The sequence below is a fragment of the Okeania sp. SIO2C2 genome (assembly GCF_010692625.1).
Taxonomy (GTDB): Bacteria; Cyanobacteriota; Cyanobacteriia; order Cyanobacteriales; family Microcoleaceae; genus Okeania; species Okeania hirsuta.
In genome coordinates, this window is the sequence record NZ_JAAHGM010000029.1 from 1 (window position 1) to 57671 (window position 57671).

Here is a 57671-nt window from a genome sequence, read left to right on the forward strand (position 1 = left end):
CTGAACTATAGGCTTTTATTAGACCATAATAAGAGCGAAATGATTCAGCTACAGTTCTCAATATTTGTTGTGCTGCTTGAGAATGTAAAACTTTGTAATGATAGTTCTTTTTGTAGACCTTTTCCAAGTCAAACTTGCCGAGAGTTTTGTGAGACTTAAAAAATAATTGCCGACCATAATATATTCCCATGTTAGTGAGCTTGTGAGACTGTTCACACAAGAATGTTAAAATAGCAATTAATTCGGGATTTTTACCTACTAAAACTTGCTGACAAGAGTACATTTGAAATGGTGGTTGGAAAATTTATTGTGAGTAATAATAACACAACACTACTTTAGTTGTCTAGTCTAAACGACTGAAAAAGACTTTTTCAGCAAACCCTACTTAATTAAGGGGAGTCAATCTAATCTCAATTATTTCTCAATCCAGACTCCTGATACTTACTTTCCTTCTTGAAATATGAACAATTCTCCTCGTAGTAAAACTAAAGTACAAATTTTAGTCGTAGAAAATCAAATTTCTTTCACTCGTTACGACCAATTAGTAACAGAAGAACCTTTAGAAATTCGTCTGACTTTTCCGAAACAAACTATAGCAGTTACGATGCGGACTCCAGGAAATGATTTTGATTTAGCAGCAGGATTTCTCTATAGTGAAGGAATTATCAAAAATCGTGAAGATATTGAAAAAATTAGTTATTGTGTAGACCCAGAAATTGATGGGGAACAACTCCAAAATATTGTTAATGTCACTCTTAAGTCTGAATTAAAACCAAACTTAAAAACCTTAGAAAGACATTTTTTTTCCTCTAGTGCTTGTGGAATTTGTGGTAAAGCAAGTATAGAATCTCTGCATATTAAAGGTTTTTCAGCTATTCCTTTAAAATCTGAAGTTCCAGGGGAAGTTATTTATAGTTTGCCTGAGAAATTAAGTAATGCTCAAAGGGTGTTTAAATCTACTGGTGGTTTACACGCTGCTGCTTTATTTGATACTCAAGGAGAATTGTTGAAATTGCGAGAAGATGTGGGTAGACACAATGCTTTAGATAAGTTGATAGGGTCGGAATTTTTAGCAGATATATTACCTTTAAATAATCATATTGTTATGGTGAGTGGGCGGTCGAGTTTTGAGATTATACAAAAATGTATAACTGTAGGTGTGCCGATAGTTTGTGCTGTTTCTGCGCCTAGTAGTTTAGCGGTAGAAATAGCTAGGGAATTTAATATTACTTTAGTCGGATTTTTGCGGGGAAAAAAGTTTAATATTTATTCTGGTGTGGAAAGAATTAAAGTCGGTCAAAAAATGGATTATCCCTAAATTTATCCCCAAGAAGTAACCAGCAATAACTAGGAACTCAGGAGGAAAATATTATGGACGTTCGGGATGAGTTGAGAAATTTTCATCCCTGTATTTTGATTTCTTCTTCAAAACTGAGCTTTTGCCACCTATCCCCTACTAGGAAAAGAAGTAAAAGTAGAATATTTGAACGACGACAGATTATTGTTGAGTTTTAGACAAAATCCATGATCTTGGATTAAATCAAAGATATTAAGGAGTAGTATATGGGTGAAATTATTGAAGTATTTGACGGACAAGAAATTGCTATATCTGATTATGGAATGTGGAATGCAACATCTATAGCAATCCTATTTTATTCGTGTCAAAAATCTTACTGCTTTTTAGGGAACACTTAACTGGGAACAGGGAACAGGGAACAGATAAGAGTTTCAGTTTTTTGATTTACTTTTTGATTTGTCACGACCTATTTAGGATTGCTATATAGCAATGAGCGCTGGTATATTTGCAAATTGCAGGAGGGGCAAAATAGCTAAAAGTCTTATATTATCAGCAATTTATTTCCCCAGATGAGCTGTTGCCTGTTGCCTGTTGCCTACGCACAGCGCTATATGTGTAAAAAGAAAGTTAAGATTTGTTTTTTCTTTGATAGGAAAACACAATTGGCACCCCCTCTACACTAGCTTGTTTTTGACTATAATAAACTCGGTCAATGCGCAAACCTCTTTCGCTTCCTTCCATTGGTTGATAAAGAGCAATCGTACTTCCTTTATTAGAAAGCGCCAACGGATTTAAAGGTTTAATTTGCCTCGCTTCTCCCGGTTTTAGTATCCGTTGCTCTCCTGTCAAAACTGTATCCAACTCAAGAGGAACCCGCTTCATATCTGATAGTGTCCAACCTGTTAAATCAATTTCATCTGGGGACAGATTGATAACGGAAACCCATTCATTTTGACGTTCGTCTCCTTTTGGATTCACCATCGCAGCAGCAATATAAACTGGTAATTCTTCACCGATATCTTGTCGTTTTGTCTCCTGAGAAATCATTTCTTCTGGTTCATCTACAAGGATACGCTCCGGAAAACTATCTATATGTAATTTCTCTTTTGCTCCCTCATTTTCATTAAACAGGAGAGGATTTTTTTCATAGATTTTGTCGTCAAAAAATAATCCTGTTAACTCTTCAATCTCTGATACCGTGACTTGATAGCGTTGAAAGTCAAAAAGCTCTTTTCCTCGTTTATCTCTCAGAGCATCTGCATCTTGCCACATGATAAATGCTCGCACATCTAATTCCTGTGTTTGTCCGTTAATGAAACATACAATTTTGAAAAATCCAGAAGGGACTACCGCAGGTTGACGACCAGAAGGAGTAATTGTTCTACCAAAATCGCCGTAAATGGGACCAGTAAATTCTGTGATTAAACCGTTCTGATCGAGAGTCAAATTCCTGACCCAATCCTCTAAAGCTAGCCATTCATCTTGATTGAAATTCTCATGTTGCAATGCAGCATTGGTAAAGAAAAAAGTTGCATCAGAAGCTCTTCTTGCCTCCTGTTTGGAATTACCCCAAGCAGCGCTCGCTCTTCTCGCTAAATGTCCTCTATCCCAATAGTTGTTAGCATAATAATCGTTGTCTAATTGATACTCAAAACCTACACGAGTATCAATATCCCATCCACGCTTCCGTTGCACTTTTTTGAGCAGATTTTGGTCAATATTGAGAGCTGTTACGAGTGGCGAACGTCGCACGCGATTCATAATGATAGTAAAGTTAATATAATCTACATATATATCGTCTCGCAGCTCTGGTTTTCTCAAAACGTTACCAACTAGATTTGGGGAAAAACTAGGCATTGGTAACGGAAAGTCTGTACCTAAGAATTCAGGGTTATAACCAACCATTCGTATTACTCCTTTTTTCATTCTATAAATTGATTATATCAAGTTGCGAGGCTAGAGAAGCTTTAAGAAATCAGACATATCTAGATTATGGTTAATCAGGATTACTTGAGTAATTTTTATCGGTCAATTTATCTGTAATAACTAACAAGTCATAAGTAGGGAGTAAGAAAATAAAAGATGATAGGGATAATGAAAAAATGTCACTCTTGTTAATCAAACCCCAATCTAATTTCTCCCTAGACTCCTGTATTTTGACTTCTTGTTCAAAACTGAGTTTTTACCACCTATCCCCAAATAATTTCTTGACCTACAACCTAACATCTAGATTGTGGTTAATCAGAATTACTTGAGGAAATTTCATCGGTCAATTTATTTGTAAGAAGTAGGGAGTAAGAAAATAAAAGATGATAGGGATAATTAAAAATTGCCACTCTTGTTAATCAAACCCCAACCTAATTTCTCCCTAGACTCCTGTATTTTGACTTCTTGTTCAAAACTGAGTTTTTACCACCTATCCCCAAATAATTTCTTGACCTACAACCTCATACCTAAATTCTGGTTAATCAGGATACTTGAGGAAATTTCATCGGTCAATTTATTTGTAAGAAGTAGGAAGTAAGAAAATAAAAGATGATAGGGATAATTAAAAATTGCCACTCTTGTTAATCAAACCCCAACCTAATTTCTCTCCAGACTCCTGTATTTTGACTTCTTGTTCAAAACTGAGTTTTTGCCACCTATCCCCAAATAATTTCTTGACCTACAACCTAACATCTAGATTGTGGTTAATCAGAATTACTTGAGGAAATTTCATCGGTCAATTTATTTGTAAGAAGTAGGGAGTAAGAAAATAAAAAATGATAGAGATATAGAAAAAATGATGGAGATACGGAAAAATTGCGACTCTTCTTAATTAAACCCCAACCTAATTTCTCTCCATAATCCTGTATACTGAATTCTTCTTCAAACCTCCTCGCTCATTCCTATTTCTCCTGTCTCCTACTCCTAACTAAAAGACTTTTTCAGCAAACCCTAATTATTAATTATTAATAATTAATAATTAATTAATTAATCCAATTCTCCTTCTAAAATAGTAGCGATCGCTTGTTTTGAATTATCTTGAAATTCTCGTACATTGACTCGATTTAACAGAAAAATCGATAGTATCATTCCTATTCCTGCCATGAGAAAAACTAAGCCATAAGCAAGCATTGGAATATTAAAGAAAAGTCTACCTAAATCTAAAGTCGCACCACCAATAACTGTAGATAATCCTCTTGCCATTGCTTGAGCTAATCCCCAGGCACCAATAAAAGTTCCTGCTGTTTCTGCTACGGTTAAATCTAACATTAAACTTAGAGAAGCAGTAGTAGTTAAACCAGCAGCTAAACCATATAAAAATAAAGCTCCCTTAAATAAAGAAGGGTTGCCAGTCAACCCCGACATAACTATCAAGATAAAACTAATTGTTGTGGCTACACATCCCACTTTTAGAGAATTTTTCTTACCCAATCTTGGTACTACTAAAAATCCTGTTGTACCTAATCCGATTAAAGTTCCCATACCTGATACAGCATTCAATCTTGTAGTTTCAGAAATTGCCATAGAAAATATCTCTCCACCATAGGGTTCTAAAACCGCATCCTGCATAAATAAACTAATAACTAGTACAAATACAAATGTAAAAAATAAACCTGTTTGACGACTAGCTCTTAGAACTTTTAAAGTTGTTCTTAGAGTAACTTTATCTTCCCGATTAGCAATAGTTGAACGACTGCGATAACGAGAGTGTTTTTGTTCAACTCCCACTGTGGCAATAAAAGCAAAAATTAACACAATTGCCGGCACTTTAATAAACAAACTATTAACAGATGCCTTAACAGTTTCTAATGGTGCCCCCACACCAACTTGTTTAAGTAAAATACTACTGGTAATTGCTCCAATAATAATTCCTACCATCAACATCGACCAAACTATACCGACAACTTTAGAACGATTATCTTCATCAGAAATATCTACTAATAATGCAGCAAAAGGTGTAGAACTTGCACTTAAAGCCAAACCATAAATTATAAACATTAAACCCAACATTCCTATCCAAAAAAATGTGGGATTCGTCCAACCATTCACTTGTAAACTATCACCAACCTGCCACATAACTTGTACAGCAATAAAAGCAGTTAAAGTAAACAAAACTGCCCCTATCCACATATAACCTGTACGGTGTTGACCAAACAAAGGTTTAACATCAGACATTTGACCAAACCAAACTCTTGCTGGTGCCATAAATTGATATAATGACAAAGTAAATGCTACGATTGTGGCAGGAATTGTTAATTCAGTAATCATCACTCGGTTCAAAACTCCAAGTGTTAAAACTGACATTGTTCCTAACCCCATTTGATATAAACCTAATCTAAAAAATAGAAAGTTTTCTTGGATTAATTTGATAAATTTGAGTGGGCTGGAAGAATCTTTTATTGTCATAACTATATTATTATTAAGTATTGAATAAGGAGTAAATTCAGTTATAGCAGGGAACAGGGAACAGGGAACAGTTGCAAAAGCTTTTCTCTGTCTGAGATTCATCATCAATCTATGTCCTAACCAACTCCTTTCTTGCTATAACTGATATAGTAATCCTATTTCAGTTGCGGGTAAAAAAATCTTTGAATTTAGGGAACAGGGAACAGGAAATAGGGGTAAAAGTTTCAGACTTTTTATATATCCTTACATTTTTTACAAATAGACATCTCTAATAATAAAAAATCAAATCAATTATCGTACATAAATTATCAATTATTTCTCCCTACTCCCTACTCCCTCTTTTGGAGGAGATGTCTAATGATTTATGATTGCTATAGCCTCCTTTTTTAGTACCTCCTATCATAGGGAGGCGAGAAGATGCAAAATTTTCTGTTTTATCCTCTTAAAAAGGGAGGTTTGAAACCTGATTTTTTGGGTCAGTTGCCACAAACTAGGTAAGCATTTCCTGCGGAATACTGCGCAAACAGCTATTAGTTGTAACCTCTGAGCAAAAGCAGAGGATTTTAATGGATATAGACTGTTTTAGCCAGCTTTTATAGTAAGTATAAATTCTGACTCAATTAGTAAAGCTTTTATCTAAAACTAAAAGCAATAGCTGATGGCTGATAGCTGATGGCTGAATGCTTACCAAACTAGAAGACAAAATAATTATTCTGGGATTGTTTGCTATGAACTAATTGAAAACTATCAATTTTATAACTTAATGGCTTTTAAACCCTGTTATTCATACATAAGCATTACTGAATTTTATTTTCAATTCTGAAGACTGACAACTGAATTATTTTTTGGTACATTAACATCTATCTAGATTAAAACTTAACTAAAAATTGTTAGTCTGGCTTTGAGCATTATACACTAATTAGGATTTTTTTGAACATGGCAACAACTACTTTAGGTAAAACAGGAATAACTGTTAATCCCATTTGTATTGGCACTTGGGCATGGGGGGATAAATTTTTTTGGAATTATGGCAGTAATTATGGAGCTAATGAAGTAGAAGCTGCTTTTCAAACTTCCTTAGAAGCAGGGATAAATTTCTTTGATACTGCTGAAGTTTATGGCAATGGTTTATCAGAAGAATTGCTGGGAAAATTTATGCAAAAAACTGAACAAACTGTGCAAATTGCGACTAAATATGGTCCTGTTCCTTGGCGTTTTTTTCCAGAGTCTGTTGCTGATGCTGTTACTGCTAGTTTGAAACGATTAATGTTGCCGAAAGTTACTCTTTATCAAGTACATTGGCCCTTTACTTTTTTTATGAGTCAGGAAACTTTATTAAATGCTTTGGCTGATGAAGTAAAACAGGGTAGAGTTGAAGCGGTTGGTGTTAGTAATTATTCGGCGGAAGAGATGCGTCAAGCTCATGCAATTCTGGAAAAACGAGGGGTAATTTTAGCAACTAATCAGGTGAGATATTCTCTGCTTTCTCGACAAATTGAAGCTAAAGGAATTTTGGATACTGCTAAAGAATTAGGGGTGACAATTTTAGCTTATAGTCCTTTGGCTCAAGGTTTATTAACTGGGAAATATACTGTGGAAAAACCGCCGACTGGTGCTCGTCAATTTGACTCTCGTTTTCAAAGAAAGGGTTTGGAAAAAATTACTCCTGTGATGTCTTTGTTAAAACAAATTGGTGAAAAATATGACAAAACTCTGGCTCAGGTTGCCCTGAATTGGTTGGTTTTTCAAGATAGTGTGATTCCTATTGCTGGTTGTAAAAATTCTGAACAAGTTCGACAAAATGTAGGAGCTATTGGTTGGGAGATGAGTCAAGAAGAATTTAATCAGTTAGAAGAAATTACTCGTCCTTGGTTGAAATAATAGGAAAGGGAAGGTTGAAAGCTTGAAATTTTGCTTTTGTCTTTCCTAATAACTACAACGTTGGAGTTAATTTAATTATTTATTAGTTGAGGAGGGATGGCGATAACCTTCCGTTAAGCGTACGCAATCGCTCTTTTTGTCTAAAAGTATCTTTTTTTGTGTTAAATAAAAAGTCATGTCTTGAGGTTAACGACAACCATTATATTTACACTATCACGGTTTTTTCCGAATGCAACCTACCTTACTTTCTCGATTTTTTTGAGCTTCATAAAATGACTAAACTTTCACTTACTACTCTCAGCGATCACCTCCAGTTCAGCGTATGCTATCGCACAATATTTCTCATAGCTGAAGAAATGTTTTTTGGTTGAATAAAAAGTCATGCGTAGGTACGAACAACCCCTAATGTATCTATAGTATCACGATTTTTTTGGGAAGAGAAGGCGATCGCTCTTTTACCTAGGAGTTTTTTTTGAGCTTCACAAAATGACTAAACTTTCACTTACTACTCTCAGCGATCGCTCTTTTTGTCTAAAAGTCTCTTTTTTTTGCGTTGAATAAAAAGTCAGGTGTAGGGTCGAACAAACCCTAGTATATTTATACTTTCACGTTTTTTTTCCCGGATGCAACCTATCTGAACTCTCTTGATTTTTTTTAAGCTCCACAAAATGAAAATTTAGGTGATTTAAAGGTGTGGGATGGAGAGATGGGAAAATGGGGAAATTTTCAGATATATAAATACTCATTGAGAGCTAGGGGTGGGGTTGGTAAATCTAAATAGGTTAATTTCTCACTCACTAACTGAAGAAATCTCATCATATATCCCACATTCGGAACTTCAAGAGCGTATCATTAAAAGTAGTATATGAATCTGTAGCTTGGTAGGTATTTATACTATGCAAATCATCTCAATACTTTTTTCGTTCATCGATCTTCCTAGTAAAAAATTTACGCATAAATACTTGCTCTGATGATGACTCAATCACGGCAACTATAATTTTCTTCTAAAATTCTGTCTCCAGTATAGCTGTCTCCTGACTCCTTCTTCGGTTGCTACATTTTGTGGTGCGGAATGTGGGATATATAGCAATGTGCGCTGGCATATTTACAAATCACAGGAGGTGTCCAATAGCTAAAATCTTATATTATCAGCTTTTTATTTCCCCTTCCGGAGCTGTTGCCTATTGTCTGTTGCCTGCGCACAGCGCTATAGCAAAAAATGAGTTGGTGTTTGACATAGATTGATAATTAATCAAATACAGTCCTATTTTTTTGCCACTTTTCCCGAAAAATAGTGCGCTACCAAGTGTGTCTGCTGCCGACGCGGGGTCGCACCGCTGTTCCCTATTCAACTAATATCAACAAAAAAAATTTGAATAACCGCATAATTTCCTTCCCTTCAAATAGTTAAGTCACTAGAACAAATAAATTAGGAGTAAAGCTAGAAATGACTCAACAATCTTTTGAAAATTTGGTCATAAATAATAGCCTAAAAGCTGGCGGGAATATTGCTAAATTACAGAGATTTCCATAGAACGTCCCTGAAATATGAGCTACGAAATTTGAGATTTTTCCAAAACTGCGTTTTTTGGCATCGAATCACAGAAGTAATTACTAAAGGCACACAAGATAATTTATGTGGCCTAATTTTTGCTTTTTTTATCCTTAAATTTTAGTATTAATATGATAAAAGCACCATTAAAAAGTCAACAGCAACAGGCAATGAATCGAAAACCGGAAGACTTGATTCAGTTATTTAAGGATTTCCTTAGTGATGAATCTGATACTCGTAATAAAGCCAGAAATAAGTTGTCAACATGGCTCTGGCAACATCCGAAAATTGGTCTGGTAGTTAAGAAGAGTTTTTCTCAGACTAATTTTGATGACTCAAATGAGTTTTATGATAATTCTCTACAGGAAACATTCTTAAAGTTTGACAAAATTCTTACAAATTTTTGTAAGAGAAATCAAATTACTCTCGATCAACTAGATAATATTTCTGATGATCAGCTTGGTAATCTCTTCATTTGTTACTTTAATCGTTCTCACTACAATACAGCTTGCAATTTATATCGTCAATGGCAAAGCAAAAGTCAAGTTGATGGGCAGATTATTGTCAGTTTAGACCAACGGAAAAATGATGTTGATGGTCAAGAATATTCAACGGTGGGTGAGAAGATAAAAGACCATAAGAACTTAAACGATTTAGATAATTTTAACCTAGGCGATCTTTCTCAGGAAACTATAGATAAGTTACCTATTTTTGGTGGTTCTATAGATAAGTTACGCAACTGTACTAAAAAAGTTGACTGCTGGGAATTTTTACTGCTGAAATGTCAAGGTTATACAGAGACAGAAATTGCTAATAAAATAGGTGTTAATCAATCTACTGTTAATCGAAATTGGAAGAATAAATGCCTTAAATGTATAGAGCAAATTATTGCAGAAAATAATGCTGAATAAGTGAATCAGCAATCAGGCTTAATATTCCACTCTATAGTTCTATGGAACCTCCCTATCTATACCTTTTTTGAATGAATTATCAATCTATAATTATTAACTTCAACTATGAATAGTCTCACCAAATCCTTGATTTTTAGAATTCCGTTATCTCCAGAAAGTCATGCTATAGCTGAACAATTTGCTCAACAACAAATTTCTCAAAAACGGGCAAAAGAAGTTTATCTAAATACTCTGGCAGTATATATCGGGCGAGATTTTCTCAATGGCTTAGATTTTGACACAAACTTAGAAAATGCTGACTGTTTTAATCCTCTTTGGCGGATAGCTGAGGATGTGGCTGATGTAATTATTCCCGATTTGGGAGTAATAGAATTTCGGCGCGTTTTACCAGGAGAAATAAGTTTTTTAATTCCTGAATTTGTCAGAGAAAATCGACTGGTTTATGTGGCAGTTGGCTTTGATGAATCTTTGGATTTTGGAGATATTTTAGGATTTATTTGTTTGAGCGATTTAACTGAATCTGATGGCTATATTTCTCTGGAAATGTTACAACCTGCTGAAAACTTATTGGATTATTTAATGCAGTTAGAAGCGGGTAGGGATTTTTTGCTTAGTGATGACCCCTTAGCTGTAGAATTTCGTAATGTTGTGGAGGTAGAAACCCAGGAAAAATCTTTGGGTTTGATGGCAGCAGCATTGGAGGCAATTTATCGTCAATCTCCTGATGATGGGGGTAACTGGCGCGGTAAAGGGGGAAAGGTATTGGCGGGTGAGTTGCCCGCAGTCGGTAAAGTTATGGAAGAAAGAATGGCTGTTGCTACCAGAGATAGAGATGAGGTAGGAGAACCTGTGACAGAAATTAAGTCTGTGCCGCGTACTACTCAAAAGTTAGCTAAACAACTTTTGGCTAAACTGAAAGAGATTTGGCAGGTGGAAACAACCTAACCCCCCGAACCCCTTCTCTGCAAGGGAAGGCAAGGGGAATACCTCTATCCCCTCTCCTTGCAGGAGAGGGGTTGGGGTATTGTTCTCTGATATCGGTTACGATATCTGACCAATGTATATAAAATGTTTGTTTCTCTCGATCTGATAGTAAGTGATGTTCTCGACCTGTTTTCCACCCTAGTATTCTATGGGAACGACCCTGAGAAGGAAAGTCGTGAATCTGAATCCAAGGAACGTAGTTTTTTCCTTTTCCTTGAGCGCGACCTTCTTTGAGGAATCGTTCAAATTTAGCTTGTGTCCACTCTCACTTACTTCTACCCATATAATTTGTGTCATAGTGACACTTTTGAGTTATGATAATGATACAACTTTATTGTAAATTATACAACTTTATTATTTCACCACAACACTCCCATACCGCAGATTCGATATTACTCCACTGTCACCGACTTCGCTAAATTTCGCGGCTGATCGACATCCAAACCACGATGAGCAGCAATATGATAAGCTAACAACTGCAAAGGAATAACCGTCAACATTGGAGACAACAACTCATCCACAGCAGGCACTGCCAACACATGATAAAACACATCCGCCTCCGTACTTTCAGGAGTCACCCCAATTAACTGTGCATCCCTCGCTTTAGCCTCCTGAGCATTAGAAAGTACCTTTTCATATACTAAACCAGGCATAGCGATCGCAACTACAGGCACTTTATCATCCAACAAAGCGATCGGACCATGTTTCATTTCACCAGCGGGATATCCTTCAGCGTGAATATAACTAATTTCTTTCAGTTTGAGAGCGCCTTCTAAAGCAATTGGAAAATTAATTCCTCGACCCACAAAGATAAAATCTTGAGTATCATTAAACTGGTGAGCAAAATCTTCTATTTGGCTATCTTGAGCTTCTAATATCTGTTCCATCTGTGCAGGTATCTGTCGCAAACCATTAACAATTCCTGCAATTTCTTCACCAGATAAATATTGTTTTTGCCAGCCTAATTCTAGAGCTAATAAATAAAACGCCATTACCTGTGCCACAAATGTTTTAGTAGCAGCTACACCAATTTCAAGACCTCCCCGAATATCAATAATTTGGTGAACTAAGTTAGCAATAGAACTTTCGCTGCGATTAGTAATTCCTAGCAACCTTGATGAAAATTCGGCTGGTTTATCTAAACGTCGTTGTTGTTCCATTGACAAAGCTGCCAAAGTATCTGCTGTTTCTCCAGATTGAGTAACACCAATTGTTAGAGTATTTTTTTTCAGAGGAGAAGGTGCATAACGAGCTTCAGAAGCATAATTAACTGTAGTTGAAATTCCTGCTAATTGTTCTAATAAATATTTCCCAATTAAACTAGCGTGCCAACTCGTACCACAGGCAAATATTTCAACTTGTTCTAAGTCTTGATATAGAGCAGGGGATAATTCTAAATTAGTCGGAGAAACACGATCGTTATTAATATCCCAATCGCTATTAATATAAGTTTCTAAACAACCCCGGATAACATTTGGTTGCTCGTGAATTTCCTTGAGCATAAAATGTTTAAAAATATTTTTCTCAACTAAAATCGGACTCCAGTTAAGAATACGGGGTATTTTATTCAAGCGCTCGCCTGCAAAATTATAAATTTCTACCCCTAGAGGTGTTAAACGAGCTATTTCACCATTTTCTAAACTGACAACAACTTGAGTATGGGATACAAGAGCAGGAGTATCAGAAGCACAGAAAAATTCTCCTTGTCCTAAACCAATAGATAGAGGTGCTTGCTGTCTAGCAACAATAAGTTCGTTGGGATAGTCTGCACAAACAACAGCGATCGCAAATGCTCCATCCAGTTTATTCACAGTCTGACGTACCGCTTCTAAAAATGCTTCCCTGTTGCTTTCAGTAAAATTAGATAAAAATTCTGCGATCGAGTGGGGGATAACTTCCGTATCAGTATCAGAAATAAATTTATGTCCCCGACCTTCTAATTCTCTGCGTAATTCCCGGTAATTTTCAATAATCCCATTTTGAACTACTGCCACTCGTCCAGTATCGTCAGTATGAGGATGAGCATTATATTCTTCCGGTTTGCCATGAGTTGCCCAACGAGTATGACCAATACCAATATTAGCTGGCATTTCTATTCCGGCCAATTTTTCCCGCAGGTTGTGTAGTTTACCCTTAGACCGAATAGATTTAATTTGCCCCTCCGAAACAGTGGCCAGTCCGGCAGAATCATAACCCCGATATTCTAGTTTTTCTAGTCCTGATAGTAAAATTTCTGTAGCTGACTGCGTACCAATATAACCAACAATTCCACACATTTTATTTTTTATTCTGACTAACTTTGACTATATATAATACTTACTCAAAGTTAGTTATCCCGTAGGAGAGTAAGGTTTTTCTTTGCCATAGCAATTGTAGGTTTTGTTAGGACAATTCTCAAGTTCTCCGATCTGAGTAAAGCTGGGGATTATATGATGTCCGCTCTAATACTTATTATTCTGACTCTTGTAACTCGTAAATCTGACTGCTCCCCTACCTTACTCCTTAATATTACTATATTGAAGTTTTATCTTGACAGAAATACAAAATGGGATATAGTTAACGCAAAAATTCTCTAAATCGAATATTCTAAACGGAGTTAAAAAATAGTCCAACTAACAGTTTTGGATAAGCTCACCCCATTTCTAGAGGATGATTTGGAAGTTCCTGGTCCTCCAGGACCTCCTGCTCCAGTAGAAGGTGAATTAAGAATTCCCGGTCCTCCAGGACCTCCCGCACCAGTAGAAGGTGAATTGAGAATTCCCGGTCCTCCAGGACCTCCTGCTCCAGTAGAAGGTGAATTGAGAATTCCCGGTCCTCCAGGACCTCCTGCTCCAGTAGAAGGTGAATTGAGAATTCCCGGTCCTCCAGGACCTCCTGCTCCAGTAGGAAATTACCAATCTGGTGGCGATCGGTAACATTCATCATTTTCAGTTCTTTATCAAAGTGTTGCTGATTTTAAGGATCAATTTGGTAGCTCTAGTAAATTTAAGCAGGTTGCAAATTATGGAATGATACTGCAAAAAATTGCTTCTGAACTTTTCTCCAATCCAAAATCATCTGTTATTGTGCAACACCAATTTAAGATTTATTAAGGCGACCAAATCATATCTATTCTGGACTCAGGAACAGGAAAAAACTGCCTAGTGACTCCTAAGATATAGTTCCCTAATTCAGCAACGCCGGATTTTTGAACTGAAAACATTACCGAATAATTAAAGTATAAAGCCTCTCCTTTAAAAAGGAAAAAAGCGGTCGTTAGCGTAGCTTCCCGAAGGCTGGGATTGCGTTAGCGGAGCGGCTCTGATAAGAGCAGGTTTCCTCGCCATATCCAATGGACCAAGAGAAGAAAAAACTTTCCTTAAGTGTCAATTCTCTTCTTTTCAAGGAGAAGTAATTATTAATTATTAATTGTTGAAATATCTAAGACGTTATAGTTTTAATTTACTAAGTTTAGAGTGTCTTTGCGTAAAACTTGATTGATTAATTTTACAATAAGTAGAAAGTGGCTAATATCAATATACAAAAGACTCAACCGAATATCAAAAATGACCCCGAATCAACTCCTCAAACAGAAATTTTAGAATCTCACTATTTGCTTAAAAAAAATTTCCTCAGCCATTCAGAAAATCAGCAATTATTTAATTATGCGTTGCAAAAAAAATCAGATTTTTTACCTACTGTAGTATCAAATTATTCAACCACAAATAGGTCAAATATTGATGAAAATCAACATTGTCCTTTAGTATTGCAATTTTTCCCTCAATTCGAGGAATTAATTGTTCAAAAAATTCAAGAAATTTTACCAGATGTATTTGCAAAATTAAATATTTCAGAATTTCCAATTGGTAAATTTGAAAATCGGTTAACTGCTTATAACGATCAGAATTTTTATCGAGTTCATATTGATAATAAACATCCTGGAATTGATACGAGAACAGTCACTTATGTTTACTATTGTTATCAAGAACCTAAAGCATTTACAGGTGGGAACTTAAGAATTTACGATAGTAAAATTCAGGGAAAATATTATTCAAAAGCTGATACATTTAAAACCATAGAACCAGAAAACAATAGTATTGTATTTTTTCTCAGTAGTTATCTACACGAAGTTTTGCCAATAAGTTGTCCGTCTCAAGCTTTTGTAGACAGTCGCTTTACTGTTAATGGTTGGATACATTGTACTAATTAGGGTTTGCTGATGGAAGTCTTTTGTTAGGGGTAGGAGACAGGAGACAGGAAACAGGAGAAATGAGAATGATAGAGGAGATAGTAAGAAGAATCGTCCCTTGATTTTTCTGCCCAACTCTTGAGCAAAATCCTAAATTTTTGAACCATTACCACCTAAAACCTCGCACTTTTTGATACTTAAAAAGGCTAAAACTTTTATATGTAAAGACCTTTATATTTAATCAGCAGAGCAATAATTAGTTATGGATAAAAAGTCATTTCAGTTATCAGTTATAAATTAAAAATTAACAGTATATCCTACTGAAAATAGAAGGGTTGAAATACTGAGTTTTCTTTCTCTTGGTCGATTTGATATGGCGAGGAGACCCGTTCTTACAGACCCGCTCCGAAGTACGCCATCCCACCCTACGGGAAGCTCCGAAGAGAGAACTCCGTTCCGCTGTCGCGAACGACCGCTTTTTATTACCTTTAAAGGAGAGACTTGAAACATAATTTTATACTCAAACTTATGAATGCTTTTCGCTAATACCAATTTTATAAAATATTGCTATAGTCACAACAAAGAGAACAGGGAAAAAAAATAATAACAAAGAGGAAAAAAGGTTGAATTTTGAGAATTTATGGAATTTATAACTGTTCGCTGTTCCCTGCTAAAATAAAATAGGCACAAACTCTCTTGAGTCTAGCAATAAAGAAATATCTTTATTGATTTACTAATTTCACAGGAGGTACAAAATGGCTGACATCAATATACAACAAACTCAACCGAATATCAAAATTAACACCGACCCAACTCCTCAAATAGAAATTTTAGAATCTGATTATTTACTGAGAGAAAATTTCCTCAGCCATTCAGAAAATCAACAATTATTGAATTATGTGTTGCCAAAAGAATCAGATTTTGTCCCGGCAGTAGTATCGAATGAGTCAGCCGCAAATAGGTTTAAAAATCAGGAAAATCGACGTGCTTTAGTATTACAATCTTTTGCTAAATTCGAGGAATTAATTGTTCAAAAAATTCAAGAATTTTTGCCATATGTATTCACAAAATTAAATGTTCCGGAATTTTCAATTAGTAAATTTGAAACTCAGTTAACAGCTCATAACGACCGGAACTTCTATAAAACTCATGTTGATAATCTATATCCTGTTGATACAAGAGTTATTACTTATGTTTACTATTTTTATCAAGAACCCAAAGCATTTACAGGTGGAAATTTAAGAATTTACGACAGTAAAATTCAGGGAAAATATTATTCAAAAGCTGATACATTTAAAACCATAGAACCAAAAAACAATAGTATTGTCTTTTTCTTCAGTAGTTATCTACACGAAGTTTTGCCAGTAAGTTGCCCATCTCAAGCTTTTGCAGACAGTCGCTTTACTATTAATGGTTGGATACATCGCAGTAATTAGGGTTTAGGAGTAGGGGAGCAGGGGAGCAGGGGAGCAGGGGAGTAGGGGAGTGGGGGAGTAGAGAGTAGTTAGGAAAAACGAGGAATTAATTAGAAGATAGTCGGATATATTTGTCCCTTGATTTTTCTGCTATCCCCCCTCCCTTTTATATCAAATCCGGTTGAATACTTACTATATAGTTGAGAGTAGGGGAGTAGGAGAGTGGGGGAGTGGGAAAGATTAGATAGACATCTCCAATAATAAAAAATCAAATCAATTATCCCAGAGAAATTATCAATTATTTCCCCCTACTCCCTACTCCCTATGCGTGGAAGAGATGTCTAATATTGAAGTAATTTAAGAAATTATAAACAGATATTATATAACCGGATTCTATGTGCAATTAACCGGATTTGATATTACAGCGCTTTTCAGGTTGATAAACCACATCGTCATAACCAACACTCTGTAAGGGCGAATGGCCATTGGCTAGCGCCAAGCTCCGCTAACGCCCCTACTGTGGTCTACTTTATTCTTTACTTTCTTCTTCTTTATTGCTTCTTTCTTACCTCCTGACTCCTGACTCCTGACTCCTGACTCCTGACTCCTCTGTAATTTATTTATAACTGTTCAACCGGACATTATATAAATTCCCTTTCTGTTGCGGAATGCTCGGCAAACGTGCACATTTACTGCTGACTGCTGATTGCTGATTGCTTATTTAAGAACACCTTAATTCCTAATATTATGGCTCTTGTAGCTATAAACAATAAGAAAGCTAACCACAAAAGAGCAGAAGAATTTAATTGCCAAGGGATAAATGCTACAAGCAAAAATCCAATTAAAGAGCCAGCTCTACTTCTGAGAACAACCAAGCTTTTGTTTAAACCATTGAAATATCCATCCAAAACATGAGCCATAGACATACAAACAAGTAGTGGAAGTAACCAAAAAACCTGATTAATAACAACAGCAATTACTTCAGCATTATTTGTGAATACCCCAAAGAGTTGCTCTGGAAATAAGACAAACATTGAGCCAATAGGTAGTACTAAACTGAACCCAATCAGAAAAGAAAATTTCAGAACAGGGAGTAATTTTTGATTAACTCCAGCACCATAATAATTTCCCACTAAAACTTGCGTTGTTGAAGCTAATCCCCCAAGTATATTAGTTGACATACTAACTATTTGAAACATTAAGCTATTGCTCAGTAAGATCAAAGTGCCAAAACTCGCGCTCAGGTTGATGAAAATCACATAGGTCAATATAGATATAACTGTAGCAATAAAAAAGTTTCCCTTTAGCTGAAAAGTAGTTTTCAGCTCCTGTAGTTGAAATATCTTTTGATATATTTTTGGAATTAACGCCCGAAGGTTTTCCCAAGGCAAGAATATTATTCCTACAACCAAAGTCAGATACTGACTAGCTGCCGTTGCTATCCCGGCACCGAAACTCCCCCATCCCCAATTCACTATCAATAGGTAATCAAAAAATATATTTGTTCCACCTACAACCAATGACATTGCTAAAATTTTATTCCCTTGTTGTTGTGCAACAAACCAACCCATCAGTACCATGTTAATCAAAGTGGGAGGAGCATCCCAAATTCTGCCTTGAAAATATTTTTGACCTAGGATTTTAACTTCTGGAGTGCCAGCGAGCAAGTGAAATCCTATATTCTGTAGCGGGTTTTGCAACAGCAGTATCAGCACTCCTAAAAGTAAAGCTATCAAACAGTTGCGTAGTAAAACCAGCAAAACTTGATGGCGATCGCCACGTCCTGATGCTTGAGCTGTGAGTCCAGTTGTTCCCACATATAGGAAAAGACAACTCCAGTAAAGATAGTTGAAAATTACACTAGCAAGAGAAACTCCTGCTAAGTGATGAATATTAGGCAAATGTCCTAAAAATGTTGTATCTACTAAACCTGCCAGAGGAACTATGATGTCTGAAAGAATATTGACAACAGTGAATCGCAGGAAACGAGGGCGAAAATTTTCTGGTGAGTTTTGCTGGTTGAGATTCTCGTTTCCCATACTCTGGGAGCCTAAATTTGCTCTCTCAAATTCTATTTCCTCAGTGGATAACTGATTTTTTTCTTTGATTCTTTTGCTTGCCTTTTTCAAAATTGTTTCCCTTAGTTAAATTAAACTGTTATCAACAAATTTTGATAGGTTTGCATGAGATTGTTCAACACATAGGGATCTGAATTAGCATGGTCGAAGGTAATGCTTAACGGAACAGTCTGTCTTTGGTACAAATTGTGGCGTTGTCCAAAGTAAAATATAGACCGACCAGTTTTCATAACTTCACTGTGCATTTGAAATGATGTAAAGTTTAAGTAAGGTAGGTTGCCAATAAAATGAGAAATCTCCCATATAAGTCTAGGAACAGAATCAGTATCCATGTTGCAGTTTTCAATAGAGTCTCGTATACCCTACAAAACTTTGTCCAATCCATGGAAATAACATCATTAATAATCACATTTTTAAACCTATTATCTCCACCAACAGCAATAGGGAAAAAAACTGGAAGATTTTTAAACAGATACCATTCCCCATCAATTTTACGGGTACAAAAAGTCCACTCCAGAGATAAAGCTTTAACTAAATTCCAGACAAGATAACCTTGAAAAGATGCTCCTTGGGTGCTTTGAAAAGACCTTTCATAAACCTCACGAGGTTTTACCAAGTCTAACTGTATAGTTACTGAAAGGTTTGGGTTCAAGACAAATTCTTCATTATGGAAATAACGGAAAGACCACTGTTGATATTTGCTCAATTCATCAAGGTTGAGTTTAGTACCATGATATCTGTCTAAAGCTTCTTGTAAATCCATCTTCACTACTTTTTTTTACCTGAATATTTCAAATATAATATTAGGTAATTATTTCTTTGAAGCAGAACTCTCTTTTCAATCTGCATATCTAAAGTCTACAGACCCATCACTTCTGATAATCCCAGGCGTTTGAGTAGATAGGAAAAGCGTAGGTTCATCTCCTACCTCAAAACCATGGCTAATACTTTTTGGGAAATCAAGCACATCACCTGCTTGGTAAGGTATAGGCTTTCCGTTAATAACTACAACACCAGTTCCAGTAATTATTTTGATAATTGCATCTGATTCATCATGAATATGAGCTCTATGACGAGAATTAGGCAGGTACATTACAAGTTCTTCAACTATTGGTGCTTGTCCTGCTCTGGAAAATACCCCCAACCTTGCAACTGCAAAAGGTGGAGAATCTTCGATGACCTTAATTGGCATAAATTGACCCACAAGCTCTCTCATTGCTGAAGCAATCTTGTTGTAATTTGTAGTATTATCTACAAAATTAATTACTTCATTTAAATTGGGTGTCATTTCAGTTATCAGTTATCAGTAACTCGTGCAATAGGGAGGCTTGAAATACTTAGGACTTACCTAATTATTAATAATTAATAATTAATAATTAAATAATTCGCGCCTTGAAGCCTCCCCTTGATCGGGGAAAAAAAGCGGTCGATCTTCGTAGCTTCCCGTAGGGTGGGATGGCGATCTTCGGAGCGGCTCTGATAAGAGCAGGTCTCCTCGCTGTCCTCCAATCGACCAACAGAAGAAATAATATCTCCTTATATTCAATTCCGTAGCGGTTAAAACCCGAGGTAATTATCAATTATCAATTATCCATTATCCATTAATGAAGCAGATACGCTATATATACTGGTCAAAACTATTGTCCAATAGTTACTGTACTCTATACATAGTGCTTTTGCGTAAGTCCTGATACTAAAGTTTATTTTTTTCATCCCCTTAAACGGCTATGTTTTATCAACATATTTCTTAAGATCAAACTTGACAAAAGAGATAAGTCATGGAATTGCCATTGAATCAATATTTTGCAAGAGTACACCTATTTAAGAATAGGCTTTTCCATCATTTTACCTTCCCAAACTCCTGTAACAATTGTAGAAACTAAATAAAAAATAGAGGGAAAATTATTAATTCCCTCTACAAAATTTTTATTTATTATACCTTATAACAATCGCAGGAAAGGTTAGGACAGATCAAAAGCTTAAAACTCAGAAAATGTAAGATTTTTTCTTCTTCCTTCTTTCTTCTTCCTTCTTTCTTCTGCTATATCTAAAATTTTCCCTCCCTCCATTAAATCTCAAATCAAAAACCAATAGAGGGAAAAGAGTATTAGTAAGCGAGACCCATACTGCGAGTAGTTTCAGCGCCAAGGTAAACCCGGACACTCAAAAAGTCAGTAGGGCAAGCAGTCTCACAACGCTTACAACCAATGCAATCTTCAGTACGAGGAGATGAAGCAATTTGGCCTGCCTTACAACCATCCCAAGGTACCATTTCTAGAACGTCTAATGGACAAGCACGAACACACTGGGTGCAACCGATGCAAGTATCATAAATTTTTACTGAATGAGACATGAATTAAATTCTCCCAACAAATTGATTTTGCCGTACCTGCATAAAGGCAGATGAGACAGCAAGTTTTAGAAGTGAATGCTTCGACTTAGTTTACCGCACCACTTCTCATCCTTGATAAACATTGTTGAAAAACTTAAAATTTCTCAACGTTCGGGTAAATTAGTGATGAATGACCAAACTTTTTCAGAGTAGAGAAGCACACCTCCGAATTTATTTGTAGGAAAAAGTAAATATTAACAACTAGGGGATTTGCTTGAAAAGTTTCAGGCCAGGAGCAAGTTCCTCAGGCCAAAGCAAAAAAAATTTCTGATTATAGGGACGAACGCAGTTTGCTTCGCATAACTATCGTTAACGTCCCTACCTCTGACTCCTTAAATTCCCATAAAATTCATTCTGTCTCCTGTCTCCTGTCTCCTGACTCCTTCTTCAAAATAATTCAAAGTCCTAACTTTTCTAATACTGGACGAGTTGAAACTACATGACGATCCAAACCCAATTCTGTTGGAGAAATGCCCAAAGCTAAAGCTATTAGTTGAGGTAAATGTAACACTGGTAAACCTAACTTACGTCCAATCACTTTTTCTACCTCTGGTTGACGAGAATCTAAATTTAAGTGACACAAAGGGCAAGGCGTTACCATACAATCAGCACCTTTGTCAATAGCTTTGCTCACATGAGTTCCGGCCATTTGAAAAGCTTGATTAGTGGCATAACTAGAAAGAGGCCAACCACAACATTGAGTCCGGCCTCGGTAATAAATTGGAGTCGCCCCAATAGCCCGAAATACATTTTCCATAGATTCTGGTTGATAGGGGTCATCTAATGGCAAATTAGTTTGACCTCTTAGTAGATAGCAACCATAGAACGCAGCACAATTAAGGCCAGAGAGTTTACGGACAACACGATGTTGAATTTCTTCTAGACCATAATCTGCAACCAGGGCATGAAGTAAATGTTTGACCTCTGTGCTGCCTTGATAGGGAGAACAAGTCTGTTTTTGTAAGAGGCCATTAATTTGATCTACATAGTCAGGATTGACTTGTTGAGATTCCTTGAGACGTTCATCGACATGACCAATTACCCCTTGACAAGTACTACAGTGCGTTAGTAAGGCTAAATTTAGCTCTTCGGCCAAAGCTATGTTACGGGCATTAACAGTATCTTCTAGTAGTTGAGAATCCTCTTTAAAAGTGCCAGATCCACAACAGGCAGCTTTTTTCAATTCTATTAACTCTATTCCCAGAGCTTGAGTAAGAACTTGGGTAGATTGGTAAAGCTCCCGGCAAGCTCCTTGAGCAACACAGCCAGGGAAGTAAGCATATTTCAGTGTTTCAACAGGCATGATATTAACTAATAATATAAACTAACTATTATAGACATAGCTTATTACTATATATAATTTCTTTGTTACTTATTTATAATTAAAGGCTTGTTATGATACAAAATTTAACCACAAAATAAAAAAAGGCATTTAGAAAACTCATTTGCCTGTGTGCCGTAATAGAGGGGTCTCAGTTTTCAGATAAGATTATATACGCGACATCCAAACTAAAAAGGAGAAAATTTTATGAGCCAAGATGACATTTTTGATAAAGTACAGGGAATTGTGTCCAGCCAGCTAGAAAAACCAAAAGAAGAAATCAAACCAGAATCTAATTTTGCCAATGATTTAGGAGCTGATTCTCTAGATACCGTAGAGTTAGTTATGGCATTGGAAGAAGAGTTTGACATCGAGATTCCAGATGAAGTAGCAGAACAAATTTCTACCGTTCAAGCTGCTGTGGACTATATTGAAAAGCAAACAACAGCCAAAGCATAACATCCCGATCAAAAACCCAAAGTTTCTGCCTTCTGGGTGTGGAACTTCTGAAAACGAAAATTATGACAAATTCTGAGTTGAAACGGGTAGTTGTCACAGGAATGGGTGCTTTAACACCTATTGGCAACACCCTATCTGACTATTGGAACGGGTTATTAACTGGTAAAAATGGTATAGGCCTAATAACCAGATTCGATGCCTCAAAACACAAATGTCGTATTGCTGGAGAGGTGAAAGACTTTAAGCCTCACGACTATATAAAAGATCGCAAACAGGTAAAACACATGGATCGTTTTGCACAATTTGCGGTGGTAGCTAGTAAACAGGCAGTTGCTGATGCCCAGCTCGTAATTAATGACCTGAATGCAGAACAGGTAGGGGTGATGATTGGTACTGGGGTAGGTGGCCTAAAAGTATTAGAAGATCAACAAGAAATATATCTGACTCGTGGTCCTTCTAGGTGTAGCCCCTTTATGATTCCAATGATGATTGGTAATATGGCCGCAGGGTTAACTGCAATTCATACCGGAGCTAAAGGGCCAAACTCTTGTTCTGTTACTGCCTGTGCTTCAGGGTCTAATGCTATAGGAGATGCTTTTCGTCTGATCCAAAGGGGATTTGCTCAAGCAATGATTTGTGGTGGGACTGAATCTGCAGTTACTCCTTTAGGATTAGCAGGGTTCGCTTCTGCCAAAGCTTTATCTACTCGTAATGATGACCCAGCTCATGCAAGTCGTCCTTTTGACCGCGATCGCGATGGCTTTGTCATGGGTGAAGGTGGAGGTATTCTGATTCTAGAAGAGTTAGAATATGCCCTCAGTCGAGGGGCGAGAATATATGCAGAAATTGTTGGCTATGGCATGACCTGTGATGCCTATCACATGACTTCCCCCGTACCTGGCGGAGAAGGGGCAACTAGAGCTATGGAGTTAGCGATCAAAGATGCTGGCTTAACTCCGGAAGAAATTAGTTATATAAATGCCCACGGGACCAGTACAGGAGCAAATGACCCAACAGAGACAAAAGCTATTAAAAAGGCACTAGGTGAAAATGCTTATAAGGTAGCAATTAGTTCAACTAAGTCAATGACTGGTCACTTATTAGGTGGGTCTGGAGGTATTGAAGCTATAGCAACAGTAATGGCGATCGCCCATGACAAAATTCCACCGACTATCAATCTAGATAATCCCGATCCAGAATGTGACCTAGATTATGTCCCTCATGTAAGTCGTGCTTACAAAGTAGAAGCAGCCTTATCCAACTCATTTGGATTTGGAGGGCATAATGTAACTCTAGCATTTAAGAAATATGTCTAGAGGTTAGGACTAGAAATTATTTAGGGGGCGCAAGCCCCCTTTTTTACTAGCTATTAGCTATTAGCTGTCAGCTATCAGCCTAAAAAGGTAGTGCATAGATAATGGTATCTGTTTGCGGAGATTCCGGAACGGAAACGCTTTTTAACAAGCTATCAGCGCTTCAGCTATCAGCGCTTCCCTGCGGGATGCTACGCAAACAGCTAAAATCTGCGTGTTCGGCATCCCCCACGCTTATTTGAAAAATAGAGTTGTTGGGAAATAAGAATTGAACAATGCTCAAAAGCTTACTATATAAGCTTTTCAGGAGTTTAGGCCTAAAAAACGCTATAAACTTTGACTAATAAGGGTTTTAGCCATTTTTTTCGCTTAATTCCCAACAACTCTATTATATAAGGATTGTAGCTATTGGCGACTAATATCATGTCCGTTGGTATCGTTTGTGTAAAAGTTAGCGTGGATATCTACAGGAAATTTAAGTTTTTTTCTTGCCTGTTGCCAGATGAGCTGTTGCCTGTTGCCTATTTACTATACAAGACCGATGCTACCGAACATGAGATAAAAGATGTTGGAATTGTTGCTCTGTCTAGGTTGGAGTGATTTTTTCCCTCTATTTAGGGACAACTCTAGTAGATCAATAGCCTGATGGAAAGCGATCGCATTTCCCCACTTTGCTATCTGCTAAATATTGATGCTTTGAGGAATTTGGGAAGGGAGGAAAAACTCGTAAGGCATTAAACGGTCAGCATGGCGATTTCGGTCCTTAATTGTGGTCTCAGCCGCTTGTAAATTGTCCTGGAATTTCTTCAAAGCCGCTTGTAATTGATTATTATTTGGAAATGCTGATGGGGAATATTTACCTAGCTGGGTGTAATAGACAGAGCCAAGTAAATAAAGCGTATCAATCTGTTTTTGAGCTTGACTGAGTGAAGGCAAACCTTTGATGAAACTCTCAGGATCTTGGGAATTTATTGGGGCTGGAAGATAGCGAGCCAAAGGAAATGCTGGCGTATACATCATTTCTTGTTGAGAAAAGTTCACCGCTGCGTGTTGAGCGCTCGCCGTAAAAATCACTGTCGAGATTGTTTTGACTAAACAATTTATGGTGTTAAATTTGCCTTGTCCATCATCACCAAAGTTTTGCAGCCGTCCCCCTTGCAAAGAAACTAATGTTGAGCCCCAAGTTTGTAAATCGGTATCACTCTCAACTGCTGAGTCGTTTCTGTAGCAGATGTTGAAATAATCCCGTACCCAAATTTCAATAGCATTCCAAATCAGTAACCCGTCATCTCGGTAGGGATAGGTTGGTAACTTGTTAATATCAGTTACACGCCGATTGGCTAAAGTTTGGGGAAATGAAATTTCATTAAAGTTAAACAAATAACTTTGTGCAGCTTTAGCCGCCATAGCTTGATCGCCACCGACGCTGCTGGCTAATAGAGAGTCTACCGTACCACCGGGCGCAACTAATATTGCATGAGCGCCGTAATTGATCAGCACAGTCCCCTCGAAATGAGGTACCAAAAGTTTTCTTACACAATGATCTTCGGGTAGGTGATTAGTGGGAACAATAAAAGGCTCCACAACTAAATCAGTGCGCCCCAAATGGCTGATGAGTTCATGATAGTTAGAATCAGTCATTTGGACGATGTTTTTAGCAGTCATCCAAGATTCCCCATCTAGGGGCGTAAACAAAATCCATTCAGTGCTAATGGCTGTTCGTTGATAACTAATGGCAACCGGAAATAAAGGTCTAGACCAACTGTCAGCAGGTGGAACGGCAAATAGTGCCACTGGAGTAGCAATATACTTTTGCTGTTCTAATTCTCGGCTAACAAAAGAACCGTTAACCAAGCTATTCAAAAGCGCATAGTCAGCAACGTAAAGCCGACCGTCTGCCATTGCTGCCTCCAGTGAATCAGCGAACCCAAACTTGGCCGCAATTTGGGAATATTGTTCTGGGGTAACTGGTAAACGAGAATCACTGACTTGGAATTGCTCAATTACCAGGGGGTTTGGTCCAGCAACTTGTAAATAAGCAAATATCAGGTCTTGTTGGAAGTTATAGGCGATCGCCGGTTTGCGGATAATTGTGAATTGCTGGTCGTAATCATCAAGGGTGGGAGACTGTGGAGAAAATTCTACACTTGAATCTGAAGTAGAAAACTTAGTAGCATCAGCTATTTCTGCTAGTTTGGCACTGTATTTGACTATTTTCTTAAGATTGTCTAATAAAGTTTTTTCACCAGTAGATGCTAACTCATCGATCTTTTCTTGGGGGATTTGAGATAATTTATTTTCAATTTCTTTAAAATCATTATCAATTATTTGCACAAGGTTTTCCTCGGCAGATTTTTGTTGAGAAAGTTCTTGCCATTGGCCGTCAATTTCCGGGTCTTTGTCAATTTTTTCTAAGTTTAAATTTAGTTGCTCAACTACATCTTTTAAACTTTCCTCTGGGATGTTGCCAAAATCATTACTAATTGGAAATAATTTAGTCCATTCAAAAGATTTTGCTTTTGATAAGCCAGAATTTTTAGAAAGGGAGCTATTTATGAATATTTTGAGCAGAGATAATACTACCTTGATCAGCCATTGCAGAGTTGGAAATGTGCCTTTAGGTAGCTGTATTAAAGGAAAACCGACAATTTTATCTATAATTTTGTTTCTTGGTACATTTGTCATCGCCAGAGGATTGAGATAGCTGTAATTATATTCATATTCAGCTGGGAAGTAACGCTCTATGATGTACAACGCTATTGACATCCTCCCGACGCTGCTCTACGAGACAGCGCGGGATTCCCTAGCATCACTGTTAGAGACTTTCTGTTTCTTAGCACCCGCCTTCCGGGATTTAGTCCCAGAAGGTCTAAAAGCGCGCTCCACAGACTGACACTGCGAGTCCCGCAGCCTTCTTGGTGGGCGTTCCCTTGCGTCTTTCGCACCCCGCGGGTTCCCATCCGCAAAATGTTTATACTGGCGTTGATGTCCCTGTCATGGTGAGCTGCACACTCTGGACAATCCCACTCTCTAATGTTTAATGGTAATTTTTCTACTGTGTGCCCACAATTAGAACAACGTTTAGAACTGGGAAAGTATCTATCAATTTTGACTAACTTCCGTCCATACCATTCAGCTTTGTATTCTAATTGCCTGACTAATTCTCCCCAGTTGGCATCACTTATCGCTCTAGCTAATTTATGGTTTTTGACCATATTCTTTACTGCTAAATCCTCAACGACAACAGTTTGATTTTCTCTAATTAGTTGAGTGGTTAGCTTGTGGGTATAATCAAGTCTTGAGTCTTTAATTTTTGCGTGTATCCTGGCTACTTTCAGCCTAGCCTTTTGGTAGTTATTAGATCCCTTAGTTTTTCTCTTTAGAGACTTTTGAACTAATCTTAGTTTTTTGTGCAACTTATTCAGATTCTTAGGGTTAGTTACTTTTTCTCCATCACTGGTACTAACTAAACTGGTAATTCCTAAATCAATGCCTACTTGCTTCTTAATCGGTTTAAGTCTCAAATCTCTGATGTCGTTGACTCTCAAAGACACAGACCATCTACCAGAGGGGTCAAGTTTAACTGTGATTGTAGTTGGCACAGAGTTTTCTGGTAGTTGCCTACTCCATCTAATAGGCAACGGTTCAGAACATTTAGCGATCTGAGACTTGACCATCTTTCCACTTAAATGCGGACTTTGTAAATTCTGCACTACCACCATTACGCTTTTTCTTAAAGTTGGGATATTTGGCGCGTCCACTAAAGAAGTTAGTAAAAGCTGTTTGTAGATGTCTTAAACCTTGTTGTAATGGGACACTGCTTACTTCAGTTAGGAAATCTAAATCTTCCTGCTTTTTCCAATTCGTAAGCATGACCGAAGTTTGCTTATACCCTACTCGTTCTTGTTTCTCGTACCAAGCTTGAGTTCTTGCTGCTAAAGCTTTGTTGTAGATTAAACGCACACAACCCAATGTCCTACGCAACAGGTTTTCCTGTTCTGGAGTAGGATAGAATCTAAACTTGTAAGCTTTTTCAACCATTGACTGCTTACCTATTCAATATTTACATTTTAGCATATTATCTGTGAAACTACAACATTGATTGGTTTTCCCATACGACGCTCCCCTTCGGGAGAGCGCAGGTCTTCAACCAACGTTGAGATAAAAAAGCTGCCAATTTGACTAGAGTCGTGGCAGTGTTTTTTTCGCTATTTTTTAGATAAAGAATTTGCTAGTTGGATTTCAGACATATTTTGCTCTTTCCGTTAGAAAACATTGAAGCTATTTTAGTATAATTTGTATCTTGATTTTAAGAATAAGGGAACTTCAACAACATCTTCTAATGGGTGGAATTTAGACAAAACAGAGTCAGAAAATATTCTCAAATATAGATATGCAGGGTTTTTTCCCTCAAAAAGGCATTAATTCTTAACAGCAAGCGGGTTTTCCGGCAGAATGCGGAGCTAACAGGCATTTTTTATACCATAAAATGTTTAAGTAACACTAAAAACTTTTTAACACCCGATCAAATTTAACCAGAGTTGCAGCATTGAGTCATTGGTGACTCCCCATAAGTTGGACTATTTGAAGAAACTGCTGATTTTGAAGTTGCGTAGTATCAACTTAGAATCCCCTAGCTGAAGCCTAGGGGAGTAGTCAATCGAATAACTTTATTCCTTAACTTCACCAAAAGACTTTTTCAGCAAAAGCTACTTATTACTTTTAGTCACAACAATGCAAGTTTCCTGAACTTTAGCAAGCATATCGTGAAAAGCAGGAGTTTTTTGGCCATTTTTATCCACAATCTTCCTGAGAATATAGCTCCCTGCAGGAATCAAACCAAAAAAGATATTATTTCTGCGATACCAGGTCATACCATCGACACTATCTTCCGTTTGGATCATCTCAAAGCCAAGAATCCAGCGAGGAAATTGTATTCCATAAAATTGGGGAATCACATCTGCCCGTCTCAAAGTATTATCCTGAAAAAGTATCTTGATGAGCAATTTTTGGGACTTATTCTGCTGAAGAAGTCTTCGTCCAGCAACTGAAGGATGAAATGTCCATTGAAAGGGATCGTGAGTCCTCACTGACAAGGTTAGAGTCTCAGGATTCCATGAAGCAGAAGCATTCAGAGTCAGACAATCCTCTGGTAGATCGTTTCCATCCATAAAGTAGATACCCTGTAAGACTTCGGGTAAATCTGTACCTTTTCCTGTTGACATCCAAGTTTGGATATCATCAAAGCGGCGTTCTTCTATAGTAGTGTTATCTTGATTCATCTAGGTATCTCCAAACATTAGATATTAATACTTTTAGGAATGCGGCTGGGAGATAAAACCTTATAGACAGTTTCATACCCTGAACCTCATAATAATAACTAAAGTCCACACCATAAGTTTAACTTCATAAGGGCCTTAAAATTTTTGACTTGATAACTTCCCTTGCCTAGAGATCCCTACAATGAGATGATCTGTAATGTATATGGCCTGAGAACAATTCCAGAGTAGTATGACTGTAGTATCACAGTATACAAATATCTGGTTTATTCGCTCCGGCATTCACACATTCAATTAAGTATATAGAAACGATAACTATGGTTGTTGCAACTCAATCACTCGAAGAACTTTGTATTAACTCAATCCGCTTTTTAGCAATTGATGCAGTTCAAAAAGCTAATTCTGGCCATCCTGGACTACCCATGGGTGCTGCACCAATGGCCTTTGTCCTCTGGGATAAGTTCATGCGCTTTAACCCTAAAAATCCTAAATGGTTAAATCGCGATCGCTTCGTTCTCTCTGCTGGCCACGGCTGTATGTTACTTTACGCTCTCATGCACCTCACAGGTTTTGACAGCGTACCTATGGAGGAAATTAAGCAATTCCGTCAGTGGGATTCTAAAACTCCTGGCCACCCAGAAAATCATATTACTGAAGGTATCGAAGTTACTACAGGTCCACTAGGACAAGGTATTGCTAATGCTGTAGGATTAGCTGCTGCTGAAGCTCATTTAGCTGCTACATTCAATAAGCCAGACTGTAACCTAATTGACCATTACACTTATGTGATTATGGGTGATGGTTGTAACATGGAAGGAATTTCTGGTGAAGCTGCTTCCCTAGCTGGACATTGGGGGTTAGGTAAGTTAATTGCCTTCTATGATGATAACCACATTTCTATTGATGGTCATACAGACATTTCCTTTACTGAAGATGTAAGTAAGCGTTTTGAAGCTTATGGTTGGCACGTTCAGCACGTTGCTGATGGTAATACCGATCTAGACGCGATCGGTGACGCTATTGAAAAAGCAAAAGCGGTTACTGACAAACCTTCTTTGATCAAAGTTACTACTCTGATTGGTTATGGTTCTCCTAACAAAGCTGACACTCACGATGTTCACGGTGCAGCACTCGGACCTGATGAAGTAGCAGCTACTCGTAAAAATCTTGGTTGGGAATATCCAGAATTTGAAGTTCCTGCGGATGCTCTGAGTCATTTCCGCAAAGCAGTTGACCGCGGAGCAAAATATCAGGAAGAATGGGATAAGTTATTCTCTGACTATAAATCCAAGTATCCTGAAGATGCAGCTACTTTAGAAAGAATGGTAAGTGGTAAATTACCTGAAGGTTGGGCGGATGCACTACCTAAATATACTCCTGAAAGCAAGAAAGATGCTACTCGTAACCAGTCTGGTGCAACACTAAATGCTATAGCTGGAGTTTTACCCGAATTAATTGGTGGTTCTGCTGACTTAGCTCCTTCCAACAAAACTCTACTTAAAGGTTTAGGAGATTTCCAAAAAGGTCAATACCAAAACCGGAATATGCGTTTTGGTGTGCGGGAACATGGTATGGGAGCTATTTGTAACGGTATTGCTCTACACGGTTCTGGTTTAATTCCTTATGGTGCGACATTCTTGGTGTTCACAGATTATATGCGGAATTCTATCCGTTTATCTGCTTTAGCTGAAGCTGGTGTTATTTGGGTAATGACTCACGACTCCATTGCTTTAGGTGAAGACGGACCAACTCACCAACCAGTTGAACATATTGCATCTTTACGTTTGATTCCACAATTACTTGTGATGCGTCCTGCGGATGGTAATGAAACTTCTGGTGCGTATAAGGTTGCAGTGGAAAAGGCTAAAGCAAGCCATCCTCAACCTACTTTGTTAGCATTATCTCGTCAAGGTTTGCCTAATTTAGCGGGTAGTTCTATTGATGCGGTTGCTAAGGGTGCTTACATTCTCACTGACAGCGATGGTACTCCTGACATTATCTTAATTGGTACTGGTGGCGAAACTTACCAATGTGTTGATGCTGGTGAAAAACTCCGTGCTGAAGGTAAGAAGGTGCGGGTGGTTTCGATGCCATGTTGGGAGTTATTTGAAGAGCAGGATGCAGCTTATAAGGAGTCTGTGTTCCCTGCTGCTGTTAAGAAGCGTTTGGCAGTGGAAGCTGGTGTTAGTTTTGGTTGGCATCGTTATGTGACTGATGAAGGTGCGACTTTGAGTGTTGATACTTTTGGTGCTTCTGCTCCTGGTGGTGTTGTGTTGGAGAAGTATGGTTTCACTGTTGATAACATTGTTGCTAAAGCTAGGGAAGTATTGGGTTAGTTTTGATGGTGGATAAGCATTCAGCATTCAGCACTCAGCAGTCAGCTAGAGTTATAACTTTACAGGTAATAACTTTGAAGTTTATAGTTGTCTTAACTTGAGTGCGTAGTGTTATATCTGCCTATTAACTATCTCAAATTATTAACTATAATTAAAGAGGTTCTCTATTTCTAGAGAACCTTTTTAATTTTTATAGCAATTTCCTTCAGTATGTTTCAGGATTTATTCTTGTTTTTATTAATAAAAAATAAGTTAGTTTTCCGTGATTTTACTATTGCTGAGGAAATATTTAGACAGTTATAATTACACTAAGAAAAAATATTTACTTAATAACAAGAAAAAATAGTTATGGATGAAGCTGTAAGAAAGATAGCAGGTGTAGGATTGCCTGGTGTTATACTTTTAATTGCAATAGCAACGACAGGTTTTAGTGGTGCTGCAGCAATTACAGCAGCATTAGCAATGTTAGGACCGGGTGGAATGATTGGTGGTGTTGTATTTTTGGGAATAATTGGACTTGCATCAGATGCACTGACAAAGTATGGGTTAGAAGCTTTATTGAAAGGAGTTTATCTACAGAGAAAATCCGATGGTGAACCTTTATCAAATCTCTCTAAAGAAATTAATGGTTTACCAATTTCATTAGAACTTAAACTAATAGTAAAAAATGCTATTGGAGCCTAATAGTTAAAACTAAAGCATAAGTCGATTTGGTTTTTATTGACTTGATTATCAATTATAATTAAAGAGGTTATGCTTCATAAAACCGATATAAAACGTCATAATTAGTGACATTTTAATGTTTACTTCCTGCTTCTTGTGAGGCCGTCGGCGGTTACTCATCCAAAGGCATTGACGGTCAAGCCGACCGCATCTCTCAAATTCAAGCTAGCATTCAAATCACGGTCTATGGATATGCCACATTCAGGGCATTCATAAGTTCTCAAGTTTAATGGCATATCCTGAATATGACCGCACCTACTGCAAGTCTTTGATGATGGAAAAAATCTATCTACTATTACTAGCTCATAATCATACCATTGACACTTATATTCTAGCTGTCGTCTAAACTCATAAAAGCCTTGGTCGGCTATAGACTTAGCTAGCTTGCGGTTAGCTAACATACCGCTTTGGGACTTCTTGGTTCAGGTTTAGGCCATCTCAGTTGAATCCTACCCTAACCACTCATACTTTTTGCTACAAATCATACTTTTTGCTACAAACTCTCTTGTTGACAAAAGCAATAATTTTGTTTATCTTTTTTTTTTTAATAACTTCATTCTTCTTGGGCAGGTGCAAGTGACTCAAGAAAAAAGGCATTGCTGAGGAGCAGGATGAATATAAGTGGTAAGTGGAGGCAGGCAGAATGCCTGTCCCCATCCTGCCTGTCCCTGCCTGCGGTGAAAATATCAGGAACGGGCAAGTATAAACGGGCAAGATGCCCATTCTACTTCCACTTCCACAAAACTATTAAAATCATCCCGCATTTATGGAACGCCAGAAAAAAGTTTGAACTAGAGGTAGTAGAAGTAGTGGCAACTCATCCGCAATATAGATTAGTTTTGTGTAAAGTTATTTCAGAAAATTACAGTTAGTAAGTTTCAGGATGGATTATGATTTTTTTTATTTAAAAATCTGTTTATTTTTAGCCCACATTCCACACTTCAAATATAGTACAAAGCTGATAGTAAAAGGGGTTGACTTATAAATATCACTACATCTACAAGGCTACCCTGACTTTTACCGAATAATGTAATGTTTAAAGCCTCTCCTTTTAAGGAGAAAAAAGAAAAAATTTTCACGCTCCGCGTCAATCCTCTTCTTTTCAAGGAGAGGTAATAATTAATAATTAATAATTAATAATTAATAATTAATAATTAATTATTAATTGTTGAAACCAGACGCTTCATCAGAAATCAAGCTTTTCGAGCAATAACATTTGCCCATAGGGAACGACGCCAGGTAATATCAATGTCCACAAAGCCAATTTCTCTCAGCCAATCTACCACTGTCATAATAGGGATATGCTGGTCATAGCGTCGATCGTGATCCCAAAAATGATTCCATTCCTCATCCGTTGCCCCTAGCTCATAAGCTGCTCTTTTCCATTGCTCATTATAGCGTTCATGGATCTGATTATTAATCCCACGAAAGATATCGGAGTAAGAGAATAACCCATCAGACTTTAACAACCGATGTACATTGTGGAACAATTGTTTTTTATTGGCATCATTTAGATGATGCAGACTGATGTATGATATCGCGTAATCAAAGGTGGCTTCTTTGAAATCCAGTGTCATGAAATCCTGCTCATAGAGGTGGATTCGCTCATTCTTCGCAAAGCGCTGCGGCTGGATAAATTTACCCATTTGAAATAGTCTATAATTAAAAAGTTTTTCTAGTAATCAACAACCCTTTTAATTGATCTGAATTATCAGAAGAATAAATATTATGACTAAAGCTTCTGTGAAAAAAATACCGCCATTAAAATAATTTCAGAAACAATTGACAAAGTAATGGAAAGCAAAAATATTTACCAAGAATTAGATCAAAATAAACTCATTCAGACTTTCTCGAAATTATTAGATTAAAGTGTCACATCAGATGGTAATACCTCTAGATGATGAACGACTGAGAAAGAAAGTGAGAGGTGTAATGTCAATAGAACTATTATCGACAATATTTGATAATTACTCCAGAGCAAATAGAAATGTTTAATGTTGCATTAGAAGGGAATATTGAGGTAAGTTGTCTATTAGATACTAATATAGTTTCAGTAGTTATAAACCAGAATTAAAAAATTATAGTAGGAGATGATGACTCAAGCTTCCGTAGAAAATAATACAGTTATTAAAAGAATATCATAAATGATTGACCAAACAATGGAAAATGATAGTCTTGATCAGGAATTAGATCGAGATGAATTTATTCAGACTTTCTCGAAATTATTAGATAGAGTGTCACCTCAAATTTTCCTATCTCTCAATGATGAACAACTAAAAAAAAGGGTTGAGAGAGTTATGTCAACAGAGTTATTATCGACAATACTTGATGATTTTACCTCAGAAGAAAAATAAATTTTTAATGCTGCAGTAGAAGGGAGATATTAAGGTAAGTGATATACTAAATATTAGTATGGTTTCAGCAGTTGTAAACCAGAATTAAAAAATTATAGGAGGATATGATGATTCAAGCTTCCGTGTTTAATGAGTTTTGTTAAGAAATTACAATTTTATTGTTAAACAATTTATCAATTATCGAAAAAACATCAGAAATTAATATAGACTTGAGACGAAAAGGAAGAACAATATCAAATTTCGATCTATTCATCGCAGCAATGGCAATAATTTATAATTTAACTCTGGCTTCTATGATTTTGATATTTTGAGAGTTCAGGGGATAAATGCAGAGAATTACTTACAGGCTAAATAGAGCGATCGCAGTTACTTAATATTTTTTAATAATTCCTCATGCTTGTATAATTATACTTATTTTTATTGATTGCTTGAGATTTTGAGTTAGGGGAAATTAATGATATCTTAAAAAGATAATGGAATAATAGTTATTAGTATTAAGTGAAATGATCGTGTATATATTAATTCTATCCCAGTATCAAGTTCGTCTTTCAGTCATTTAATAGCCTTGACAAAATTTATAAAATAGTCTAGGGATAAAAATCTCACTTGCATAAACATCATTATTATATTAAGTATATTTTTTGGTATAGTAATTAACCAGAATTAACTCACATCGCCAAGAATAGTTGAATTAAAGCATCCGTGTAATTTATTGAGAAAATGTTAAATATTAAAAATCATCTTTGAAGTAAAATTACTAAAAATTAAGAATTGTAAAAAATGGGAGTTATGCAGTAATGAAAATTCTTGTATTAAGCTGGGAGTTTCCACCAAGAATTATTGGAGGCATAGCACGTCATGTTGCAGAATTATATCCAGAAATGGTGAAATTAGGACATGAAGTGCATTTAATCACAGTCAAGTCTGGCGAAGCGCCAATGTATGAAATTGTAGAAGGGATAGAAGTACATAGAGTGCCAGTCGGACCAAGTCAAAACTTCTTTCATTGGATAGCAAATATGAATGAAGCTATGGGTCGTCATGGAGGGAAACTAATAAAAGAAGAGAAAAATTTTGATATAATTCATGCCCATGATTGGTTAGTCACCGATGCAGCGATCGCTCTTAAACATATCTTTAAACTACCATTAATAGCTACAATTCATGCCACAGAAAATGGTCGTCACAATGGTATTCATAATCATAGCCAACAGTACATAAATGAAAAGGAAAAAGAGCTAGTTTATAATGCTTGGCGAATTATTGTTTGCTCTAAATATATGAAGCTAGAAGTAGCAAGAACTTTAGACAGTCCTTGTGATAAAATAGATATAATTTATAATGGTATTTGTGCTGAAAAAAAACCAAGTAGAGATGAGTTTGATGCAGTAAATTTCCGCAGGCATTTTGCAGAAGATCGAGAAAAAATTGTCTACTATTTAGGTAGGATGACCCCAGAAAAAGGTCTTTCTGTGTTAATTCATGCAGCACCGAGAGTAATTGCAGAAATGGGAGACAGGGTAAAATTTATTATGATCGGCGGCGGAAAAACAGACCTTTGGAAAAAAGAAATATGGCATTTGGGAGTTTCTGAAAGATTTAATTTTACCGGGTTTATGTCTGAAGAAAATTTAGATAAGTTTCAAGCGATCGCTGACTGTGCAGTATTTCCCAGTCTGTACGAACCTTTTGGTATTGTTGCCCTAGAAAGTTTTGCCTCGCGAGTGCCTGTGGTGGTTTCGGATACGGGTGGTTTACCAGAAGTGGTGGAACATGGTAGAACAGGTATTGTCACGAAAGTTGGTAATTCTATTTCTTTAGCACAAGGCATTGTAGAGGCGTTGAGAGACTCTGATTATATGCAAAAATTGGTTAGTAATGCTTATCAGGAATTAGAATATAAATTCTGTTGGGGTAGGATAGCGAAACAAACAGATATGGTTTATCAGAGAGTGGCAGCAGAAAGGTTGCAAGTGGTTTGGTAATATCATGTCCGCTTGAATACTTACACTTTGGAGGAAGGAAGGCAGGAGGCAGAAAGCAGAAGGCAGAAGGCAAAAGGCAGGAGGCAAAAGGCAGGAGGTAGAAGGGAAGAAAAGCTTAGAAGGGATAAAGTTTTTCGATCTATTATCCGGACATGATATAATCAGGACTTACGCACGGACGCTAAATCCAGAGGACGCCATTCGGAGCTTGGCGTTAACCAATGCCATTCGCCCCTACATATGACGTTTTCAAGGTGAATTTGCGTAAGTCGCGATCGTATCAAACCAGGGGGAATTAGACATAAAAAAATCTCCAATCTTCATAACTACTAAATCTTTGTGATTCTATCTCCTCCTGACTCCTGACTCCTGACTCCTGACTTCTTTTCAGAAGATTTCATATAATTTAGCAAATTGATTTGATATTGATAGACTGATTGTTCTAAATCTTTCGCGATCGCACCAATAGAAAAATAGGGAGACTTTAGTGACCGTTGTTGTTGTTCGCACACATAAATATCCTCAGCTATAAAATCCCCAGATGCGAGGGGGTCTTCCTCATTACCCGTAACATACTTATCCCATTTTCCCTGCGCAAAATAATTCCAAGAATTCCATTCCTGCTGCATATACTTCCAGTTGGATACACGCATCACCTTCGACCTAATTTCCACAATTGAGCGATCGGGAGCAACTGGAATTACGTGAAACGTAGACCAGCTTGATTCAGTTTCACTTAATTCCAGATTGGGAAATAGCATCGGTACATAAGCACCAATTTTATCTTTTGGCACGTGATTAATCAGGGGTAGTGGAGAGTTATTCTCTAGTCCTTCCAGATAATCCTTTGTTAGTGGTTCATAAAAATGAAAATGCTCGCCCACAAACCCAGTCTGCTGTCGCCGATGGTTATACATAAACAGGGTTTGAGAATGGAGGTGAGGTAAATGATAACCGTCAATATAATTTTCGACAATAATTTTCCAGTTAGCGTTAATCTGGTGACGAGTTCTACCTTCTACATATTCTACCAGTTTTTCTGGCTGATGAGGGCCTAAGTATGGTTCAATAGGACTAAACCAATTAACTAAAGAGCTAGCATGAGTGTCGGGGTGAACAAAAATCATACCTCGCCAAATCCCTACTGAAGCTTTATAGAGGGATAGGGTTTGGAAATCTAGACCCGGAAATTGGGTTTTGCATTCTGGTACAGCGACCAGGTTGCCATCAAGATTATAAGTCCAGTCGTGGTAAGGACAAGCGATCGCTTTCTTACGTTTCCCAGAAGTCCGAAGTAGTTGCGTACCACGGTGACGACAGATATTGTGGAAAGCACGCATCTGTTTGTTATCATCCAACAGCACCAAAATATTATTAACTCCTGCTTGCACAGTCAGATAATCTCCTGATTGGTTCAGGTCTTCAACAAATCCAGCAAATTGCCAGGTCTGACTAAAGATAGTTTCTTGTTCTCGGTCGAACCAATCTTGTGATGTATATGCTTCAATTGGTAATATTGGCTTTGTTATTGTCATTTCAGTTATCAGTTATTAGTTATCAGTTATATTATGTCCGGTAGCATCGTTTGTGTATAAAATTAAGGTGATAATGGGAGAAAACCTTCTGCCTTCCTTCTACAAAAGTCTAAGAGAGGGAGCGCTCTGTTTCTAGAGATTGAAGTTTGATTCATCTGTTGGACAATAGTTATAATTTTTTGACACCAGGCACTTAATAGACTTGTCGCTTTATAACTATAAAAAACTGCTCAACCCTTATCATGTAAGGATTTTAGCAATTTCTAGTGCAAAACGTCTGGAATTACTACTGTGTCTTAATTTGAGCGATTTTTTCTATCTATCGGACTCTTTGCATCCATCCGTGCATCCGTGGCCAAATCCGTGTCTAGCCCTGACTTCTACTTGCTTGCCGTAAAGATGTAATAGTGGCGATCGCGTGTTCGGCCACCAAGTCTATTTCTTCAGCAGTATTAAACCGCCCGATACCAAAACGCACGGAAGCATAAGCTAATTTTTCTGAGCGTCCCAAAGCGGCCAAAACATGGGAAGGTGCTATTTTTGCAGAAGTACAAGCGGAACCGGAAGAGACCGCCACCACAGGTTGTAACCCCAATAACAATGCTTGCCCATCTACACCCTCAACACTAATATTCAAATTTCCTGGCAAACGCTGAGTCGGATGTCCGTTGAGAAAAATATTTTCCACTGTTTGCAGCTTTTCCCACAACCGTTGTCGCAAAGTAGTTAACCGTTTTGCCTCTGACTCCATTTCTGTTACTGCCACTTCTACAGCTTTACCAAAACCGACTATTTGGGGAGTATACAAAGTGCCAGAGCGCATTCCTCTTTCGTGACCGCCCCCATGTATTTGAGGTGCTAATTTTACTCTGGGATGACGACGACGCACATAGAGAGCGCCAACACCTTTTGGACCGTAAATTTTGTGGGCAGTTAATGATAGTAAATCAATATTCATTGTCTGCACATCTAGAGGAATTTTCCCAATAGCTTGTGCAGCGTCAGTATGGAAAATTACTGAATTTTCTTTACATATTTCTCCTATTTTTGCCAAGGGTTGTAAGACACCAATTTCATTATTTGCTGCCATAATAGAGACTAATATTGTATCAGGACGTAAGGCAGTTTTTAGGGAAGTTAAATCAATAATTCCATCTGTATTTACAGGTAAATAAGTAACTTCAAATCCCAAGTTTTGTAAATATGTACAGGGGTCGAGGACGGCGTTATGTTCTGTGGCAATAGTAATAATATGTTTACCTTGATTGAAGTAAGCTTCAGCGACTCCTTTTATTGCTAAATTATTTGCTTCTGTCGCTCCACTGGTAAAGACAATTTCTTCGGGGGTGGCGTTAATAGCTGAAGCTAAAATTTCTCTAGCTTTTTTAACTGCTGCCTCTGCTTCCCAACCATATTGATGAGTGATACTGGCAGGGTTGCCAAAATGTTCGGTGAAATAGGGCAACATTGTTTTTAATACTCGTTCATCAAGAGGAGTAGTCGCGTTGCAGTCGAGATATATAGGACGTTTTAACATAATAATTAGGGTTTGTGTATGGAAAGTCTTTTAGTAGGGGTAGGAGACAGGAGACAGGAGACAGGAGACAGGAGAAATGGGAATGAGCGAGGAGATAGGAGTAAGAATTGTCCCAAGATTGTTCTGTGTAGGGGGAAATAATTTATACAGCGCTTCCCGTTGCCCGTGAGGTACACCCCGAAGATGGCTAGATTGCCTCACTACAATATTTTCATCATTTACCCTGTATCTCATTTGCCCAAAATATGCTTTCATTAATGGATAATGGATAATTGATAATTACCTCTGGTTAAAACCGTTCTTGATTGAATATAACGAATATTTTCTTTTTTTTTCCTTAAAAGGGGAGGCTTCAAGGCGCGAATTATTTAATTATTAATAATTAATTATTCGGTAATTATTGATTTGATTTTTTATTATTGTAAATGTTTAATTGATAACTTGACCTAATTTTTTTAAGATACTGAGTACATTATAAAGTTCATTATTTTGGGGATTAGAAATTGTGAATTTTTTAGATAAAGCATATTGAGGTGAATTTTGTTTGACTAATTTGATAAATTGAAAATCATCTCCGTTAGTTACTAATCCAAAAATTGGTTGTTCTGGATGAGGATTAGCCATCATATAAGTAAGGGCTTGAGGGATACCATTAATTATAGATAATCCAGCATTTTTTGACTCAATTACTAATAACCATAGATGATGTTTAAAAACTATTATATCAATCCGACCTTTGATTATTTCATCCTGTGTTTCCACAGAAACATCAATAGAATTTTCATCTACAATATCAAAAGGAAGCTGATAAAAATTTGCCCAAGCAAGTAGGGGAGCAATTACTGTCATTTTTACTAAATTTTCTGAAATTTCCCGATGTTTAATAGCATTCAAATAATTTGCTTTTGCTCGGTCTAACACTTGTTTTTCTATATCGGTTATCTCTGGTAAACCATCAAACCATTCTCTAAAGAATTGAATATCATCTGTTTGGTTGAGACTAAATTTATGCTCAACATCAATCATATTTAGTTTATTTGCTTGAATAATTGCTGTCATGTTTTTCGTCTGTTGTATTATACCATTGAAAAAAACAGTAGTCCAGTAGGGTGCGTTAGCGGTAGCGTAACGCACCAGAACCCTATATCTATATCAGGACTTACGCATAAGGTACGAAAAATTAGGATTTGAGATTGTTTTCCGGGACGAAATGCTCCGTAAACCCTGTAGGTCGCAATGACGAAAATACGTTGTACTGCTTAAGTCTTATATGTGTCACTGGGTAAGTCCTGTTCGTATTATATCATGTTCGGTTAAATACTTAGCCAAATCTTTCTCGATCTCCCTACACTCCCCATAATAGCACGATCGCTACTTTTTAGCTTACCATCTTATCTTCTTTCCTTCAGCATAACTCCTGTTTCCTCCTGAATTCAGAATTCTGACTCCTGACAACTGATAACTGATAACTGAACTCACCCTTCTCCTTGACAAACAAAACCTGCCCAATAATAAGGATGATTAAAGGGTTTTTCGCCCCCTATTGATTTTTTAGCTTCGCTGACTAAATCCAAAACTTCCTGACAGTTATCAGCTATTTTCTCCTGTTCCTCATACTCTCTGCTCCCTTCTTCAAACTCTTCTAATACTTCCTCTGCATTCTCCAAACTTTCCTCCGCTTTTGCCAAAGTTAACTCCTTCAACTCCATCTGTGCTTGCCATAACGCATCCGCACTCGGAATACCTTCGGCGCGGTTGCGGTGGTAAAAATATGATAAAATTGTCGTTGCTAAATCATTGACTGCCCACAAACTACTAATAACATTCGACGCACCTGCTGATAAAAAGGCGGCGCTGAGGGTAAAAATATCGTCCGTTAATTCTGAGTTTCCTAATGCTGTTTCACAACAGGAAAGAAATAAATCCCCTAACTGGGGGAAACGAATGCTGGCATTCAGCAACTCCCCTAATGTTAAGTCCGTGTCTCCTAGCAATAACTTCGACTCCAAAGGTTCGGTTAAATTAGATTTGGCGTGGTGACTGGAGAGTAAACCTAATACTTTCTCTCTCGTCAACAACTGTTTATACTTAGTTTTGGTTGCCTGTTTGCTGCCTTTGAGATGGTGTTCGGGGGCGACTCCATAAATTTGTGATACTAATTTGCATTCTGTGGGGGTGTATTTTAAATCATCTCTGGTATTTTCGACGATACCGTAACGTGGTAGGTTTTTCTCTGAATATGGCGCTTGTTGCCGACAAAATGTTAATACTTGGGTGCTTGGTGCTATTCTCACCCGAAATTTATCCCCTAAATATTGTCCGTTTTCTAGGGGTAACGCTGGTAAGGGAATTTGATGCAGAAACATAAACGGCACCAGAATAATTTCTTTGATATCCGTGAGTTTTTCTATCAGTTGGTTGATTTGCAGTCTGTCTGCTAATTCTTTTAACATTCCCTCCATTTTGTCTTGCCATTGTTTGTATAAATGGTGTTTCTGTTGTTTCCGGGATGCGTTAAAGTCGGAAAGACTAATTTTCTCTTCCCTGCCATCCTTGAGTTTAACTACTACATTAGATGGTTTGGGGTTAATTGATTCAATGGCATTAATATCGCACTTGGCTAAATTTGCCGCTGCTTGACGTTCTGCTAAATTATTTATTTCGGCGTAGGGTTCTAACCAATCTTCCCCTAACCACTGTTGCAAATTATTTAAACCTTGCTCTTGACAACGATGTAATTTAACACCTGCTTGAGTGAGGATAAAAATATAAGTGTCATTTTTAGTAGTGTAGAAACTCAGGAGAGCAACATCTTCTCTCTGTTCCCTGTTCCCTGTTCCCTGTTGCCTAATTTCCAACAACTCCTTCATTTTCTCCACACTAACACTCGGCGCTTGAATACCGTCCGCTAAAACCTGGTCTAACCGACGCATCTTTTGCCAAATTTCCCGTTTTTCAGCTATTAACTTTCCGATATCCTCCGTAATATCATCCCACTCATCGCGGGTAACATAACGACTCGCTCCAACTTTTTCCTTATTATTTTCTGGCGTTTCTAACTGCCGACGTAAATTGTCAATTTCCCCTTGTTTCTCTTCCATTTCTGATTCTAACTTGCGGATATATTCTGGCACTTCGCCATTTTTGTATAAATCTTTCGTGAGAATTAAATCCAGCAAGCGACGACAGCGGAATCTTTCTACAGTTTCTAATGCTTTGTCATATTGTTGGGCATTAACGCAAACTTGAATCATGTTTTCATAGACATGTATATTGTTACGCAAGATTTCTTGCCTGGCTATTTCGTCGGGTATCCAATCTCGACTTTGCTCGATGGCGGCAATAGCTATTTCATAGTTATCGATGGCGAGTTGATAGTTTTTTTGTTTTAAGGCTAAGTTGGCTAAGTTACGGGCGGTTTTTAAGCAGTTTGCTGGTAAGGTATCTGGTTTCCTGACTCTCAAAGCAGCTTGGAAGCAGGCAATGGCAGATTCTATGTTGTCGGCTGCGTTACCTTTGATTCTCTTTTTGTAGGCTAATCCTAGGTTGTATTGAGTCATAGCCCAATCTCGGGGGTAGTTAGATTCAGTTCTCACTCTCAAAGCAGCTTGATAGTAGGCAATGGCGGATTCTATGTTATCGGCTGCCTTACCTTTAATTCTGTTTTTGTAGGCTGTTCCTAAGTAGTTTTTAGTCTCTGCCCAATTTTGGGGGTAGTTAGATTCGGTATATACTCTTAAAGCAAATTGGCAGTAGTTAATAGCAGATTCTTTGTTGTCGGCTTTGTTACCTTTGATTCTATTTCTGTAGGCTGTTCCTAGGCAGTTTTGAGTCATAGCCCAATCTCGGGGGTAGTTAGATTCAGTTCTCACTTTCAAAGCAGCTTGATAGTAGGCAATGGCAGATTCTATGTTCTCGGCTGCCTTACCTTTGATTCTCCTAAAGTAGGCTGATCCTAGACTGTTTTGAGTCATAGCCCAATCTCGGGGGTAGTTAGATTCAGTTCTCACTCTCAAAGCAGCTTGATAGTAGGCAATGGCGGATTCTATGTTATCGGCTGCGTTACCTTTGATTCTACTAGAGTAGGCTGATCCTAGGTAGTCTTGAGTCTCTGCCCAATCTCGGGGGTAGTCAGATTCAGTTCTCACTCTCAAAGCAGCTTGGTAGTAGGCAATGGCAGATTCTATGTTCTCGGCTGTGTTACCTTTGATTCTACTAGAGTAGGCTATACCTAGGCAGTCTTGAGTACTTGCCCAATCTCGGGGGTAGTCAGAGAGGGTATATACTCTCAAAGCAGCTTGGTAGTAGGCAATGGCGGATTCTATGTTGTCAGCTTTGTTACCTTTGATTCTAGTATAGTAGGCTATACCTAGGTTGCGTTGAGTCATTGCCCAATCTTGGGGATAGGCACAGAGGGTATATACTCTCAAAGCAGCTTGGTAGTAGGCAATGGCGGATTCTATATCGTCGGCTGCGTTACCTTTGATTCTACTAGAGTAAGAGTAGGCCGATCCTAGGTTGCCTTGAATCATTGCCCAATCTTGGGGGTAGTTAGATTCGGTGAATACTCTCAAAGCAGCTTGGTAGTAAGCAATGGCGGATTCTATGTTCTCGGCTGTGTTACCTTTGATTCTAGTATAGTAGGCACCAGCTAGGTTGTTTTGAGTCTCTGCCCAATCTTCGGGGTAGTCAGATTCAGTTCTCACTCTCAAAGCAGCTTGGTGGTAGGCAATGGCAGTTTCTATGTTGTCGGCTTTCTTACCTTTGATTCTACTATAGTAGTAGGCTATACCTAGGCAGTCTTGAGTCTTTGCCCAATCTTCGGGGTAATCAGAGAAGGTTCTCACTCTCAAAGCAGCTTGGTAGTAGGCAATGGCAGATTCTATGTTGTCGGCTTTCTTACCTTTGATTCTGTCACTGTAGGCTGATCCTAGGTTGCCTTGAATCATTGCCCAATCTTGGAGGTAGTTAGATTCGGTGAATACTCTCAAAGCAGCTTGGTAGTAGGCAATGGCGGATTCTATGTTCTCGGCTGTGTTACCTTTGATTCTCTGACGGTAGGCTGATCCTAGGTTGTTTTGAGTCTTTGCCCAATCTTGGGGGTAGTTAGATTCGGTGAATACTCTCAAAGCAGCTTGGCAGCAGGCAATGGCAGATTCTATGTTCTCGGCTGTGTTACCTTTGATTCTCTGACGGTAGGCTGATCCTAGGCTATTTTGAGTCTTTGCCCAATCTTTGGTGTTTTCTTCATGGTGACTGAGGGTGAATAAATATCCGGCGATCGCTATTTCTATTTGTGCTTTTCTGTTTCCCCTTGGAAACTGCCAAATATGAAAACTCAGGTTTTCGATTAATGCAACAGTAGTATCGGTACTTTCGGGAGAGTTGTTAGTGATGAGGTCGGATGCCTATTGTGGCAGGATGTGGGCGAGGTTTTCATTGAGGAGGTGTCGGTTATTGTCTAGAATTTGGTAGACGATGCTTTTGTTTGCTTTACCTGCCCTAACTTCCGATTCTGCTTGTAGTAGTTGTTGCAGTAGGGTAGTGTAAGAAACAGGATTTTGCGATTGATTTAACCGTTGCGTTAGTTTTTGAGCCATATTCATTAGCCGTCGGGCGTTATTTTTATTGCCTGCTTCTGCCAGATATTGTGCATATTGCTGCATGAAGGCGATGAATTCCTTATCGATTAAGTCTTGATGGTTTTGCAGTAAGTCTGCCTTTCGGTCTTCGGAACATTCTAAGAGTTGTTGAATTAGTTGTGCGTATGCTGTTAGGCGTTGTTCGTTCATGGTATTTTTGTTTGATACGATAATTATTGATGATTCTCTGTTGCTGCAATTAAAACCTCTAGATAGAGGCGATCGCTAAGAAAAGGAGGACTTGACAGTTAAGAAAAAATTTACTATACTCAATTATGAGTAGGTGCAGTTCCCGCCGATTTTAAGCCTGTGGAGAAGATAAGTTACAGACTGCGGTCAGTGGTCTTCTGTGTTTGCGCAGCATTGCGTCAGCAAAGCAGGAAGCTAACTCCAGAGCTGCGTGCAATTCCGGCACGGGTAAGTTTGGGTAAGTTTAGTAGAACGGATAGGCAGATTCGGTATACACTCTCAAAGCAGCTTGATAGCAGGAAGTAGCAGTTTCAGTATTGTCGGGACTGTTGCTTTTCTGTTTTTGTTTGTTCATGGTATTTTTGTTTGATACGATGGTTATTGATGATTTTCCCTTGCTGCTAAATGCTGCAATAAGTACGCTAATCTATATAAGTTTTGGGCTTTGTTGCATGAAAGTATATAGCTGCCGCACTTGCTTGTGCATATCTACAACAATAACGCGCTGAAACTGCTGTAACTATTGGACAATAGATAAATAGAACATCAATCTCCCGAAAGTGAGCGTACGCTTGACTCTGACTCTATCTAAACTCAACATAACTATTGGACAATAGATAAATCAAACATCAATCTCCCGAAAGTGAGCGTACGCTTGAGTAAGGGACTAGCAAAAAAATAGCTTACCAGATCGTCTTTTGTGCAACAAAGCCATTATTAATTATTAATTATTCATTATTAATTACCGCCCAAGCTCGCAAAACTTCTGCAACACTCCACGCTTGAGCAATACAACCACGGGGTGTCATCGGTTCATTTCCATCAAAAATTTCACTAATGCTGCCAATACCATGCACCGTTAAATGTTCTGCCATCGGTTTTAATAACTCTTCAGCTTTTGCTTGGTTATTATAAATTCGTAGATGCGCTACAGCATAATGACCAATCAACCAACCCCAGATAGTACCTTGATGATAAGCACCATCTCGTTGATAAATATCGCCTCCATAAACACCCTTGTATTCAGGATCGTCACTAGCTAGACTGCGTAAACCATAAGGAGTCAATAGCTTGTGCGTGCATATATCCATCACCTGTTTTTCCTGATCTGGTGTCAGTAGAGGTGGGTAACTAAATTTCCCGATCGCTGGTAATGATAAGGCAAATATTTGATTCGGTCGCAAAGCAGCATCATTACCGTTAGGTGTATCAAGTACATCGTAACAATAACCTTCCTCTTGATTCCAGAAACGAGCAAAACCCTTTTCCTTTATCAACCTTGCCAACCTTTCATAATCTAGATTATCCTTACCCAACTGTTGGGCAAACTTATCCATGATTTGCAGAGCATTATACCAAAGCGCACTAATTTCAATGGGTTTACCAATACGCGGTGTCACTACCCAATCATCTACTTTGGCATCCATCCAAGTAATTTGTGAACCTGTTTCTCCAGCATAAATTAAACCATCATCAGTATCTAACTGAATATTGTAACGAGTACCTCGACGATAGTAGTCAATGATTTCTGCTAAAATTGGAAACAAGTCTACTAAAAGTTGGCGATCGCCTGTAGCTTCATAGTATGCAAGAACTGCTTCAAAATACCAAAGTGTGGCATCTACAGTATTATAATCTGGTGTAGTACTACCGTCGGGGAAGCGGTTTGGCAACATTCCTTGGTCAACGTACTCAGCAAAGGTGAGCAGAATAGACCGGGCGACATCAAATTGTTTTGTACAAATAGTTAAACCAGGTAAACTAATCATTGTGTCGCGACCCCAGTCTTCAAACCAATGATAACCTGCAAGGATAGTTTTGCCGTATGGATGTTTGGGCGATTTGCGATCAACTATAAATTGGTTAGCTGCTAATACTAATTGATTTATCCAGTCTGGAGTTGGTTTTGCAGTAGGTTGTGGTTTTGTCTGGGCAAATGATTTCCAGAATTTAACGACTGGATTTTTGACTTCTGAGTTAGATGTTTTGGTAGTGGCAAATTTTTGGATTATTTGTTGTTCGTAATTATGATGAAAAGCTAGTTCTCTCTCGCCATTAGTAGTAGCATTTTCTTTTGTGCTGGCAACTATTGTTAGAGATTTGCCTACTTCAATTTGTGCGTGAAAAGTAACAGCGTGTAGGTGGTCTTCTAATTCTTGTTGACCGCGATATTTTTCTACTGCTAAGTTAAATCCGTAATACCAATTATTGGTGGGTGTGGATATTAATTTTTTGTCATCTGGATGAGGATGTGTCAGCAGATATAAGGGTGTTGCTTCAGGAAAAGCTTGTATACAGACTCCCTGTTTAATGTTGTCAGTACTGATTTGCCAATCTTGAGCTTTGGTATGATGATGATGATCGCGATGGTTAATTAATGCTTTAATTTCTAAGCTTAAGGGTTGACTACCATTGCGCAAATTATAATGAATATAGGTGGTGTTTTCTCCTTGCTCCATCCAGATCCGCTTCTCTAATACCACGTCTGCAAATGTAAATTTCCATACTGGTATTGTTCCTTCTAGGTAGAAGCTTTCTGTTTGTTGATAACCTTCTGGGTTTGCTGTGCCATCAGCCCAACGGTTACAGTAAAGAGGATAGTCTAGACCTTGATAATTGGCAGTTTCGTCTAGTTTTGTTAGCAATAATGTACGCCCTAATGGGGGTTTGAGTGCTGCTATGAGTAATCCATGATAGCGACGGGTTAGGATGTTAGCTACTGTACCAGAAGCGTAGCCTCCAATACCGTTTGTGACTAACCATTCGCGGGATTCAGTTATGTTGAGATTACTACAAGTTTCTCGATCGAAACTGATGACCATAAAATAAAATATTCACAATATATAAGTGCAAAGGTTTCTTTTGAAACCCGATTTCTTTATATCATAAAGGAAGAGGGAAGAAGGAAGGGGGAAGAAGGAAGAGGGAAGAAGAAAAAAGAAGGGAATAAGCAAAATACTAATACTAATTTTCTTAATTTTTTAGACAATCCAGAAGCAATATTTTAGGTACAAAATTCTATTGATTTAAAACGGGTTTTAGTTTCCAACCACACTGATGATTTTTGGTGACATTATTTTTTTAGTTGAATAAAAAGTCATGCGTAGGGGCGAACACCACCCACTAACAAAACTTTATCAGAATTTTTTGTTTCGTGCAACCCTAATTTCCTTCCACCGTGGTCGGTGCTTCATAAAATGAGAATTGGCCGAACATCAAGACTTTTTGGTTCTATCCCCTGTAGAAAAAGGGCAGCAATGGCACAACAATTGGACTGTCTTACGGTTCATCATCAGCATCAGTCCTCAGCAGCTTGATATTTGCGATCCCATCTAGTTCTATCTACAGATATTTCTTTGTTGAATAAAAAGTCATGCGTAGGGGCGAACTCCACCCAATAACAAAACTGTATCAGAATTTTTGGTACTGCGCAACCTTAATTTCCTTCCGCCACGCCTCTTTTTTTCGAGCTTCACAAAATGACAATATGTGATTATTTCTAGTTCTCTCTATTGCGATCGCCTATCAACACATGATTTCTTTGTTGAATAAAAAATCATGCGTAGGGGCGAACACCACCTAATAACAAAAGTATATCAGAATTTTTGGTGCTGCGCAACCCTAATTCTCTTCCCCCCACGCCGCTTTTTTCGAGCTTCACAAAATGACAACAATGTGATTATTTCTAGTTGTCTGTATTGCGATCGCCTATCAACACATATTTCTTTGTTGAATAAAAAATCATGCGTAGGGGCGAACACCACATAATAACAAAAGCATATCAGAATTTTTGGTGCTGCGCAACCCTAATTCCCTCCCGCCGCGCCGCTTTTTTCGAGTGCTTCATACAATGAAAAATCTAGTAATTTCTCTTATTTAAGATTGAAGCTCTAAAATACATTTTGCTTCTAATAAAACTAAGTCTGGAATATCTAGAACTTGACAACTTTTCTGAGCATTTAACAAACTGGGAACTACACCATTTTCCATCTGCATCTTAACTACAGCAGCAGCAGTATTATTTAATTGCCTCAAACGATGATTTGTCCTGACATATTCTAAAGTCAACCCTTGAGAATCTAACAACCAAAAATCAATTCCATATTTTTCAATAAAATTTTGTACCTGTTTTAAATCAGGACTATATTGTGCTTGGATTAAATCCTGAGCTCGTTGTTTTATTTCCCGATAATATCCCTGATGATAAGGCAAAGCATATTCCGAACCTACCAATATTGAACGTTGAGCAAAAGTAGGAATATTATTAGCTTCCAATGCTAAAGAAGCAATGCGAATATCTGAAGGTTGTTGGGCTAAATATTCATAAAGTTGAGGTACTTTTCCTACTACATAATTAGTCACAGGAAAATTGTTGGTTAAAGCTGGATATAGCAGGAGGAGAATTAGCACTATATATAAGTAAGGGAACAGGGAACAGGGAACAGGGAACAGGGATTTTATAGGATGTGTAATTAATCTTCTATAGGAACTTAATATAGTTTTATTTTTTTCAACTGGTTTTGTTTGGAAGGGATGGTTGAGTAGATGAAATTTGTGCCAGACAAAATCAATTATTAAAGTGAAGGCTATCCCACCAGCTAAAGCCATGATTATTCTGAGACTATGTTGACTGTAACGACTGGGATGATGTAACCGAAATAGTAAAAAGTGAGCAGCTAAAAATATTCCGGTTGATGCTAATAATAATTCTGGTAAAAGGATGATTTTATGAGTGATTTTTTTGGCTAGGGGAAAATATCTTGATCTTAAGAAAATGAGTGATAATCCTGCCCAAACTTGAGGAGGTAGGAAAGATTGAGATAACCATTCTGGGGGGATAATGCCTGAGCGATCGCCTGTTAACCAAAAGTCAAAACTATTATTTGAAAAGAAGGAAGCTCTACCTCCTGGCCAAAATTCTGGTAAATTTTTAGCTTCAGCTAATGTAATAATCGGACTATATTCGGAGGTATTCAAAGCATAGGGTAAAAGTACGAAAAAACCTGCGGTTAAACCAATAGCTAAAATGATAAATTTTGGGCGACTTCGGCAGTGGAGAAAATCTAAGACTAAGACAGCAAGACATAGTAAAACTCCTTGGGGATAAAATAATCCGAGTAGAGCGATCGCTACTGCAATTCCTAACCAAGAATGTCTGAGGAAATAGTATAAAAATGCCAAAAATAAAGGATAGAAAAATGCTCTGGGGGTAGCGGATATTAAGTCATCTTTTAGCCAGAGATTTTGATTCAAAAATAATGTGCTGAGAAATCCGGCGAGTGGCACTGGGAATATTTCTATTTCTACTCTAAAACAATAGGTAGTTGTGATTAATCCTAATATGATTGGCAGAAATTTATTTAATAGTAAAGGTGGAATGCCTATGAGAGAAAATAATTGATAAAAATAGGTATATCCGGTGGGAGCAACAGATTGAAAATAGTCAGCAATAATATCGTTGGGAAAAAGTTCGGGATTGAGAAATCTTGCCATCCAAAAAACGTGGGAGCGAGCATCATCCTGCACCACATATTCATTACTAAAAGCGGGAATAATTCCTAAAATTCCACAAATTGCTGCTAAACCCAGACTTAAATAAAACCAAAATCTGACTGGAGTGGGTGCAGTTAAAAATTTATGCAAATTAATTTTTCCATAGTCCATAGATAGTTACAAAAAAATAGTTGTCAACTACTAAATTTCTATAAAAACAGCAAAAAAAATTATTTCCAGACAAAAAGTGACGGTACTCTAAAGATAAATTCTGACCTAATATAGCAACTGCCATAACTGTCGCCATAACTGTTAGGACGCTTGACGCAAGATAAATTCTATAGCATCCCGTAAACACTTCATATCTTTTAGGCAGCGACGAATTCTATAGCAACCGCCTGGTTGGTGTTTGACAATTAATATGAACATCTTGCTCGTGTTATGAATCATTATAATTACCCGATGTCCTAACTATAGTGGCGACTGCTATAAATGGTATCTAAAGATATTAGACATCTCCAGAAAAGAGGGAGTAGGCAGCTTTGCTGTAGGCAGTAGGGAACCCACCCCTAACCCCTTCCAGGAGGGGAATAATTGATCATTTCTGCGTGATAACTGATTTGATTTTTGATTTTTGGAGATGTCTATTCATTTTGACTCCTGACTCCTAAGAAATAACCTAGTTATTTGTAGCAAATATTTATCAAATTGGTGTAAGACAGAGAAATATTTTTCTCACTGTTCCTTGTTGTAGAGTAGTACCAAAGTTTCTAAAGATTCTATGAAGACAAACATTTCGTATCTATATAAAAATACCATAATTAAAACTTATAGTAATGAACGTATTTATGTTGTTACACGGTTTTTACTTCTATGAATAATTAATAAAAATCAATATTATTTTGCTAATAAATAAAATTGTGACTCTCAACAATTCAGATATTAAATCTAAAAAACTGGAGAGTATTGTGTATGGATAATTATGTTAATTTGACACTTAGAATCAAGCAAATATGATAATAAAACCGTCAAAGTAAATAAACTATAACCCCGCGCTTCTTGAGTATATAAGACCAAAATTGGAGAAGTTGCCGTCAGAGCGATTGCTACTTCTCCAACTAATGATTTATTAAATAATTATCGGCATAACCAATAAACACAAGGAAATACTAACAAGCTAACTACAGCAGAAAAACTTCTGATTACTTCTATAGAGTTATCAAATAATTTTACCCACCATCTCAAAAGTATAAAATATATGGGAACCTGTTCGGGATTTTCTGTTGCTAAAGAGTTAATGGTACTAATAAAAGTTTTGTTAGAGTCGATATTTAGATATTGTTGTAAATTTTCCTGCTCGACTACACCAGATTTTTTCAGAATGTCAGAAAAATTTTCTTTTGTATAACCAGCTATTCTTACAGAAGTAATTATCTCATCGTGCCAGTAAACTTTTCGGTCAATATTGATGAATCTGAAGTAGACTCCTAAGATTAAGACGATGACAATTAAGACTCTTAACCAATGAAAGTAAGATTTTTGCATCGAATATTCTGAGGTTTAAGTAATACCATTTCTCAAAAACTTTTCAACCCGTATCTTGAGTAGGGGAGTAGGGAACTCACCCCTAACCCCTCCCAGGATGGGAAGTAAGGGAGTAGTCAACATAATAATAATTAATGCACTCCTAGGGTGCTAATTATCAAAAAAGTGATAAGGCTAGTGTTAATTACTTAATAATTGAAGTACTATCTAAGTATAGCTTTAATGCATAGTAATTGGTATAAATATTTATCCTGAATAACTACTTGATTTATTTCCGCTGACTCTTTTTTTCTGATGCTTTTAAAATCCAGAGTTCTCCACTGTTATGAACTAATTCTAGTGAGGAGTTTTCTTGTGTTTCTAATCCTGAAATTAAACTCCATTCTGGGCGAAATATAAACACATGACTAAAACCATCAGGAATTTCTGGTATATCACCCACTTCAACAAATTGAAATTTAACTTGAGAATTAAGCAAATAACTCAGAGAAGCTAATCTCAGGGAATGATTACTAATTACAAGTGGGTTGTTTGTTTGGTTAATGATTTTTGCTACTTGAGGGTCATAATAACTACTATATTTATGCCACCAAGTTTCTGCTTGGGAACTAATTCCACAAGATACTACTCCTACAGAAATTAGAGTAACTGTTACTATTTGCCAAAATTTATATTGAACTTGGTTAATAAAGTTGCTTAAATTAGTAGCCAAAAGATAAGCAACAGATATTTTAATTCCTAAGTAACTGGGGATGAAATAACGAGGAATAGTTGAACGTTGTCCTCCAGAAATTAAATCGGGAATTATTAAAGTTATGGGAGTTAATAATATCAAGGTTAAGATGAACAGACTTACTGATTTAGGTGTATTCTGACAGATAAAATAAATTGAGTATATTACCAAGACTAAAGTTATCAATAATAAGTAAGGCCAGATTGTATTGAGACTTAATAAAGCATCATTATCAAAAACAATATTTTTGACATCAAATAATCTTTCTGAAGAGCCAATTTGAATATCGATAAAAGTAAAACCTACATTAATCAACCATCTTTTCAACAAGGTTAGTAAAGGTACTGTTTGAGATACCCATTTTGTGCCATCGAAATGCTCAATTATTACTATTAGCCATGGTAAAAAAATTATAAATCCAGAAACAGATGCTAGGAGATAAGACTTGAATTTTTTGGTTAATTTTAGTTTTTCAATTAAAAGTATATATAATCCATGACCCAAGGCTACTAATATGGAAAAAAGATGAGTATATAAGGCAAAAATTAAACTTGCTGTGTAAATTTGCCAGTTACGTTTAGTGGAGATTTTCATTGCCCGAAGTAAGGCAATACTTGATAATAAAATTGTTACTGTAAATAAACTATAAACCCGTGCTTCTTGAGCGTATAATACTGAAATTGGAGAAACTGCCGTCAGAGCGATCGCTATTTCTCCAACTAATGGTTGATTGAACAATTCTCGGCATAACCAGTAAATACAAGGAAATATTAATAAGCTGGTCAAAGCTGAGAAACTTCTGGTTACTACTACAGAATGACCAAATAATTTTACCCACCATCTGAGTAGTACAAAATAAATCGGCAAATGTTCGGGGTTTTCTGTTGCTAAGGAGTTGATAGTATTAATGACATTTTTATTAGAGTTAGTGCCTTGATACTGCTGGAAAAATTTCCCACTAATTATGCCAGCTTCATCGGTTATATCTTCTAATTCGCCTCTAGTATAACCAGCAATTCTTAAGGAGGTAATTGTTTCATCGTACCAGTAAACTTTGCGGTCAATATTTATGAATCTGAAACATATTCCTAAGATTAAGGTAATGGCAATAAATATTTTTAGCCAAGTAAAATAAGGTTTTTTATAGAACATTAAATAAGGTTTTAGGTGGTAAGTAGTAGGTTTTCAATTCAATATTTTTCAATAGTAGCTATTTTTCAATAAGGCGTTGGTGAAAAGAGGTATGATATCTTGTCCAGATAAGAGCGCAAACAAAAAACTTTCTCCCTCTACTACTCTTTCTTGTTCTTTCTTTCCTCCTGACTCCTGACTCGGTCCTCCCCCTCCTGGGAGGGGTTAGGGGTGGGTTGACTCCTAAATAATTAAGATTAATATCATAGACGCGCTTCAGCAACGCCCTATTTTTCAATAACTTGATACATCTTATATAAATTATCTATATAAATTATTTCTACTCCTGAACATTTAACAGAGTCGTCATTTTCAACAATTATATGAGTTATCTGATATTTATCGATTAAATTTTGCAAAGTCTGGCATTTAGCTATGACAGAATTATCATAAAACTGCTGTGCCATTAATAATCTATTGTGCCATTCAATAACTTCTGTATCTTTGTAGGGATGAGATTTAAGATTAATTAAAATTGGCGCACCTGTAGCAATTCTAAAGTCAACGAATTTCCCAGAAGCGTAAGGAACTAAATATATATCTCCTGCCTGTTTATTTGCTTTGACATATTCCATAATAATTGGCGTATCTTTTTGATTAATAGTTAGCTTTTCTAGTTGTATTGCCACTCCTGACAATATGAACAGATATATTCCTACTAAACTGCCAATTTCAAGTGTTTTTTTGTATTTCAGAATCTGGGGATAATATCTATCAAAAATAACAGCCACAATATAGGCACTTATCATACAAGTAGAAATCGGAACTAAAAAAGCGGATACTCGCCAAGGGGTAAGAAACGCCAAAGTGTTACTGACAGAAATTATTTGAATTATTGTCAGAATAGTAGCTGTGGCAAAGGGCAAAAATAAGATAAAAAATAGTCTAGTTTTGCGGAGGAGATAGAGAGCGATAACTACTACTAAGATTTGAATTGGGGCGGCAGGTTCAGTTAACCAAATATCGGGGAAGGAATGATGGGGAATTCGATTTACAAGTAAGCTTTCAGAAATTTGAAAAAGCTCTGGAGACGTGGGTCTAAAAGTAATAGTCATATAACTGACTACTGGTAATACAGATATAAATGAAACGACAGCTATTAATAATGATTTTTTGAGATTATTTTCATTTTTATAAGTGAGAATCAGATAAGCTAAAGTGAGTAAAGCTGCACTAGGGAGATATGTGGGATGAAAGGTTGCAGCTATTCCTAAAGCTAAGACTGCTAAAAAAGGTTTTTTTCTGAGAAAGGCATATATAGAAAAGATAATTAAGACTCCAAATGTACAGGGTTGAAAATATCCACCGAGAATATATTGTTCGGCTAAACCATAGTGGAGATGTACATGAGTTTTAAAGTCAAATATTCTAATTTGTAGACAGTTGATAGTCAGGAGGAGGAGAAAATAAATTAGTAGTTTGAGTCGGGAAGTATTAATTTTAAAAATTACTGAAGCAATGCCAAGCATACTGTAAATATAGATGCCAAAAATGAGGATGTAATAAAAGTAGAAAAAGTTTTCATGAAAGTAAGTGTAAGTAATTTGAACTAAAAAAGTAAAAGCGGGTAAAGGGTCGAGTCTATTAGCTAACCAATCTTGGTTTAAATAACCTAAATCAGCTTTAGCTAATCCTTGTAAAAATTTAGTATGTTGATTTGAGGTATATAGAGGGTCTTGAGTATAGGAAATTCCGAAAATTAAGCCTAATATAAAAATTTGAGCTATCGGATTGAGGATTTTATCTTTCAAAGTGTTAATTTTCACCATTTCATTACCTTAAAGAAGGAAGAAGTAAAAAGTGGATAGGGATACTGAAAAGTTACTACTTCATGGAATTAACCCTAACTAATTATAGACACCGTGTAGATATAAGGTATTAAATCCAGATAGAATTCATATAGAAAAGATAATACTAGAAAATTTACAACTGATAACTGAAATAACACCATATTGTAAATTTATTTAGAAGTTAATCTTAATCTCTGTTGCCCAAAAACATAGAACTATAGTCGTTTAACTTAAGGATGAGAAAAAAATAGGGTAAAATACTCAAATAGAATTGAGGAGAGTTTAAAGAATGAGTTATAGTTTAGACTTAAGACAAAAAGTGATAGATTACGTAGAAAGCGGTGGTAAAATCACCAAAGCAGCGAAACTCTTTGGAATAGGAAGAGCATCCATATATAGATGGTTAGATAGGGAAGAACTTGAAGCCACAAAAGTAAGGAATCGTCACAGAAAACTAGATATAAAAGAATTAGAAAAAGATATAAAAGAAAATCCACAAGCAAAACTTAAACTCATAGCATAAAAATTTGGAGTCAGTACAACAGCAATTTGGAGTGCCCTGAAAAAAATAAAAATAACTAGAAAAAAAAGAACTGCGTTATAGACAAAGCAATAGAAAAGAAAGAATAAAATATGATAGCTCCTGGAGAGAATTAATAAAAATATATGGAAGTCAAAGTAAGGGTATATATTGATGAATCAGGATTTGAGGAGGAAAGCAGTTGTATTTATGCTTGGTCAAAAACAGGTAAGAAAATTGATGGAGACAGACAAGGAAAGGGGGGAAAAAGAGAACACCTATTAGGTTAGAGAAGAAAAAGAAAAAAGGACCTAATTGCCCCAATGATATTCACAGGAAGTTTAAATGCAGAAGGCTTTGAAGGCTGGCGATCAAAATATTTATTAGTCTCATGAGAAATTCCTTGAGTATTAATTATGGATAATGCTCCAATCCATGGCAAAAATATAATTAGAGAAATGGTAGAAGAAACAGAACATCAAGTAATATTCCTCCCCAAATATTCTCCTGATTTAAATAACATTGAACATGATTTTAGTGCATTAAAGAGAGCCAGAATGTATGGCGATTCACATAAATCTTTAGATGAAATTATGCGTGATTATTGTATAGTTTAATGTCTCATTCTTAAGTTAAATAACTATATATAGCCGATC

42 protein-coding genes and 3 pseudogenes are annotated in these 57671 nt (G+C 37.1%); 18 read left to right on the forward strand and 27 right to left on the reverse strand.

Features of this window, described 5'->3' with window-relative positions; genetic code table 11:
• Positions 1 to 283, reverse strand: a pseudogene (locus F6K18_RS21235) (RNA-guided endonuclease TnpB family protein); the annotation flags it as partial.
• Between the two features lie 177 nt (positions 284 to 460).
• On the opposite strand from F6K18_RS21235, the gene fdhD reads away from it, so the two are divergent.
• Both fdhD and F6K18_RS21245 read left to right on the forward strand, forming a co-directional pair.
• Entirely contained in the window at positions 461 to 1318 is an 858-nt protein-coding gene (fdhD, locus tag F6K18_RS21240; RefSeq protein ID WP_287523765.1) for a formate dehydrogenase accessory sulfurtransferase FdhD, read from the forward strand.
• A gap of 245 nt (positions 1319 to 1563) precedes the next feature.
• Complete coding sequence (locus tag F6K18_RS21245; RefSeq protein ID WP_287284703.1) at positions 1564 to 1695, forward strand: hypothetical protein; 132 nt, start codon at positions 1564 to 1566, stop codon at positions 1693 to 1695.
• A gap of 229 nt (positions 1696 to 1924) precedes the next feature.
• On the opposite strand, the gene F6K18_RS21250 is transcribed toward F6K18_RS21245, so the two are convergent.
• Entirely contained in the window at positions 1925 to 3202 is a 1278-nt protein-coding gene (locus tag F6K18_RS21250) for a DNA/RNA non-specific endonuclease (RefSeq protein WP_287523767.1), read from the reverse strand.
• 1068 nt (positions 3203 to 4270) lie between these two features.
• Positions 4271 to 5689 (reverse strand): BCD family MFS transporter, encoded by a 1419-nt coding sequence (locus F6K18_RS21255; RefSeq protein ID WP_287523770.1) that lies wholly within the window; start codon positions 5687 to 5689, stop codon positions 4271 to 4273.
• 936 nt (positions 5690 to 6625) lie between these two features.
• Here F6K18_RS21255 and F6K18_RS21260 point away from each other — a divergent pair.
• From F6K18_RS21260 to F6K18_RS21270, 3 genes are all read left to right on the forward strand, one after another.
• Complete coding sequence (locus F6K18_RS21260; RefSeq protein WP_287523771.1) at positions 6626 to 7570, forward strand: aldo/keto reductase; 945 nt, start codon at positions 6626 to 6628, stop codon at positions 7568 to 7570.
• A gap of 1683 nt (positions 7571 to 9253) precedes the next feature.
• Positions 9254 to 10033, forward strand: a complete 780-nt coding sequence (locus F6K18_RS21265; RefSeq protein WP_287523773.1) for a hypothetical protein — start codon at positions 9254 to 9256, stop codon at positions 10031 to 10033.
• 105 nt (positions 10034 to 10138) lie between these two features.
• Positions 10139 to 10978 (forward strand): DUF1822 family protein, encoded by an 840-nt coding sequence (locus tag F6K18_RS21270; RefSeq protein WP_287523776.1) that lies wholly within the window; start codon positions 10139 to 10141, stop codon positions 10976 to 10978.
• A gap of 431 nt (positions 10979 to 11409) precedes the next feature.
• Here F6K18_RS21270 and glmS read toward each other — a convergent pair whose 3' ends face one another.
• Entirely contained in the window at positions 11410 to 13293 is a 1884-nt protein-coding gene (gene glmS, locus F6K18_RS21275) for a glutamine--fructose-6-phosphate transaminase (isomerizing) (protein WP_287523778.1), read from the reverse strand.
• 345 nt (positions 13294 to 13638) lie between these two features.
• On the opposite strand from glmS, the gene F6K18_RS21280 reads away from it, so the two are divergent.
• The 3 genes from F6K18_RS21280 (at position 13639) to F6K18_RS21290 (ending at position 16621) form a co-directional block, all read left to right on the forward strand.
• Positions 13639 to 13932 carry a hypothetical protein gene (locus F6K18_RS21280; RefSeq protein WP_287523779.1) on the forward strand — a complete coding sequence of 98 codons (294 nt, stop codon included), beginning with the start codon at positions 13639 to 13641 and terminating at the stop codon, positions 13930 to 13932.
• A gap of 587 nt (positions 13933 to 14519) precedes the next feature.
• Positions 14520 to 15206 carry a 2OG-Fe(II) oxygenase gene (locus tag F6K18_RS21285; protein WP_287523781.1) on the forward strand — a complete coding sequence of 229 codons (687 nt, stop codon included), beginning with the start codon at positions 14520 to 14522 and terminating at the stop codon, positions 15204 to 15206.
• Between the two features lie 734 nt (positions 15207 to 15940).
• On the forward strand, positions 15941 to 16621 hold the full coding sequence (locus F6K18_RS21290) for a 2OG-Fe(II) oxygenase (protein WP_287523783.1): 681 nt from the start codon (positions 15941 to 15943) through the stop codon (positions 16619 to 16621).
• A gap of 668 nt (positions 16622 to 17289) precedes the next feature.
• Here the strand turns inward: F6K18_RS21290 and F6K18_RS21295 are convergent.
• The 6 genes from F6K18_RS21295 to F6K18_RS21320 all read right to left on the reverse strand — a co-directional run bounded on the left by F6K18_RS21295 (position 17290) and on the right by F6K18_RS21320 (position 22373).
• The gene (locus tag F6K18_RS21295) at positions 17290 to 18729 is read right to left on the reverse strand and encodes an MATE family efflux transporter (RefSeq protein ID WP_287523785.1); all 1440 of its coding nucleotides are present in this window, start codon (positions 18727 to 18729) and stop codon (positions 17290 to 17292) included.
• A 20-nt stretch (positions 18730 to 18749) separates the two neighbouring features.
• On the reverse strand, positions 18750 to 18908 hold the full coding sequence (locus tag F6K18_RS21300) for a hypothetical protein (RefSeq protein WP_287523787.1): 159 nt from the start codon (positions 18906 to 18908) through the stop codon (positions 18750 to 18752).
• Between the two features lie 32 nt (positions 18909 to 18940).
• Positions 18941 to 19447, reverse strand: a complete 507-nt coding sequence (locus F6K18_RS21305; protein ID WP_287523788.1) for a hypothetical protein — start codon at positions 19445 to 19447, stop codon at positions 18941 to 18943.
• A gap of 69 nt (positions 19448 to 19516) precedes the next feature.
• Positions 19517 to 19966, reverse strand: coding sequence for a cupin domain-containing protein (locus tag F6K18_RS21310; protein WP_287523790.1), 450 nt, complete (start codon positions 19964 to 19966; stop codon positions 19517 to 19519).
• An 819-nt stretch (positions 19967 to 20785) separates the two neighbouring features.
• Positions 20786 to 21031, reverse strand: a complete 246-nt coding sequence (psaC, locus tag F6K18_RS21315; protein WP_006616272.1) for a photosystem I iron-sulfur center protein PsaC — start codon at positions 21029 to 21031, stop codon at positions 20786 to 20788.
• 436 nt (positions 21032 to 21467) lie between these two features.
• A complete protein-coding gene (locus F6K18_RS21320; RefSeq protein ID WP_287523792.1) occupies positions 21468 to 22373 on the reverse strand; it encodes a CoB--CoM heterodisulfide reductase iron-sulfur subunit B family protein in 906 nt (301 codons plus the stop codon).
• A gap of 225 nt (positions 22374 to 22598) precedes the next feature.
• Here F6K18_RS21320 and acpP point away from each other — a divergent pair, with 225 nt between their 5' ends.
• The 3 genes from acpP to F6K18_RS21335 all read left to right on the forward strand — a co-directional run bounded on the left by acpP (position 22599) and on the right by F6K18_RS21335 (position 24763).
• Positions 22599 to 22850, forward strand: a complete 252-nt coding sequence (gene acpP / locus F6K18_RS21325) for an acyl carrier protein (protein WP_287523794.1) — start codon at positions 22599 to 22601, stop codon at positions 22848 to 22850.
• Positions 22851 to 22912: 62 nt separating this feature from the next.
• Complete coding sequence (gene fabF / locus F6K18_RS21330) at positions 22913 to 24166, forward strand: beta-ketoacyl-ACP synthase II (RefSeq protein WP_287523795.1); 1254 nt, start codon at positions 22913 to 22915, stop codon at positions 24164 to 24166.
• Positions 24167 to 24586: 420 nt separating this feature from the next.
• On the forward strand, positions 24587 to 24763 hold the full coding sequence (locus tag F6K18_RS21335; protein WP_287523797.1) for a hypothetical protein: 177 nt from the start codon (positions 24587 to 24589) through the stop codon (positions 24761 to 24763).
• An 81-nt stretch (positions 24764 to 24844) separates the two neighbouring features.
• Here the strand turns inward: F6K18_RS21335 and F6K18_RS21340 are convergent, their stop codons facing one another.
• The 4 genes from F6K18_RS21340 to F6K18_RS21350 form a co-directional block, all read right to left on the reverse strand.
• Positions 24845 to 26929 carry a lipoxygenase family protein gene (locus F6K18_RS21340; RefSeq protein ID WP_287523800.1) on the reverse strand — a complete coding sequence of 695 codons (2085 nt, stop codon included), beginning with the start codon at positions 26927 to 26929 and terminating at the stop codon, positions 24845 to 24847.
• On the reverse strand, positions 26920 to 27840 hold the full coding sequence (locus F6K18_RS21345; protein WP_375341334.1) for an RNA-guided endonuclease InsQ/TnpB family protein: 921 nt from the start codon (positions 27838 to 27840) through the stop codon (positions 26920 to 26922). Before F6K18_RS21345 ends, F6K18_RS21340 begins: the two co-directional genes overlap by 10 nt.
• Positions 27818 to 28204, reverse strand: coding sequence for an RNA-guided endonuclease InsQ/TnpB family protein (locus tag F6K18_RS37340; protein ID WP_375341335.1), 387 nt, complete (start codon positions 28202 to 28204; stop codon positions 27818 to 27820). Before F6K18_RS37340 ends, F6K18_RS21345 begins: the two co-directional genes overlap by 23 nt.
• Before the next feature lie 668 nt (positions 28205 to 28872).
• On the reverse strand, positions 28873 to 29445 hold the full coding sequence (locus tag F6K18_RS21350; protein ID WP_124147856.1) for a hypothetical protein: 573 nt from the start codon (positions 29443 to 29445) through the stop codon (positions 28873 to 28875).
• Between the two features lie 314 nt (positions 29446 to 29759).
• Between F6K18_RS21350 and tkt the strand changes: the two genes are divergently transcribed.
• Both tkt and F6K18_RS21360 read left to right on the forward strand, forming a co-directional pair.
• Positions 29760 to 31778 (forward strand): transketolase, encoded by a 2019-nt coding sequence (tkt, locus tag F6K18_RS21355; protein WP_287523803.1) that lies wholly within the window; start codon positions 29760 to 29762, stop codon positions 31776 to 31778.
• Between the two features lie 348 nt (positions 31779 to 32126).
• Entirely contained in the window at positions 32127 to 32462 is a 336-nt protein-coding gene (locus F6K18_RS21360) for a hypothetical protein (RefSeq protein WP_287523805.1), read from the forward strand.
• 155 nt (positions 32463 to 32617) lie between these two features.
• Here F6K18_RS21360 and F6K18_RS21365 read toward each other — a convergent pair.
• Together F6K18_RS21365 and F6K18_RS21370 are read right to left on the reverse strand one after the other, a co-directional pair.
• Positions 32618 to 32908 (reverse strand): annotated as a pseudogene (locus F6K18_RS21365) (RNA-guided endonuclease InsQ/TnpB family protein); the annotation flags it as partial.
• 786 nt (positions 32909 to 33694) lie between these two features.
• Entirely contained in the window at positions 33695 to 34147 is a 453-nt protein-coding gene (locus F6K18_RS21370; protein WP_287523807.1) for a class I SAM-dependent methyltransferase, read from the reverse strand.
• 498 nt (positions 34148 to 34645) lie between these two features.
• Between F6K18_RS21370 and F6K18_RS21375 the strand changes: the two genes are divergently transcribed.
• From F6K18_RS21375 to F6K18_RS21385, 3 genes are all read left to right on the forward strand, one after another.
• Complete coding sequence (locus F6K18_RS21375) at positions 34646 to 34855, forward strand: hypothetical protein (RefSeq protein WP_287523810.1); 210 nt, start codon at positions 34646 to 34648, stop codon at positions 34853 to 34855.
• A gap of 158 nt (positions 34856 to 35013) precedes the next feature.
• Complete coding sequence (locus tag F6K18_RS21380; RefSeq protein ID WP_287276482.1) at positions 35014 to 35166, forward strand: hypothetical protein; 153 nt, start codon at positions 35014 to 35016, stop codon at positions 35164 to 35166.
• A gap of 486 nt (positions 35167 to 35652) precedes the next feature.
• Positions 35653 to 36840 (forward strand): glycosyltransferase family 4 protein, encoded by a 1188-nt coding sequence (locus F6K18_RS21385; protein WP_287523812.1) that lies wholly within the window; start codon positions 35653 to 35655, stop codon positions 36838 to 36840.
• Between the two features lie 329 nt (positions 36841 to 37169).
• Here F6K18_RS21385 and F6K18_RS21390 read toward each other — a convergent pair whose 3' ends face one another.
• Both F6K18_RS21390 and F6K18_RS21395 read right to left on the reverse strand, forming a co-directional pair.
• On the reverse strand, positions 37170 to 38375 hold the full coding sequence (locus F6K18_RS21390) for an aromatic ring-hydroxylating dioxygenase subunit alpha (RefSeq protein WP_287523815.1): 1206 nt from the start codon (positions 38373 to 38375) through the stop codon (positions 37170 to 37172).
• Positions 38376 to 38742: 367 nt separating this feature from the next.
• Positions 38743 to 39912 (reverse strand): IscS subfamily cysteine desulfurase, encoded by a 1170-nt coding sequence (locus tag F6K18_RS21395; protein WP_287523818.1) that lies wholly within the window; start codon positions 39910 to 39912, stop codon positions 38743 to 38745.
• Positions 39913 to 39930: 18 nt separating this feature from the next.
• Between F6K18_RS21395 and F6K18_RS21400 the strand changes: the two genes are divergently transcribed.
• Positions 39931 to 40053, forward strand: coding sequence for a hypothetical protein (locus tag F6K18_RS21400; protein ID WP_275670478.1), 123 nt, complete (start codon positions 39931 to 39933; stop codon positions 40051 to 40053).
• A 288-nt stretch (positions 40054 to 40341) separates the two neighbouring features.
• Here the strand turns inward: F6K18_RS21400 and F6K18_RS21405 are convergent, their stop codons facing one another.
• The 9 genes from F6K18_RS21405 to F6K18_RS21450 all read right to left on the reverse strand — a co-directional run bounded on the left by F6K18_RS21405 (position 40342) and on the right by F6K18_RS21450 (position 56474).
• A complete protein-coding gene (locus F6K18_RS21405) occupies positions 40342 to 40971 on the reverse strand; it encodes a type I restriction endonuclease (protein ID WP_287523821.1) in 630 nt (209 codons plus the stop codon).
• A gap of 416 nt (positions 40972 to 41387) precedes the next feature.
• Positions 41388 to 45041, reverse strand: coding sequence for a CHAT domain-containing protein (locus tag F6K18_RS21410; protein WP_287523823.1), 3654 nt, complete (start codon positions 45039 to 45041; stop codon positions 41388 to 41390).
• A gap of 279 nt (positions 45042 to 45320) precedes the next feature.
• Positions 45321 to 45704, reverse strand: coding sequence for a hypothetical protein (locus tag F6K18_RS21420; protein WP_287523825.1), 384 nt, complete (start codon positions 45702 to 45704; stop codon positions 45321 to 45323).
• A 767-nt stretch (positions 45705 to 46471) separates the two neighbouring features.
• Positions 46472 to 48565, reverse strand: a complete 2094-nt coding sequence (locus tag F6K18_RS21425) for an amylo-alpha-1,6-glucosidase (RefSeq protein ID WP_287523828.1) — start codon at positions 48563 to 48565, stop codon at positions 46472 to 46474.
• A gap of 1054 nt (positions 48566 to 49619) precedes the next feature.
• The gene (locus F6K18_RS21430; protein ID WP_287523831.1) at positions 49620 to 51407 is read right to left on the reverse strand and encodes a hypothetical protein; all 1788 of its coding nucleotides are present in this window, start codon (positions 51405 to 51407) and stop codon (positions 49620 to 49622) included.
• A gap of 966 nt (positions 51408 to 52373) precedes the next feature.
• On the reverse strand, positions 52374 to 52781 hold the full coding sequence (locus tag F6K18_RS21435) for a hypothetical protein (RefSeq protein WP_287523834.1): 408 nt from the start codon (positions 52779 to 52781) through the stop codon (positions 52374 to 52376).
• A 268-nt stretch (positions 52782 to 53049) separates the two neighbouring features.
• On the reverse strand, positions 53050 to 54666 hold the full coding sequence (locus F6K18_RS21440; RefSeq protein ID WP_287523837.1) for a glycosyltransferase family 39 protein: 1617 nt from the start codon (positions 54664 to 54666) through the stop codon (positions 53050 to 53052).
• Between the two features lie 58 nt (positions 54667 to 54724).
• Entirely contained in the window at positions 54725 to 54928 is a 204-nt protein-coding gene (locus F6K18_RS21445; RefSeq protein WP_287523839.1) for a hypothetical protein, read from the reverse strand.
• A gap of 4 nt (positions 54929 to 54932) precedes the next feature.
• Complete coding sequence (locus tag F6K18_RS21450; protein WP_287523840.1) at positions 54933 to 56474, reverse strand: DUF6798 domain-containing protein; 1542 nt, start codon at positions 56472 to 56474, stop codon at positions 54933 to 54935.
• 310 nt (positions 56475 to 56784) lie between these two features.
• Here F6K18_RS21450 and F6K18_RS21455 point away from each other — a divergent pair.
• Positions 56785 to 57632 (forward strand): annotated as a pseudogene (locus F6K18_RS21455) (IS630 family transposase).
• The last annotated feature ends 39 nt before the right edge of the window (positions 57633 to 57671 follow it).

What these genes read in the sequence shown, in the direction of transcription:
- fdhD (WP_287523765.1), top strand. Translation starts at nt 461, where the DNA reads ATGAACAATTCTCCTCGTAGTAAAACTAAAGTACAAATTTTAGTCGTA.
- F6K18_RS21245 (WP_287284703.1), top strand. Translation starts at nt 1,564, where the DNA reads ATGGGTGAAATTATTGAAGTATTTGACGGACAAGAAATTGCTATATCT.
- F6K18_RS21250 (WP_287523767.1), bottom strand. Translation starts at nt 3,202, where the DNA reads ATGGTTGGTTATAACCCTGAATTCTTAGGTACAGACTTTCCGTTACCA.
- F6K18_RS21255 (WP_287523770.1), bottom strand. Translation starts at nt 5,689, where the DNA reads ATGACAATAAAAGATTCTTCCAGCCCACTCAAATTTATCAAATTAATC.
- F6K18_RS21260 (WP_287523771.1), top strand. Translation starts at nt 6,626, where the DNA reads ATGGCAACAACTACTTTAGGTAAAACAGGAATAACTGTTAATCCCATT.
- F6K18_RS21265 (WP_287523773.1), top strand. Translation starts at nt 9,254, where the DNA reads ATGATAAAAGCACCATTAAAAAGTCAACAGCAACAGGCAATGAATCGA.
- F6K18_RS21270 (WP_287523776.1), top strand. Translation starts at nt 10,139, where the DNA reads ATGAATAGTCTCACCAAATCCTTGATTTTTAGAATTCCGTTATCTCCA.
- glmS (WP_287523778.1), bottom strand. Translation starts at nt 13,293, where the DNA reads ATGTGTGGAATTGTTGGTTATATTGGTACGCAGTCAGCTACAGAAATT.
- F6K18_RS21290 (WP_287523783.1), top strand. Translation starts at nt 15,941, where the DNA reads ATGGCTGACATCAATATACAACAAACTCAACCGAATATCAAAATTAAC.
- F6K18_RS21300 (WP_287523787.1), bottom strand. Translation starts at nt 18,908, where the DNA reads ATGAAAACTGGTCGGTCTATATTTTACTTTGGACAACGCCACAATTTG.
- F6K18_RS21310 (WP_287523790.1), bottom strand. Translation starts at nt 19,966, where the DNA reads ATGACACCCAATTTAAATGAAGTAATTAATTTTGTAGATAATACTACA.
- psaC (WP_006616272.1), bottom strand. Translation starts at nt 21,031, where the DNA reads ATGTCTCATTCAGTAAAAATTTATGATACTTGCATCGGTTGCACCCAG.
- F6K18_RS21320 (WP_287523792.1), bottom strand. Translation starts at nt 22,373, where the DNA reads ATGCCTGTTGAAACACTGAAATATGCTTACTTCCCTGGCTGTGTTGCT.
- acpP (WP_287523794.1), top strand. Translation starts at nt 22,599, where the DNA reads ATGAGCCAAGATGACATTTTTGATAAAGTACAGGGAATTGTGTCCAGC.
- fabF (WP_287523795.1), top strand. Translation starts at nt 22,913, where the DNA reads ATGACAAATTCTGAGTTGAAACGGGTAGTTGTCACAGGAATGGGTGCT.
- F6K18_RS21335 (WP_287523797.1), top strand. Translation starts at nt 24,587, where the DNA reads ATGTCCGTTGGTATCGTTTGTGTAAAAGTTAGCGTGGATATCTACAGG.
- F6K18_RS21340 (WP_287523800.1), bottom strand. Translation starts at nt 26,929, where the DNA reads ATGTCAATAGCGTTGTACATCATAGAGCGTTACTTCCCAGCTGAATAT.
- F6K18_RS21345 (WP_375341334.1), bottom strand. Translation starts at nt 27,840, where the DNA reads ATGGTCAAGTCTCAGATCGCTAAATGTTCTGAACCGTTGCCTATTAGA.
- F6K18_RS37340 (WP_375341335.1), bottom strand. Translation starts at nt 28,204, where the DNA reads ATGGTTGAAAAAGCTTACAAGTTTAGATTCTATCCTACTCCAGAACAG.
- F6K18_RS21350 (WP_124147856.1), bottom strand. Translation starts at nt 29,445, where the DNA reads ATGAATCAAGATAACACTACTATAGAAGAACGCCGCTTTGATGATATC.
- tkt (WP_287523803.1), top strand. Translation starts at nt 29,760, where the DNA reads ATGGTTGTTGCAACTCAATCACTCGAAGAACTTTGTATTAACTCAATC.
- F6K18_RS21360 (WP_287523805.1), top strand. Translation starts at nt 32,127, where the DNA reads ATGGATGAAGCTGTAAGAAAGATAGCAGGTGTAGGATTGCCTGGTGTT.
- F6K18_RS21370 (WP_287523807.1), bottom strand. Translation starts at nt 34,147, where the DNA reads ATGGGTAAATTTATCCAGCCGCAGCGCTTTGCGAAGAATGAGCGAATC.
- F6K18_RS21375 (WP_287523810.1), top strand. Translation starts at nt 34,646, where the DNA reads ATGATTGACCAAACAATGGAAAATGATAGTCTTGATCAGGAATTAGAT.
- F6K18_RS21385 (WP_287523812.1), top strand. Translation starts at nt 35,653, where the DNA reads ATGAAAATTCTTGTATTAAGCTGGGAGTTTCCACCAAGAATTATTGGA.
- F6K18_RS21390 (WP_287523815.1), bottom strand. Translation starts at nt 38,375, where the DNA reads ATGACAATAACAAAGCCAATATTACCAATTGAAGCATATACATCACAA.
- F6K18_RS21395 (WP_287523818.1), bottom strand. Translation starts at nt 39,912, where the DNA reads ATGTTAAAACGTCCTATATATCTCGACTGCAACGCGACTACTCCTCTT.
- F6K18_RS21400 (WP_275670478.1), top strand. Translation starts at nt 39,931, where the DNA reads ATGGAAAGTCTTTTAGTAGGGGTAGGAGACAGGAGACAGGAGACAGGA.
- F6K18_RS21405 (WP_287523821.1), bottom strand. Translation starts at nt 40,971, where the DNA reads ATGACAGCAATTATTCAAGCAAATAAACTAAATATGATTGATGTTGAG.
- F6K18_RS21420 (WP_287523825.1), bottom strand. Translation starts at nt 45,704, where the DNA reads ATGAACGAACAACGCCTAACAGCATACGCACAACTAATTCAACAACTC.
- F6K18_RS21425 (WP_287523828.1), bottom strand. Translation starts at nt 48,565, where the DNA reads ATGGTCATCAGTTTCGATCGAGAAACTTGTAGTAATCTCAACATAACT.
- F6K18_RS21430 (WP_287523831.1), bottom strand. Translation starts at nt 51,407, where the DNA reads ATGGACTATGGAAAAATTAATTTGCATAAATTTTTAACTGCACCCACT.
- F6K18_RS21435 (WP_287523834.1), bottom strand. Translation starts at nt 52,781, where the DNA reads ATGCAAAAATCTTACTTTCATTGGTTAAGAGTCTTAATTGTCATCGTC.
- F6K18_RS21440 (WP_287523837.1), bottom strand. Translation starts at nt 54,666, where the DNA reads ATGTTCTATAAAAAACCTTATTTTACTTGGCTAAAAATATTTATTGCC.
- F6K18_RS21450 (WP_287523840.1), bottom strand. Translation starts at nt 56,474, where the DNA reads ATGGTGAAAATTAACACTTTGAAAGATAAAATCCTCAATCCGATAGCT.